Annotated in this window: 47 protein-coding genes; 31 read left to right on the forward strand and 16 right to left on the reverse strand. The window is 71.4% G+C overall.

All coding sequences use genetic code 11. The features are described 5' to 3' along the window. Window positions 1–7 precede the first annotated feature (7 nt). Complete coding sequence (locus tag LXN57_RS20510; protein WP_438872891.1) at window positions 8–1,081, reverse strand: SGNH/GDSL hydrolase family protein; 1,074 nt, start codon at window positions 1,079–1,081, stop codon at window positions 8–10. Window positions 1,082–1,210: 129 nt separating this feature from the next. On the opposite strand from LXN57_RS20510, the gene LXN57_RS20515 reads away from it, so the two are divergent. The 3 genes from LXN57_RS20515 to LXN57_RS20525 all read left to right on the forward strand — a co-directional run bounded on the left by LXN57_RS20515 (window position 1,211) and on the right by LXN57_RS20525 (window position 3,344). Beyond that, entirely contained in the window at window positions 1,211–1,555 is a 345-nt protein-coding gene (locus LXN57_RS20515; RefSeq protein ID WP_251799778.1) for a YkvA family protein, read from the forward strand. A 3-nt stretch (window positions 1,556–1,558) separates the two neighbouring features. After that, window positions 1,559–2,920, forward strand: coding sequence for a cystathionine beta-synthase (locus tag LXN57_RS20520; RefSeq protein ID WP_251799779.1), 1,362 nt, complete (start codon window positions 1,559–1,561; stop codon window positions 2,918–2,920). A 64-nt stretch (window positions 2,921–2,984) separates the two neighbouring features. Further along, complete coding sequence (locus tag LXN57_RS20525) at window positions 2,985–3,344, forward strand: hypothetical protein (protein WP_251799780.1); 360 nt, start codon at window positions 2,985–2,987, stop codon at window positions 3,342–3,344. Between the two features lie 13 nt (window positions 3,345–3,357). Here the strand turns inward: LXN57_RS20525 and LXN57_RS20530 are convergent, their stop codons facing one another. Both LXN57_RS20530 and LXN57_RS20535 read right to left on the reverse strand, forming a co-directional pair. Then, entirely contained in the window at window positions 3,358–5,373 is a 2,016-nt protein-coding gene (locus LXN57_RS20530) for a TPM domain-containing protein (RefSeq protein WP_251799781.1), read from the reverse strand. 166 nt (window positions 5,374–5,539) lie between these two features. Next, on the reverse strand, window positions 5,540–6,484 hold the full coding sequence (locus LXN57_RS20535; RefSeq protein WP_251799782.1) for a S1C family serine protease: 945 nt from the start codon (window positions 6,482–6,484) through the stop codon (window positions 5,540–5,542). 203 nt (window positions 6,485–6,687) lie between these two features. On the opposite strand from LXN57_RS20535, the gene LXN57_RS20540 reads away from it, so the two are divergent. Further along, complete coding sequence (locus tag LXN57_RS20540; RefSeq protein ID WP_251799783.1) at window positions 6,688–6,978, forward strand: hypothetical protein; 291 nt, start codon at window positions 6,688–6,690, stop codon at window positions 6,976–6,978. A 515-nt stretch (window positions 6,979–7,493) separates the two neighbouring features. Here LXN57_RS20540 and LXN57_RS20545 read toward each other — a convergent pair. The 4 genes from LXN57_RS20545 to LXN57_RS20560 form a co-directional block, all read right to left on the reverse strand. Continuing rightward, a complete protein-coding gene (locus LXN57_RS20545) occupies window positions 7,494–8,000 on the reverse strand; it encodes a GNAT family N-acetyltransferase (RefSeq protein WP_251799784.1) in 507 nt (168 codons plus the stop codon). Continuing rightward, on the reverse strand, window positions 8,000–8,965 hold the full coding sequence (locus LXN57_RS20550) for a ribonuclease Z (protein WP_438872892.1): 966 nt from the start codon (window positions 8,963–8,965) through the stop codon (window positions 8,000–8,002). Before LXN57_RS20550 ends, LXN57_RS20545 begins: the two co-directional genes overlap by 1 nt. Window positions 8,966–9,193: 228 nt before the next feature. Further along, window positions 9,194–10,198, reverse strand: coding sequence for a polyphosphate kinase 2 (ppk2, locus tag LXN57_RS20555; RefSeq protein WP_251799786.1), 1,005 nt, complete (start codon window positions 10,196–10,198; stop codon window positions 9,194–9,196). Between the two features lie 54 nt (window positions 10,199–10,252). Beyond that, window positions 10,253–11,671 carry a CYTH and CHAD domain-containing protein gene (locus LXN57_RS20560; RefSeq protein WP_251799787.1) on the reverse strand — a complete coding sequence of 473 codons (1,419 nt, stop codon included), beginning with the start codon at window positions 11,669–11,671 and terminating at the stop codon, window positions 10,253–10,255. A gap of 97 nt (window positions 11,672–11,768) precedes the next feature. Here LXN57_RS20560 and LXN57_RS20565 point away from each other — a divergent pair, with 97 nt between their 5' ends. Further along, window positions 11,769–11,939: a hypothetical protein gene (locus LXN57_RS20565; RefSeq protein WP_251799788.1), complete on the forward strand. Its 171-nt coding sequence runs from the start codon at window positions 11,769–11,771 to the stop codon at window positions 11,937–11,939. Here the strand turns inward: LXN57_RS20565 and LXN57_RS20570 are convergent. Beyond that, a complete protein-coding gene (locus LXN57_RS20570; protein ID WP_221376701.1) occupies window positions 11,936–12,265 on the reverse strand; it encodes a hypothetical protein in 330 nt (109 codons plus the stop codon). The genes LXN57_RS20565 and LXN57_RS20570 overlap by 4 nt on opposite strands. 287 nt (window positions 12,266–12,552) lie before the next feature. Between LXN57_RS20570 and LXN57_RS20575 the strand changes: the two genes are divergently transcribed. Beyond that, entirely contained in the window at window positions 12,553–13,632 is a 1,080-nt protein-coding gene (locus LXN57_RS20575) for an NAD/NADP-dependent octopine/nopaline dehydrogenase family protein (protein WP_251799789.1), read from the forward strand. Window positions 13,633–13,911: 279 nt separating this feature from the next. Here LXN57_RS20575 and msrA read toward each other — a convergent pair whose 3' ends face one another. Together msrA and LXN57_RS20585 are read right to left on the reverse strand one after the other, a co-directional pair. Beyond that, window positions 13,912–14,571 carry a peptide-methionine (S)-S-oxide reductase MsrA gene (gene msrA, locus LXN57_RS20580; RefSeq protein WP_251799820.1) on the reverse strand — a complete coding sequence of 220 codons (660 nt, stop codon included), beginning with the start codon at window positions 14,569–14,571 and terminating at the stop codon, window positions 13,912–13,914. A gap of 48 nt (window positions 14,572–14,619) precedes the next feature. Beyond that, window positions 14,620–15,033, reverse strand: a complete 414-nt coding sequence (locus tag LXN57_RS20585) for an HIT family protein (protein WP_251799790.1) — start codon at window positions 15,031–15,033, stop codon at window positions 14,620–14,622. 24 nt (window positions 15,034–15,057) lie between these two features. Here LXN57_RS20585 and LXN57_RS20590 point away from each other — a divergent pair, with 24 nt between their 5' ends. The 3 genes from LXN57_RS20590 (at window position 15,058) to ilvA (ending at window position 18,900) form a co-directional block, all read left to right on the forward strand. Beyond that, on the forward strand, window positions 15,058–16,209 hold the full coding sequence (locus LXN57_RS20590; RefSeq protein WP_251799791.1) for a cystathionine gamma-synthase: 1,152 nt from the start codon (window positions 15,058–15,060) through the stop codon (window positions 16,207–16,209). A 16-nt stretch (window positions 16,210–16,225) separates the two neighbouring features. Then, entirely contained in the window at window positions 16,226–17,584 is a 1,359-nt protein-coding gene (locus tag LXN57_RS20595) for an amidase (protein WP_251799792.1), read from the forward strand. 65 nt (window positions 17,585–17,649) lie between these two features. After that, entirely contained in the window at window positions 17,650–18,900 is a 1,251-nt protein-coding gene (gene ilvA / locus LXN57_RS20600) for a threonine ammonia-lyase (protein WP_251799793.1), read from the forward strand. Window positions 18,901–18,948: 48 nt separating this feature from the next. Here ilvA and greA read toward each other — a convergent pair whose 3' ends face one another. Beyond that, window positions 18,949–19,443 carry a transcription elongation factor GreA gene (greA, locus tag LXN57_RS20605; RefSeq protein WP_251799794.1) on the reverse strand — a complete coding sequence of 165 codons (495 nt, stop codon included), beginning with the start codon at window positions 19,441–19,443 and terminating at the stop codon, window positions 18,949–18,951. Between the two features lie 142 nt (window positions 19,444–19,585). Next, window positions 19,586–20,005 carry a DUF4307 domain-containing protein gene (locus LXN57_RS20610; protein WP_251799795.1) on the reverse strand — a complete coding sequence of 140 codons (420 nt, stop codon included), beginning with the start codon at window positions 20,003–20,005 and terminating at the stop codon, window positions 19,586–19,588. A 109-nt stretch (window positions 20,006–20,114) separates the two neighbouring features. Between LXN57_RS20610 and mca the strand changes: the two genes are divergently transcribed. From mca to LXN57_RS20660, 10 genes are all read left to right on the forward strand, one after another. Then, complete coding sequence (gene mca / locus LXN57_RS20615; RefSeq protein ID WP_251799796.1) at window positions 20,115–20,996, forward strand: mycothiol conjugate amidase Mca; 882 nt, start codon at window positions 20,115–20,117, stop codon at window positions 20,994–20,996. A gap of 58 nt (window positions 20,997–21,054) precedes the next feature. Continuing rightward, window positions 21,055–21,411, forward strand: coding sequence for a hypothetical protein (locus LXN57_RS20620; RefSeq protein ID WP_251799797.1), 357 nt, complete (start codon window positions 21,055–21,057; stop codon window positions 21,409–21,411). Between the two features lie 249 nt (window positions 21,412–21,660). Next, window positions 21,661–24,207 (forward strand): putative bifunctional diguanylate cyclase/phosphodiesterase, encoded by a 2,547-nt coding sequence (locus LXN57_RS20625; RefSeq protein WP_251799798.1) that lies wholly within the window; start codon window positions 21,661–21,663, stop codon window positions 24,205–24,207. Window positions 24,208–24,432: 225 nt separating this feature from the next. Then, window positions 24,433–26,424, forward strand: coding sequence for a thioredoxin domain-containing protein (locus tag LXN57_RS20630; RefSeq protein WP_251799799.1), 1,992 nt, complete (start codon window positions 24,433–24,435; stop codon window positions 26,422–26,424). A gap of 12 nt (window positions 26,425–26,436) precedes the next feature. Beyond that, the gene (locus LXN57_RS20635; RefSeq protein WP_251799800.1) at window positions 26,437–27,579 is read left to right on the forward strand and encodes a 5-(carboxyamino)imidazole ribonucleotide synthase; all 1,143 of its coding nucleotides are present in this window, start codon (window positions 26,437–26,439) and stop codon (window positions 27,577–27,579) included. After that, window positions 27,580–28,077, forward strand: coding sequence for a 5-(carboxyamino)imidazole ribonucleotide mutase (gene purE / locus LXN57_RS20640; protein ID WP_251799801.1), 498 nt, complete (start codon window positions 27,580–27,582; stop codon window positions 28,075–28,077). A gap of 9 nt (window positions 28,078–28,086) precedes the next feature. Continuing rightward, on the forward strand, window positions 28,087–28,500 hold the full coding sequence (locus LXN57_RS20645; protein ID WP_251799802.1) for a glutaredoxin domain-containing protein: 414 nt from the start codon (window positions 28,087–28,089) through the stop codon (window positions 28,498–28,500). A 48-nt stretch (window positions 28,501–28,548) separates the two neighbouring features. Further along, window positions 28,549–30,048: a PstS family phosphate ABC transporter substrate-binding protein gene (locus LXN57_RS20650; RefSeq protein WP_251799803.1), complete on the forward strand. Its 1,500-nt coding sequence runs from the start codon at window positions 28,549–28,551 to the stop codon at window positions 30,046–30,048. A gap of 291 nt (window positions 30,049–30,339) precedes the next feature. After that, window positions 30,340–30,744, forward strand: coding sequence for a CdiA C-terminal domain-containing protein (locus tag LXN57_RS20655; RefSeq protein WP_251799821.1), 405 nt, complete (start codon window positions 30,340–30,342; stop codon window positions 30,742–30,744). 6 nt (window positions 30,745–30,750) lie between these two features. Next, the gene (locus LXN57_RS20660) at window positions 30,751–31,200 is read left to right on the forward strand and encodes a SitI3 family protein (protein WP_251799804.1); all 450 of its coding nucleotides are present in this window, start codon (window positions 30,751–30,753) and stop codon (window positions 31,198–31,200) included. Between the two features lies 1 nt (window position 31,201). Here the strand turns inward: LXN57_RS20660 and LXN57_RS20665 are convergent, their stop codons facing one another. The 3 genes from LXN57_RS20665 to LXN57_RS20675 form a co-directional block, all read right to left on the reverse strand. Next, window positions 31,202–31,840, reverse strand: coding sequence for a hypothetical protein (locus LXN57_RS20665; protein ID WP_251799805.1), 639 nt, complete (start codon window positions 31,838–31,840; stop codon window positions 31,202–31,204). 71 nt (window positions 31,841–31,911) lie between these two features. Then, window positions 31,912–32,529 carry a histidine phosphatase family protein gene (locus tag LXN57_RS20670; RefSeq protein ID WP_251799806.1) on the reverse strand — a complete coding sequence of 206 codons (618 nt, stop codon included), beginning with the start codon at window positions 32,527–32,529 and terminating at the stop codon, window positions 31,912–31,914. A gap of 63 nt (window positions 32,530–32,592) precedes the next feature. Beyond that, on the reverse strand, window positions 32,593–37,707 hold the full coding sequence (locus LXN57_RS20675) for an SCO7613 C-terminal domain-containing membrane protein (protein ID WP_251799807.1): 5,115 nt from the start codon (window positions 37,705–37,707) through the stop codon (window positions 32,593–32,595). A gap of 186 nt (window positions 37,708–37,893) precedes the next feature. Here LXN57_RS20675 and LXN57_RS20680 point away from each other — a divergent pair, with 186 nt between their 5' ends. Together LXN57_RS20680 and LXN57_RS20685 are read left to right on the forward strand one after the other, a co-directional pair. Continuing rightward, window positions 37,894–39,048: an acyl-CoA dehydrogenase family protein gene (locus LXN57_RS20680; RefSeq protein WP_251799808.1), complete on the forward strand. Its 1,155-nt coding sequence runs from the start codon at window positions 37,894–37,896 to the stop codon at window positions 39,046–39,048. Window positions 39,049–39,064: 16 nt separating this feature from the next. Next, complete coding sequence (locus tag LXN57_RS20685) at window positions 39,065–39,235, forward strand: Uma2 family endonuclease (protein ID WP_285904652.1); 171 nt, start codon at window positions 39,065–39,067, stop codon at window positions 39,233–39,235. 48 nt (window positions 39,236–39,283) lie between these two features. Here the strand turns inward: LXN57_RS20685 and LXN57_RS20690 are convergent, their stop codons facing one another. Next, on the reverse strand, window positions 39,284–40,342 hold the full coding sequence (locus LXN57_RS20690; RefSeq protein ID WP_251799809.1) for an iron-siderophore ABC transporter substrate-binding protein: 1,059 nt from the start codon (window positions 40,340–40,342) through the stop codon (window positions 39,284–39,286). An 87-nt stretch (window positions 40,343–40,429) separates the two neighbouring features. Here LXN57_RS20690 and LXN57_RS20695 point away from each other — a divergent pair, with 87 nt between their 5' ends. The 10 genes from LXN57_RS20695 to LXN57_RS20740 all read left to right on the forward strand — a co-directional run bounded on the left by LXN57_RS20695 (window position 40,430) and on the right by LXN57_RS20740 (window position 50,185). Further along, complete coding sequence (locus LXN57_RS20695; RefSeq protein ID WP_438872893.1) at window positions 40,430–41,479, forward strand: FecCD family ABC transporter permease; 1,050 nt, start codon at window positions 40,430–40,432, stop codon at window positions 41,477–41,479. Next, the gene (locus tag LXN57_RS20700; protein ID WP_251799810.1) at window positions 41,476–42,501 is read left to right on the forward strand and encodes a FecCD family ABC transporter permease; all 1,026 of its coding nucleotides are present in this window, start codon (window positions 41,476–41,478) and stop codon (window positions 42,499–42,501) included. Before LXN57_RS20695 ends, LXN57_RS20700 begins: the two co-directional genes overlap by 4 nt. Continuing rightward, window positions 42,498–43,322: an ABC transporter ATP-binding protein gene (locus tag LXN57_RS20705; RefSeq protein ID WP_251799811.1), complete on the forward strand. Its 825-nt coding sequence runs from the start codon at window positions 42,498–42,500 to the stop codon at window positions 43,320–43,322. The genes LXN57_RS20700 and LXN57_RS20705 overlap by 4 nt, the downstream gene beginning before the upstream one ends. Continuing rightward, window positions 43,319–44,956 carry an ABC transporter ATP-binding protein gene (locus tag LXN57_RS20710; protein ID WP_251799812.1) on the forward strand — a complete coding sequence of 546 codons (1,638 nt, stop codon included), beginning with the start codon at window positions 43,319–43,321 and terminating at the stop codon, window positions 44,954–44,956. Before LXN57_RS20705 ends, LXN57_RS20710 begins: the two co-directional genes overlap by 4 nt. Beyond that, a complete protein-coding gene (locus tag LXN57_RS20715) occupies window positions 44,953–46,671 on the forward strand; it encodes an ABC transporter ATP-binding protein (RefSeq protein ID WP_251799813.1) in 1,719 nt (572 codons plus the stop codon). Before LXN57_RS20710 ends, LXN57_RS20715 begins: the two co-directional genes overlap by 4 nt. Before the next feature lie 84 nt (window positions 46,672–46,755). Continuing rightward, window positions 46,756–47,091, forward strand: coding sequence for a PadR family transcriptional regulator (locus LXN57_RS20720; RefSeq protein ID WP_251799814.1), 336 nt, complete (start codon window positions 46,756–46,758; stop codon window positions 47,089–47,091). Then, the gene (locus tag LXN57_RS20725) at window positions 47,084–47,896 is read left to right on the forward strand and encodes an ATP-binding cassette domain-containing protein (RefSeq protein WP_251799815.1); all 813 of its coding nucleotides are present in this window, start codon (window positions 47,084–47,086) and stop codon (window positions 47,894–47,896) included. Before LXN57_RS20720 ends, LXN57_RS20725 begins: the two co-directional genes overlap by 8 nt. Further along, window positions 47,893–48,567: a hypothetical protein gene (locus LXN57_RS20730; RefSeq protein ID WP_251799816.1), complete on the forward strand. Its 675-nt coding sequence runs from the start codon at window positions 47,893–47,895 to the stop codon at window positions 48,565–48,567. The genes LXN57_RS20725 and LXN57_RS20730 overlap by 4 nt, the downstream gene beginning before the upstream one ends. Window positions 48,568–48,584: 17 nt before the next feature. Then, window positions 48,585–49,487 carry an arginase family protein gene (locus LXN57_RS20735; RefSeq protein WP_251799817.1) on the forward strand — a complete coding sequence of 301 codons (903 nt, stop codon included), beginning with the start codon at window positions 48,585–48,587 and terminating at the stop codon, window positions 49,485–49,487. Between the two features lie 311 nt (window positions 49,488–49,798). After that, entirely contained in the window at window positions 49,799–50,185 is a 387-nt protein-coding gene (locus LXN57_RS20740) for a hypothetical protein (protein WP_251799818.1), read from the forward strand. Window positions 50,186–50,621: the final 436 nt, after the last annotated feature.

A 50,621-nucleotide genomic window follows, 5' to 3' on the forward strand; every position in this document is an offset into this window, starting at 1 on the left:
CCCTGCGTCACGAAGCATGCTGATGATCCTCTGGTGTCCACCCTACGGCGCTGGACGCCGAGCGGCCGCCGGGAACGGACTGCCCCTCCGCCCCGGGGGTCGCCGCCGCGCGGTGGCCGAACCACGTGCGCGGCTCGCCGAACCACGGGTGTCGGCGCAGCACCGCCCAGCGCCCGGCCGCACTGACCTCGGTGCCCGGCGCCTGGACCGCTTCCTGTGCGGCTTCTTCCAGACTTCGTACCCCTTCACCGCCGGTCAGAACCGTGCGGTCGTCCTCGCCGAGAGCGGCCATCAGGGTCGGCAGCACCACGGCGGCGGCCCGGGCATACCCCTCGGCCGAGGGGTGGAAACGGTCGGAGCTGAACATGCGTACGGGGTCGGCCTCGAACATCGGCCCGAGCAGGCCACCGATCGACACCGTACGGCCGCCCGCCTCGACCACCGCGATCGTCTGCGCGGCCGCCAGGTCGCGGCTCCACTTGCGGGCCAGCCAGCGCAGCGGCCGCTTGATCGGCTGGATCGCGCCGATGTCGGGACAGGTGCCGACGACCACCTTGCAGCCGGCCTCGCGCAGCCGGCGGACCGCGTCGCCCAGATGGTGCACGGCCGAGTCGCGGCCCGAGGCGTGGGTGACGTCGTTGCCGCCGATCAGGATGATCGCCACGTCGGGCGCGTGTTCCAGGGCCGCGTCCACCTGATAGGGCAGGCCGGACGACATCGATCCGACCACGGCCAGGCGGTGCAGGCGCACCGGCCGGTGCAGGCGGCGGGACACGCCGGTGGCCAGCAGCGCACCCGGCGTCTCGCGGGGCCGGTGCACGCCGTAGCCGGCGGCGGTCGAGTCGCCCAGGATGACCATGCTGATCGCCTTGCCGCCGAACTTCCCGCCGTACAGGCCGTCACCGCGCGGAGGCGGGGCCTCGGCCATCGGGATGATCCGGCGAGCGTCTGCGGCCTGGCGCAGCAGCACGCCGGCCGACACGGCGGTCACCGTGGCCAGCGTGCCCGTCACGCCGGCGAGGATCTGACCGGCCAGTTTGATCCGGCGCCAGTCCTGCGCGGAGATCTGAATGGTGCTCACGGGCTCCCTCGCTGTCGCTCGCGGTCCTCGAAGATCGGTTAACAGTGGGGAATTCGAGGCTATCGCGCGGCTGCGACAAGCAATCATGGCGGGCACAGGTCATGCTGGTGTAACCGGAAGGAGAACAGCATGGCGAAGACCCTGAAACGGACGGCGGCATTCACCACGCTCGCCAAGGCCCTGATGGCCGGGGCGCGCGGGGGCCCGTCCATCTCCACCCGCATCGCGGCCATCCCGCGCATGATGAAGGCGACCACCAAGGGCCAGTACGACGGCGGGATGCGGCTGGCCATGATGGCCGCGGCCACGGCGTACGTGCTGTCCCCGGTCGACGTCGTCCCCGAGATGTTCCTGTTCGTGTTCGGCCTGGCCGACGACGCCGTGATGGTCGCCTGGCTGGCCGGCGCGGTGCTGGCCGAGACCGAGCGCTTCCTGGAGTGGGAGAGGCAGCGGGACAACGTCGTCGTAGTCTGAGGTGTGCGCTATTACGACAACGTCGTCGACATCATCGGGGACACCCCCCTGGTCAAGCTGAACAAGGTCACCGAGGGCATCGCCGCCACTGTGCTGGCCAAGGTCGAGTACTTCAATCCCGGCGGTTCGGTCAAGGACCGGATCGCCCTGCGGATGGTGCTCGACGCCGAACGCGACGGGCTGCTGGGGCCGGGCGGCACGATCGTCGAGCCCACCAGTGGAAACACCGGTGTGGGCTTGGCCCTGGTCGCCCAGCAACGCGGTTACAAGTGCATCTTCGTCTGCCCCGACAAGGTCAGCGAGGACAAGCGGAACGTCCTGAAGGCGTACGGGGCCGACGTGGTGGTCTGTCCCACCGCGGTGGCCCCCGAAGATCCGCGTTCCTACTACAACGTCTCCGACCGGCTGGCCCGCGAGGTGCCCGGCGCGTGGAAGCCGGACCAGTACAGCAACGTCGCCAACCCGCGCTCCCACTACGAAGAGACCGGCCCCGAGCTGTGGAAACAGACCGACGGCCGGATCACCCACTTCGTGGCCGGCGTCGGCACCGGGGGCACGATCACCGGGGTCGGGCGCTATCTGAAAGAGCAGGGCCCGACCGTACGGGTGATCGGGGCCGACCCCGAGGGCTCGGTCTACTCGGGTGGCACCGGCCGGCCCTACCTGGTCGAGGGCGTGGGCGAGGATTTCTGGCCCACCACGTACGACCGTGAGATCGCCGACGAGATCATCGAGGTCTCCGACTCCGACTCGTTCGAGATGACCCGCCGCCTCGCCCGTGAGGAAGGCCTGCTGGTCGGCGGCTCGTGCGGCATGGCGGTGGTGGCGGCCCTCGAGGTGGCCCGCCGCGCCGATCCCGGCGACGTCATCGTGGTGCTGTTGCCGGACGGCGGCCGGGGCTACCTGTCGAAGATCTTCAACGACGACTGGATGGCCCGCTACGGCTTCCTGCGCACGGTGGAGGGCGCTCCCACGGTGGCCGACGCCCTCGAGGGCAAGGGCGGAACGATGCCGCCCCTGATCCACGTCCACCCGACGGAGACGGTGCGCGACGCGATCGACTACATGCGCGAGTACGGCGTCTCCCAGCTCCCGGTGCTGAAGGCCGAGCCGCCGGTGGTGACGGGCGAGGTGGCCGGATCGATCGCGGAGAAGGCCCTGCTGGACGCGTTGTTCACCGGCCAGGCCCACCTGCACGACACGATAGAGCGCCACATGGGCGACCCCCTCCCGATGATCGGCGGCGGTCAACCCGTGAGCGAGGCGGTCTCGATGCTCGAGAACGCCGACGCCGCGATGGTCCTCGTCGACGGCAAGCCGGCCGGGGTCCTCACCCGGCAGGACCTGCTCGCCCACCTGTCCTGACCGCTCGGGCCGGCGCGGTTCGCCGCGTCGGCCCACGCGGAAGGCCGGTGCGATGCTTCCCGACATGATCGAGCCCGGTAAGGCGATCGAGTCCGGCGAGGCGATCGACAAAGGCGAGGCGATCGACGAAGGCGAAGCGGGCAGCCTCCTGCTGGTCGCCATCGTGGACATGTCGCCGCCCCACGTCGCCGAGGGCAGAAGCTACGAGGACGCGGTGCTGGCGTTGCTCGCGCGGCATGACGGCACGCTGGAGTCCCGGCTGCACAGCACGGACGCGACAACGGAAGTCCACATGATCCGCTTTCGGTCCCGCGCCGGCTACGACGCCTTCATGGTCGACCCCGACCGCCTGGACCTGCGCGAACGACTCGGCGCGGCCGCGCCGACCACCCGGGTGATCGAGGTCGCCCAGAACCCGCGCTAGCGACGCGCGGCGGTCAGAAGCGGCCACCCCCGCCTCGGCGGCCGCCGCCTCCGCCGCTGCTGCTGGTGCGGCGGCCCCGGGAAGCGCTGCCGCCGAAGCCGCCGCCGTTCCAGCCGCCGTGGGAGCGGCCACCGCCGGAGAGGATGCCGCCCAGCACGGCGCCGGCGAAGGCCCCGGCATCGAAGCCGCTCTGGTGTCCGCCGCCGAAGCCGGAGCCGCCGCCCCAGCGCTGAACGTCCAGGTCGGCGGAGCGGCCGGCGTTCGCGGCAAGCCGCCGGGCCTGGCGGGCCTCGGCCAGAGCGGTCGCGGGATCGGTGGCGGCGACGCTTTCGGCGACCGAAAGGTGGCGGACCGCCTCGGAGAGCGTTGCCCGAGCCTCGGAGCGGACGGCTCCCCGGCGGGTGGTGATGAAATCGTTCGTGGCGGCCACCTCGGCCCGGGCCACGGGCAGTTCCTGGGCCAGCAGGCTGCGGTCGTGGGCCAGGCGTTCCGCGACGTCGCGTGCCTCGGCCAGGGCAGCGTCGAGCGCGGCGTCAGCCGTCTGCAGCCGGGCCACGGCCCCGACCGGGTCGGGGCGGTCGGCCGAGAGCGCCGCGCGTACCTCGGCCAGTGCCTGTTCGCCGCCGGTGATGGCCGCGGTCAGGCCGGCCGGCGCGACCGCGTTGCCGGTGAGGGCGGCCCGGCCGGCGGCGATCTCGCCGGTGATCTCGTTGATCAGGGAGTCGGCCGCGGCCCGGGCAGCGGGCAGATCGGCGGCGGCGCGATCGACGGCTCCCACAAGCTGGCCGGCCTGGTCGACGGCCTGTTCGGCGGCCCGCACGGCCAGCGCGGCCTCGGCCGGGCCGCCGCCTGGGACGCCCGACCCGGACGTCGTGGGGGTGCCCGGACCGGCCAGAGCCTGACGGGCTCGGATCAGCGCGGCATCGGCGAAGGCCAGGCGTTCGCGGGCCTGGTCGGCGTTGGCGGTGATCGCGGTGATCGTGCCGCCGGAATAGGCGGCGGCCAGCTGCTTCGCGGTGGCCTCGGTGGTCGGCAGGGCGGCCTCGATCGCGGCCCGGCGCTGGTCGATCTCGGTGGTGGCCTCGGCGGCCCGGCCCTCCAGATCCCGCAAGCGGTCGAAGGCCTCCGACTCGGCGTCCAGGCGGGCGTCCGCGCCCTCGCAGAGCGCGATGATCCGGGTCAGGGTGTCGCGTCGCTGGGTCACGTCGGGGCCGGGCACCTCGTCGAGCGTCATGCGCAGGCGGAAGGCCTCGGCCACGTCCTGCCGGGCGGACTCGAGCGCGGCCTGGAACGGAGCCGTCGCCTCCGCGCCGTACTGGGCGGCGGCCAGGGCCAGCTCGCGTTCGCCGGCCCGCAGGTCGTCGTCGAGCTCGATGAGCAGGGCGTTGGCCCGGGCCGTCAGCTCCTCGGTGGTCGGGCCCGCGGGCGCCGCCGGTGGCGTGCCGGCCGAGCCGGGCCGGGTGTGCGAAGCCGAGCGGCGCTTGCGCAGCCACATCAGGACGAGCACAACGACGACGATGATGCCCAGGACCAGGAAGATCCACCCGAAGCTGCTGGAACCGGCGGCGGCGTCGGTGTAGCCCCGCGCCCCGGCGATCACCGCGCCCGACCAGTCGCTGCGGCTCAGCGCCGGTTCGATGTCGTTCGCGGCGACCTCGGACAGCTCGCGGTCGCTGATCCGCGAGTCCTCGGGGAACGAGTAGGCGTACGCCCGGTCGGTGGTCGCCACCGCGAGCAGAGCGTCACGGTTGCCGAGGTCGCTGAGCCGCGCGGTCTCGTCGGTCCACTGCTGGGCCGGCGTGCCGTCGAACGAGTCGACCATGACCACGAACAGTTGGATGCCCGTGCGGCGTTGCAGCTCGGCCAGCGCCGCGTCGACGCCGCCGCGGTCGCTGAGGACGCCGGCCTGATCGGTCACCTGGGTGGCGAGCCGCTCGGGCGCCTGGGCCGCCGCGGGCCCGGCCACCAGCGCGACCACCCCGAGGGCGGCCAGCAGCAATACGACGCTTCGGCTCAGCTTCGATGTCACCAGCCCAACCTAGGCGTTGAAGCCCTGGAAGTCCGCAGCGATCCCGTCCGTGTGGATGACAAGCGACGGATCCAGCCCCCTGTGGACAACAAAGCGCGCGCCGGCGGGGAGAGCCGGCCCGGCGCCGCTCAGCCGAGGGGAGGATCGGCGGAACGGCGCAGGGAGGTCAGTTCATTTCGGCCGGGACGGTGACGACGTCGACCAAAGCGTTCTTGCGTAGCAGGGTCATCGGCAGGTCGGCGCCGATGGCGGGGCCGAGCATGAGGCGCTGCAAGGCCTGCACCGTCGTCGTCGGCCGGCCGCCGGCCGAGATGATGATGTCGCCCAGGTAGATGCCGGCGCTTCCGGCCGGGCTGCCGGGCACCACCTCGACCACGCGCAGGCCGAGCTTCTGACCCAGCCGGCCGGCCAGCGCGGGCGGCAGCGGAACCGGCACGCCGGCGACACCCAGCCAGGCCCGCCGGACCCGGCCGTTCGCCACCAGGTCGCCGACGATCGAACGGGTGGTGGCGTTGATCGGCACGGCCAGGCCGAGGCCGTATCCGGCCACCGCCGTGTTGATCCCCACGACCGTGCCGGTGGAGTCGGCCAGGGCGCCGCCGGAGTTGCCGGGGTTGAGGGCGGCGTCGGTCTGGATGACGTTGTCGATGATGCGTACGCGCCGCCCGTCGCGGGCCGGCAGCGAGCGGCCCAGGCCGGAGACGACGCCGGCCGTCACCGAGCCGGCCAAGCCCATCGGGTTGCCCACGGCCACGACGAGCTGGCCGATCTTCAGGTCGTCGGCGTTGCCGAGCGGGGCCGCGGGTGCGCCCGGGTTGTGCACCCGGACCACCGCGAGGTCGGAAAGGGGGTCCGCGCCGACCACGTCGAAGCGGGTTTCGGTGCCGTCGGCGAAGTCGGCTGTGCCGCCGGTCGCGCCGGCGACCACGTGCGCGTTGGTCAGCAGGAATCCGTCGTCGGTGAAGGTGACCGCCGAGCCGGCGCCCTGGCCGCGCGCCGTGCGCACGGAGAGGGCCGCGACCGACGGCAGCAGGCTGGTGGCGACGCCGGTCACCACACGGCTGTAGGCATCGAGCGCCTGTGATTCGACACCCGTGTGTTCGGTATCCATGGACCGTTCAACGCCGCCCCAGCGGCATCGATGCCCGTGCGTCGTCCGCCCACGGCGAACAGCGACCGGCCACGGCAGTCACGCTGGGTCGCGAGAGTCGCACAGAAAGTCCGACCGGAGGATGGCCGTGCGCTGTTGTATGGGTCGTGACGGACGATTGACGACCCGACCGCCACCCGCAAAGCCGACGAAAGGGTAGGGGAATGGTCATCGCCGACGAGACCGCACCGGCCGACATTGTGGACCGCCTGCTGTGGCGGGATGCCCAGCAGATGCTCGGCCGGCACGCGGAAGCGGGCATCGACGGCAACTGTGTCTGGTGTGGATGGCGGTGGCCGTGTGCGCCGCGGCGCCTCGCCCAGCGGGCCGAGATCGCGGCCCGGCGTCCCTGGCGGGAGGCGTGGACCGTCCGGCACGACCTGAACAGCGTCCGGGCCATGCGCGGCCCCGACGAGTACCGGCAGCCCTCGCCCAACCGCGGCTATTTTTCCTGAAAAAGGCCGAACAACTGCACAGAACCACCGACGTCGCCCGACAGCTTGACCTCCCCCGGCAGGCATGGCTACCCGGCCCGGGCCGGCGTCGTCCGGCGGTGAGTCCGCTGCGCCCCGCCAGCGTCGCGACTTCCCGCCCGCAGGGCCCGCCCTCGAACCGAATCAAGGACCGGCATGCCTCCGTCGGTCCAGCGTCTCCGGCCAGACGCGCCCCCGGTTCGGGCGGGATGGTTGGCGGGAGTGCGGGACCACAGGTTCCCCCGTTCCATCAGGTCTCGCGCTCCCGCCCAGCCAAGAAGCAGTCCGGCGCGCCATCAGGTCTCGCGCTCCCGCCCAGCCAAGAAGCAGTCCGGCGCGCAAGAAACGATCCGGCGCGCCCGACCCGGCAAGACCGGGCGCGCCGAACCATGGCGATGCGCCTGGGCCGTGACAGCGGCGGCGCACCACCCAACCGACTTCGCCCTGACGTGTGGCGGCCTGGGCGGCATCCGTAGTTAGGGTAGGCTAACCAAGGCTCAGGCGAAGGTCAACGAGTATCTGAGCTGGTCGACCGGTTCGCCGTTCACCGGCTCGTTGCGCGTCTGTCCGTCAGCCACCCAACCGCCCGCCTCGTAGAAGCGCCGCGCTCGTGAGTTGCCCGCCAGCACCCACAGCACGGCCCGCGAGCCGCCGATCTTCGCCAGCTTCCCGAGCGCGTCGACCATCAGCAGTCGCCCCACTCCCGATCCGACCAGCGAGGGCTCGACGTGGATCGCGTACAGCTCGGCGGCGTCCGGCGTCTCGGACGGTCCGACGTACGTGAAGCCGACGATCTCGGAATCCCGGTCGGCCACGGTCAGCACGTGGGTGTCGCGTTCCCAGCGGTACCGCTCGGTCCACCACTCGCCGAAGGCGTCAGCGGTCCGCAGCTCCAGAGTCTCGGGGGCGAGGATGCCGGCGTAGGCCGCGACCCTCGAACGCTGGTGCACCGAGCCGACCGCCATCAGGTCAGCTTCTTCCGCCGTACGCAGGGAAACGTGCATCAGCCGACGGTAGCCTCCCGCCGTGGGGGCAACCGGACGCGTCCCAGGTCCTCCGCGGCCACGATCTCGCCCGTGAACGACTGCCGCGCCTCGTCGAGGAACCGCGACGGATCCGGATAGCGCTGCGAGAAATGGGTCAGGACCAGCTTGCGTACGCCCGCGTCGCGCGCCACCGCACCGGCCTGGGCCGCCGTCAGGTGTCCCACCATGGCCGCCATCGCCGCGTCCTCGGTCAGGAACGTCGACTCGATGACCAGCAGGTCGACCCCGGCGGCGAGCTCGAACACGTTGTCGCACAGGCCCGTGTCCATGATGAAGGCGAAGCTCTGCCCGGGCCGCTCGACGCTGACCTGGTCGAGCGTCACGTCGCCGATCCAGCCGGTGCGGTTCAGCTCGCCGACCGCTGGCCCGGTGATGCCGTGCGCGGCCAGTAGCGACGGGACCATGCGGCGCCCGGCCGGTTCGTCCAGCCGATAGCCGTACGTGGGAAGGGAGTGCCGAAGAGGCAGCGCCGTCAGGCGCCCGGGCGGGATCGGCTGCGAGAAGCTCGCGCCCTCGATCGGCGAAGCCACGATCTCGGCGTTGTCCCAGTAGCTGGTGGCGTGCCGCAGCCGGTCGTAGAACTCCTGGCCGGCGGCCGGATAGTGGACCGTGACCGGGTGGGCCACCTTGTCGAGCGAGATGCGCTGCAGGATGCCGGGCAGGCCGAGGCTGTGGTCGCCGTGGAAGTGGGTGATGCAGATGCGCTTGATCGGGGTGACCGCGAGGCCGGCCATGAGCATCTGGCGCTGGGTGCCCTCGCCCGGGTCGAAGAGGATCACCTCGTCGTCCCAGCGCAGCAGGTAGCCGTTGTGGTTGCGGTGCCGCGTGGGCACCTGGCTCGCGGTGCCCAGGACGATCAGCTCGCGCACGTCAGGCCCCCGGTGGAGAAATGAAGCGACCCCTGGGGACTTCCGCACACGCATGCGCGGTCCGGTCGGACAAGGCCGGATCCCCAGGGGTCGGGTGGCTATCTGGTATTCGCCGCACCGCTGCCACACGGTCTCGACGTATTGCTACGAAGCTGTCGAGGACAGCGGCTAGCGGACAGCCACCTCACGAGTCCCGTTGCTATACAACTTCGGACCACCTCCCTTCACGTGTACGGTCACGTTAACCATCGGAGGCGGTGCTCGCCAACACTTTTTGAATCACTACAGACGCGGGAATACCCGGGGCGACATCTCGGTGCCCTCCACCGCCAGCGAGGCCGGCCCGACGATCAGCGGATCGGGCGTGCCGACGATCTCGGTGTCCTTGTTGTCGTAGTCGAAGCGGTTGAGGACGTGCCGCATCGCCTCGAGGCGGGCGCGCTTCTTGTCGTTGCTCTTCACCACGGTCCACGGCGCGTCGGCGGTGTCGGTGTAGAAGAACATCGCCTCCTTGGCCTCGGTGTAGTCCCCCCACTTGTCCAGGGAGGCGAGGTCGTTGGGGGAGAGCTTCCACTGCCGCACGGGGTCGACCTGCCGGATGGCGAAGCGGGTGCGCTGCTCGCCCTGGGTCACCGAGAACCAGAACTTCACCAGGTGGATGCCGGAGCGCACGAGCATCCGCTCCAGCTCGGGGGTCTGGCGCATGAACTCCAGATACTCCGCGCGGGTGCAGAAGCCCATGACCCGCTCGACGCCGGCCCGGTTGTACCAGGACCGGTCGAACAGCACGATCTCGCCGGCGGACGGCAGGTGCTTGATGTAGCGCTGGTAGTACCACTGGGTGCTCTCGCGCTCGTTCGGCTTCTCGAGGGCGATCACCGAGGCGCCGCGCGGGTTCAGATGCTCCATGAACCGCTTGATCGTGCCGCCCTTGCCGGCCGCGTCGCGCCCCTCGAAGAGGACCACCAGCCGCTCGCCGGTGCTCTTGCACCAGTTCTGCAGCTTCAGCAGCTCGATCTGGAGCAGGCGCTTGTGGTGGTCGTACTCGGCGCGGGGCATCCGCTCGTCGTACGGGTAGTCCTCGCGCCAGGTGTCGACCGGGCTGCCGTCGGCGTTGAGCAGCACGGGATCGTCGTCGTCATCGTCGGCGACCCGGTAGCCGCCCAACTCCGCGACCGGTCCGTCGTAAGGGCTCGTGGTGAGGTCCTCGTGGTGACCGTTGTGCCGTTCCGGCTGTTCCGGCTGTTCCTGGTGTTCCTGATGTTCCTGCTCCGCCTCGGACTGCATGGCTCATTTACTACCCAGAACGAGTGACCGTTCAACGAGCCGGAAGGTGAACAATCAGCCCAGCCACTGGCGGAAGCGAGTCTCGCGCGACGTTTCCACAACCACCGGCAATTCGGCGTACGTGTCCTTGCCCACCTGCTCCTGCCGGGCCCACAGCACACCGAACCAGAAGCTGTCCTGCCCCAGCTCGTGCAGCAGTTCCCGGGCGACGACCGAATCCTGGTGCGCGCCGAGCACGTCCTGCAGCTCGGTCAGCGCGTCGACCAGCTTCTTGGCGGGCTTGCCGGCTGTGGGCTGGAAGACCTCGACCGCGTACCGGGCCCGCTTGTAGGCCTTGCGGGCGTCGTGCAGCTCGTGGTCCTCGCCGTGGGCCAGCGCCTCGTCGAGCAGCCCGTCGGCCTTGGCCAGGCTCTTGGCGGCCCGCCGGATCGGGTCGGCCTCGGCCGTCTCCTGCGCGGCGAGCTGGTCGATGCGGTCGAGCAGGGTGAGGTAGCGCTCGCTCTCGAGCGCCTCGTCGAGCGCGGCCCGGCCCTCAGCCACCTGGGTGTCGAGATGCTCGCGGATGCGGGCGGCGACCGGGCGGAACTGCTCGCCGGCCTCGTCCAGCCCGGCCAGCAGCTTCCCCTCCTGCACCTGGCCGTCGCGCACCTGGCCCAGCAGGTCGGCCAGCCACTTCAGCTCGTCGTTGAGGTCGGCCGCGTCGGGAAAGGTGCGCTTGAACGTCTTCAGGGTGCTGCGCAGGCGCCGGGTGCCGACGCGCATCTTGTGCACAGCCTCGGGGTCGCCGCGACGGACACCCGGGTCGTAGCCGGTGATGGCGTCGCGCTGCTCCCGTACGTACTGAAGAACCGGGCTCTTGGTCTTCTTCGGCGCGGACGGCTTGGGCTGGCCGCCGACGGCGCGCGAGACCTTGGACGGGCCCTCGGCCGGGGTGGCGCCCGCCTTGAACAGCACCTTCTCGACGGCGGCGAGCAACTTGGGGCTGCCGTCGACCAGCTCGACCTCGACCTCCTGCCAGCGCTGCTCGCGCCCGTCGGTCTCGGCGGTCACCTGGTCCTGCGCGACGAGGGCGAGCGTGTTGCCGTCGGCGTCGCGCAGCGGAGTCTCGACCCGATGGGTGCGCAGGCGGGCGATCGGCCGCAGCCCCTGGCGGCGCACGATGGCGCGGACCTGGCCGACCAGCTCGTCCGGAACGGTTTCGGGCTTGCCGTTGAGGGGAAGGCGGTGCTCGGTGCGGTTCGCGCCGTCGCCGGGTGTCTTCAGATGCCAGCCGGCGTCGCTGCCGCCGGTGCGCCGGCGGAGCGTGCGGCGGTGCCGCATGAGGGCGAAGTCGTCGGTGTCGAAGTAGGTGGCGTCGAGGTCGTGCGTCTCGGCGCCGTCGGTGCTGCTGATGCCTGCCTTGCCGGTCAGATCGGGAAGCCGAAACTCGGCGGGCACGTCGTATTTACGCTCTGTTTCGGTCGCGATCTCCATGCGTTAATACTGCCCGAACGGGTGACCTTCATACAGACCAAGTTCTTGGCAGGTTGTGCACAGCCGGACCACAGATACCGCTGGCACCGTCGTCGCTATGGAGAAGTCAGAACGCCGGCCCGTCTCGCTGGCCGGCCTCGGCCTGATCAGCGCCGGCGCGGTGCTCGGCCTCGCGCTGGCCGGGCCCGCCGCGGCTGCCCCGTCGTCCTCGCCGCCGGCGCAGCCCGCCGGCCAGTCCCAGTCGGCCCCCGACGACGACAAGAATTAGGCCGCCATCGGGCGCCCGCCCAGGCTGCGCAGATAGAGCGCGCGCGAGTAATGGGCCGAGGCGGCCCCGTAATACATGGTGGCCAGCCCGACGTAGAAGCCGTTGTTGGTAATGGCGTTCTTCGCATTGGTCGAGGCTGACCAGCGGATCTCCGCGTCCGACTCGCTGATCCCCTTGCGGATGCAGCGCAGCCGGTTCATCTCCTTGCCGGTCTTCCAGGTCTCGAGCGCCGCTTCCGCCTCGCGCATCGACTCCTCCGCCTGCTCGGCAAGCGACTCGGCAAGACTCCAGGCGCGCCGCTCCTCGTCGTTGTAGAAAATCGGCATGGCTTCACCTCCCGCACCACCGCTGACCCTTCCCAGTGTGCGAACGATGTCGGGACATGTCGATCTTTTACACTCCGAGGCGTGAAAACAGCCCCCGGTAGTTGCCGGGGGCCCGGACGCTTGAATCAGACGGTGCGGGATGGTTGCCGCAGAAATCAAGCGATCGACCGCGTAAGATCTTCGATGGGAAGAACCTCCGACATTTTCGCCGAATCTGTCGAGGAAAACACTTCCATCGAATTAATCCGTCGGCGTCCGCCACGACGCCGGAGGATTGGGGAGCGACCATGAACGTCACCGTTATCGGTTCCGGCAACGGAGGCATGGCTGTCGCCTTCGACTGTGCTCAGCAAGGTCACCGGGTCTCGCTGTACTCCCGAGCCGAACACGCTCACGAGAACATCGAGGCAGTCGGGGCGAAGGGCGGCATCACGAGCCAGGGACGGCTGGAGGGCTTCGCGCCGGTTGCGTACGCCGGTACGGACATCGAAGCCGCCATGGAGGGTGCCGAGGTCGTCTTCGTGGTCGGGCCCGCGTTCGCCACCGAGCCCTTCGGTCGCGACCTCGCACCTCACCTGCGTACCGGGATGACCGTGGTGATCTGTCCCGGATCCTGCGGCGGCGCCCTCGCCTTCAAGCGGGCCGCAGGTTTGGCGGTGCACGACGACAACATCATCGTCGGGGAGACCAGCACCCTTCCGTACGCGTGCCGGGCCGACGGCCAGGGCAACGTCCATGTATTCCACAGGTTCGACACAGGCCTCTTCGCCGCGGCCGTTCCTCGGTCGGGCAACGGCAAGCTGCTGGAGACTCTCAGGCGAATCTATCCCTCGACCACCGAGGCGGCCACGGTCCTCCAGACGTCTCTGCAGAACGGCAACCCCGTCATCCACCCCGCGGTGACGCTCATGAACGCCGCCCTGCTGGAGCGGACCGGCGGCGACTTCCTCTTCTACGAGGAGGGTGTCACCCCAGCTGCGGGCCGTCTGATGGAAGCTGTCGACACCGAGCGTCTCGCCATCGCGACGGCGCTCGGCGTGACGATCCTGTCCGAGCCGGATATCGGTGTGGAGCAGGGCTACATGACCGAGAGCAACTACACGACCGGGTACTCCCGCGCGCCCGGCTTCCGCGGCATCAAGGCCCCGACTGCCATCGACTCGCGGTACCTCACCGAAGACGTCGGCTACAGCCTGGTCTTCTTCACCGATTTGGCACGCCGACTCGCAGTGCCCACCCCGACGATGGACGCGATCATCGAGATCACCTCCGTCGTCCTCGCGCGCGACCTGCGTGCGGAAGGAGCCCGAACGATGAGTTCTCTGGGACTCGACGACCTGAACGCCGAGCAGCTGACCAACCTTTGAGAACAGGCGCCGAGGCCTCATCGCTGCCCGGTCAGCCGAGCCGGCATGAGCGTGCGGATCGAGGCGGACCCGGCGATCCGGCCGGATCTCGCGACTCGTGCCGGACGGCGCGCTCCTGGTGGTACCGCCTGGGCGACCCGGCGAACGACAGCATGATTGAGGGCGGCGGAACCTGGATCCGGTCCGCGGAGTTCCGGGAAGCGTTCTCCCGCGCCCGGCGACCCGGCCATCGTCGCACGAGACGGGCACCCGATGCGGATGCCCGTCCGTTGCCGCAGGTCAGTTCGTGCGGGCCACGCCCACCGGGCAGGTCATGCCGTTCGGCCCATGATTGCAGTACCCGTTCGGGTTTTTATCACTTGAAAGGTACTGCTGGTGGTAGTCCTCGGCGTAGAAGTACGCGCCGAGGGGGCGGATCTCGGTGGTGATCTGGCCGTGGCGGGCCGCAGTGACCACCGGCTGGAAGGCCTCCAGGGACTCCCTCGCGATGCGGGCCTGGTCGTCCGTGGTCGTGTAGATCGCGGAACGGTACTGGGTGCCCACGTCGTTGCCCTGGCGCATGCCCTGGGTCGGGTTGTGGTTCTCCCAGAAGGCCTTGAGCAGGTCCTCGTACTGGATCTTGCTGGGGTCGTAGACGACCTGGACCACCTCGGTGTGGCCGGTGGAGCCGGAGCAGGTCTCCTCGTAGGTCGGGTTCTTCGTGAACCCGCCCGCGTAGCCGACCGAGGTCGAGTAGACCCCGGGCAGCTCCCAGAAGATGCGCTCGGCACCCCAGAAACATCCCATTCCGAAGACCGCGACCTGGAAGCCGGCCGGCCACGGTCCCTTGAGCGGGGTGCCCAGCACGGTGTGCTTGTCGGCGACCGGCATCTCGAGGGGGCGGCCCGGCAGGGCCTGGTCGGGGGTAATCAGTTCGAGCTTCTTGTGCCGCAGGAACACGGTCACTCCCTTCATCCGCCAGGTGTAACGCCGGGGGCGGCCGCTTCCTTACCCGAGTTCTTTCGCGATGCGCGAAGCAAATGACGCCGCCTCGTCGTCGCTCTCGTACTTGTGCCGGGGCCAGAAGAAGCCTCGCAAACCGTCGCCCTTGGTCCGCGGCACGACGTGGAAATGCAGATGGGCTACCGACTGCGAGACGACGTTGTTGTTCGCCACAAACGTCCCCTGTGCGCCCAGGGCTGCCGGAACCGCGGCGGCCACCCGCTGCACAAGCCCGAAGAATCCGGGCAGATCCGCGGCCGGAAGGTCGGGCAACGTCACCACGTGGGCGCGGGGGACGATCAGCACGTGGCCCTTGAACACCGGCCGGGTGTCGAGGAACCCGACCCCGTCCGGCGAGTCGATGACCTTGAAAGCGGGCACCGAGCCCGCCACGATGTCGCAGAAGACGCAGGATGCCACCAGGTGAGACTAGCCTTGCCGAACATGACGGCTAACGACTACGGGTTCGACACCCTCGCCATCCACGCCGGCCAGGATCCGGACCCCCGGACCGGGGCGGTCGTGCCTCCGATCTACCAGACGAGCACGTACGCCCAGGACGCCGTCGGCGCGCCCCGGCTCGGCTACGAATACAGCCGCTCCGGCAACCCCACCCGCGACGCCCTCCAGGAGTGCCTGGCCGCGATCGAGGGCGGCCGCCGCGGCCTGGCCTTCGCGAGCGGTCTCGCGGCCGAGGACACGCTGCTGCGCGCGGTGTGCCGGCCCGGTGACCACGTGGTGATCCCCGATGACGCGTACGGGGGAACGTATCGTCTCTTCGCGAAGGTGGCCGAGAACTGGGGTCTGGACTGGACGGCCGTCGCCCTCGACGACCTCGACCAGGTGCGCGCCGCTTTCCGGCCCGGCGTGACCAAGCTGATCTGGGCCGAGACGCCGACGAACCCGCTGCTGAACATCGCCGACATCGCGGCGCTGGCCGGGCTGGCCCACGAGTACGACGCCATGCTCGTGGTCGACAACACGTTCGCCTCCCCCTACCTGCAACAGCCGCTCTCCCTGGGCGCCGACGTGATCGTGCACTCGACCACGAAGTACCTGGGCGGACACTCCGATGTGGTCGGCGGGGCGCTGGTCACCGCGAACGACGAGCTCGGCGAGCAGCTGGCCTTCCACCAGAACGCGATGGGCGCGGTCAACGGCCCCTTCGACGCGTGGCTCACGCTGCGAGGCATCAAGACCCTGGGCGTACGGATGGAGAGGCACTGCGACAACGCCGAGCGCATCGTCGGATTCCTCCGTGAGCACCCGGCCGTCACCGAGGTGCTCTATCCGGGCCTCGAGACGCACCCCGGTCACGAGGTCGCGGCCAAGCAGATGCAGCGCTTCGGCGGCATGGTGTCGTTCCGCGCGGCCGGCGGTCAGGAAAAGGCCATCGACGTCTGCAACCGGACAAAGCTCTTCGTGCTCGCGGAGTCGCTGGGCGGGATCGAGTCGCTCATCGAGCACCCCGGCCAGATGACACACCTGTCCGCTGCGGGTTCGGCGCTTGAAGTCCCCGCCGATCTCGTGCGACTGTCTGTCGGCATCGAAACCGTTGACGATCTGCTCGCCGACCTGGAGCAGGCATTGGGCTGAGGTAAACGGAGAGGCAATGAGCGACGGTACGACCTGGGTAGGCGCGACAGCCAAGCAGATCTCCCGTGCGGTGCGGCGCGGTGACGCGACCGCCACCCAGGTCGTGGCCGACCACCTGGAGCAGATCGCGATCACCGACCCCACCCTGGACGCCTTCCGGGTGATCCGGGGCGGCGAGGCCATCACCGAGGCCGAGAAGGTCGACGACCAGGAGGACCTGGCCAACCTGCCGCTGGCCGGGGTGCCGGTAGCGGTCAAGGAGAACACCGCCGTCGCCGGCCTGCCGACCTGGAACGGCTCGGCCGCGGCCCGTACGCCCGAGGTGGCCGAGGACGACCACGAGGTGGTCCGGCGGCTGCGCGGCGCCGGGGCGATCGTGGTCGGCACCACGCGCATGCCCGAGATGGGCCTGTGGGCGGTCACCGACGAGGGCGAGGGCGTCACCCGCAACCCCTGGGACCGCGACCGTACGCCGGGCGGCTCCTCCGGCGGGGCGGCGGCTGCGGTGGCGGCCGGGCTGGTGCCGATCGCCCAGTGCAACGACGGGCTCGGCTCGATCCGGATCCCCGCGGCCTGCTGCGGGCTGGTCGGCCTGAAGCCCGGGCGCGGCGTCGTCCCGTCCGACCTGGGCATCACCAACTGGTACGGGCTGGTCGAGAACGGCGTGCTGACCACCACGGTCTCGGATGCCGTCCTGGGCTTCTCGGTGCTGGCCGGCCGCGATCCGATCAAGCTGGTCGAGCCGAGCCGGCTGCGGGTCGGGGTCTCGGTGAAGTCACCGCTGGCGGGCGTACGGCCCGACGAGCCCAACGCCTCGGCCGTCACCGCGGCCTCGAAGCTGCTCGTGCAGGCCGGGCACGACACGGTCGTGGCCAACCCGCCGTACCCGCAGACGCTGGGCATCGGCACCCTGGCCACCTGGTTCGCGTCGGCCTACCGCGAGTCCGCCGACTACCAGCTGGCCCAGCTCCAGCCGCGCACCCGGCAGCACATCCGCCTCGGCAAGTGGGCTCTGCGGGCCGGCCTGGTGCGCCAGTCGCAGCGGGACGCCTATCGCGAGGCGGCGATCCGGTTCTTCGCCGACAACTCGCTCGACCTGTTGCTCACCCCGGCCCTGGCCGGCGCGCCGCCGCTCGCCGAGGGCCACGCGGGCGGGTCGTGGTGGCGGAACATGTCGGCCAGCATGAGGTACGCCCCGTACGCCGGCGCCTGGAACGTCGCCGGGCTGCCGGCCATCGTCGTCCCGGTCGGCACCCGGCCCGACGGACTGCCCCTGGGCATCCAGCTGGTCGGCCCGCCCGACTCGGAAGCCCTGCTCCTGGCCGTGGCGGGCCAGTTCGAGGTCCTCAATCCCTGGCAGCGGGTCGCCTACTGAGCCTCACCGCGGCGGAAGACCGATGCCAAAATCGCAAGGACGAGGGGAGTGGCAGCATTCGGGGAATGAATGGTGCCCCCCACCCGCTCGATCTGCTCGCGCCGGCCGACATCGAGGCCGCGCGCGAGCTGCTGACCGGCGTGGCCAAGAAGACCCCGCTGATCCCGTCGCGCCCGCTCTCCGAGATCACCGGCACCCCGGTCTGGCTCAAGTGCGAGAACCAGCAGCGCGCCGGCTCCTACAAGGTCCGCGGCGCGTACACCCGCATCGCCCGGCTCTCCGACGCCGAGCGGGCCCGCGGGGTCGTGGCAGCCAGCGCCGGCAACCACGCGCAGGGTGTCGCGCTGGCCGCCGAGCTGCTCGGCACGCGGGCCACGGTGTTCATGCCCGAGGGGGCGCCGCTGCCCAAGGTCACCGCGACCCGGAACTACGGCGCCGCGATCGAGTACGCGGGCACGGCCGTCGACGACTCGCTGGAGGCGGCGCGTGACTTCGCCGACCGCACCGGCGCCGTGCTGATCCATCCCTTCGACCACCCGGACGTCATCGCCGGTCAGGGCACCGTCGGCCTCGAGATCCTCGAGCAGTGCCCCGAGGTGACCACGATCGTCACCGCGGTCGGCGGCGGCGGGCTGATCTCGGGCGTGGCCGTCGCGGCCAAGGCGTTGCGACCGCAGATCCGGGTCGTCGGGGTGCAGGCGAGCGGCGCCGCGGCGTTCCCGCCCTCGCTGGCCGCCGGCTCGCCGCAGAAGCTGGCGCGGGGCGTCACGATCGCCGACGGCATCAACGTGCTGCGGCCCGGGGAGCTCACGTTCGCGCACGTCAGCAAGCTCGTCGACGAGATCGTGACGGTCAGCGACGAGGATTTGTCGGCGGCCCTGCTGGTGCTGCTGGAGCGGCACAAGACGGTGGTGGAGCCGGCCGGGGCGGCGGGCGTCGCGGCGCTGCTGACCGGCGCCTACGCTCCGGCCGAGGACGGCCCGGCGGTGGCTGTGCTCTCCGGCGGCAACATCGACCCGATGCTGCTGATGCGCGTGATCGAGCACGGGCTGGCCTCGGCCGGGCGCTTCCTGCGGCTCGCGGTGCGCTGCACCGACCGGCCGGGCGAGCTGGCGCGGCTGCTGGGGCAGATCGCCGGGCAGCGGGCCAACGTGGTCGACGTGGCCCACTCGCGGCAGAGCCCGCGGCTCAGTTTCGGCGAGGCCGAGGTCGCGCTCTCGGTCGAGACCCGCGGCCCGGACCACTCGGCCGCGCTGATCAGCAGTCTGCGCGACTCGGGCTACCGGGTGGCGCTGCTGGCCGACCACACGCCCTGATGAACGAAGGCCCGCGGCAGATTGCGCCGCGGGCCTCTCGCTGCGGGCTCAGCCCTCGAACGGGCCGAACTTGACCACGGTCACCTTGATGTCGGAGCCGCTGGGCGCCGTGTAGGTGACGGTCTGGCCCTCGGACGCGCCCAGGATGGCCGTGCCGAGCGCCGACTCCGGGCTGTAGACCGTGAGGTCGGTGGTCGAGGAGATCTCGCGCGAGCCGAGCAGGAACGTCTCGGTGTCGCTCTGGTCGTCGTCGAAGTAGATCGTGACGACCGAGCCCGGACCGACCTTGTCAGCGGTGGGAACCTCGCCGACCTCGGAGTTGCGGAGGAACTCCTTCAAGTAGAGGATCCGGCCTTCCTGCCGGCTCTGCTCCTCGCGGGCAGCGTGGTAGCCGCCGTTCTCGCGGAGGTCCCCCTCCTCGCGACGCGCATTGATCTCCGCGGCGACGGCCGGACGCGCGGCGATCAGCTCGTCGAGCTCGGCCTGCAGCCGGTCGTGAGCGTCCTGAGAGAGCCAGGTCTTGGGCGCCTCTGAACTGGACACGGGCGGTCTCCTTGCTGGAACGGGGGCACGTCATTAAATGGAAAACGCCCAGCACCACTGGACGGGATGCTGAACGGAGCGAATCACCAACCTTACCAGCGGTATGCGCGCCGCCGGTTTCGTGCGATCTTGTGCGGATTCCTCAGGCCGGTGGCCGGCAGCTCAGGACATCCCCGACGCTGGCCCGGGCCGTGGTGGGCACCGTCTCCTTCGCGTCGATTGTCGTTTCGTTCCCGGTGGGTCGCACGACGACTGTCCGCCGCCCGACCTCGAAGCCGTCGTAGTCGCGGGCGCGCAGCACGCACTCGGCTGGTTGGCCGGCCGGGACGCGCACCTTGAACTCGATGCTCAGCACGGCGGCCGACGGCTCGTCCCAGCCGACGATCTGCGGCTCGTAGTCGGTCCGGCCGAACTGCTGGAAGAGCCGCACCGAGAGCAGCAGCGAGGCCGCCACCACGACGATGAGCACGACGAGCGGCAGCACCGATCGGCGGCGGCCGGACCGGCGCCGTCCGTAGCGGCCCGGCGGGAACACCGGGTCTGTGGTGCGCGTCTCGCTCACCTCGGCACCTCTCGTGCGTTTCTTGTCGGGGGGATCCGCAAGAATGGCAGGGTCCATCTTCGCAGCCGACACCGGCCCGCCTGCCGCGGGTCAGGTACAAGGAGTTTCTGTGGCTGAGCAGTTGCGTCTCATGGCGGTGCACGCGCACCCCGACGACGAGTCCAGCAAGGGCGCCGCCACCATGGCGCGTTACGTCGCCGAGGGCGTTCGGGTGATGGTCGCGACGTGTACCGGCGGCGAGCGCGGCAGCGTGCTCAACCCCAAGATGGACCGCCCCGACGTGCTCGAGAACATCACCACCATCCGCCGCGCCGAGATGGACGAGGCGCGCGCGATCCTGGGCGTCGAGCAGGCGTGGCTCGGCTTCATCGACTCGGGCCTGCCCGAGGGCGACCCGCTGCCCCCGCTGCCCGAGGGCTGCTTCGGCCTGCAGGATCCGGAAACGGCCGCCATCCCGCTGATCAAGCTGATCCGTGAGTTCCGCCCGCACGTCATGACCACCTATGACGAGAACGGCGGCTACCCCCACCCCGACCACATCATGTGCCACAACGTCTCGGTGGTGGCCTTCGACAAGGCCGGCGACCCCGAGGCGTATCCCGAGCTGGGTGAGCCGTGGCAGCCGATGAAGCTCTACTACAACTCGGGGTGGACGAGGGCGCGCATGCTCGCCCTGCACGAGGGCATGCTGGCGGCCGGGCTCGAATCGCCCTACGGCGAGTGGCTCGAGAAGTGGAACGACCGGGAGGACCGGGGCGACAAGATCACCACCCGGGTCGAGTGCGGCGAATACTTCGAAGTCCGCGACAACGCTCTGCGCGCCCACGCGACCCAGGTCGACCCCGACGGCTTCTGGTTCAAGATTCCGCTCGAGCTCCAGCAGAAGGTGTGGCCGACCGAAGACTTCGAGCTGGCCCGCTCCCTGGTCGACAGCCCCGTTCCCGAGTCCGACCTGTTCGCGGGCATCCGCGAGTCGGTCGAGGCCCGCTGAGACTCCTTCGACCACCCGCCCGCCGCCCATCAGCAGCCTGAAGGCCTAAACTCGGCCCATGGACATCACCGTCGCGGTCAACAACTTCGGCGACACCCGCTCGGGCGGCCTGGCCGGCCCGATGGGGTTGTTCGTCATCGTGCTCATGTCCATAGCGACTGTTCTGCTGATCCGCAACATGAACAAGCGCTTGCGTCGGCTTCCCGACAGTTTTCCTGACGTGAAGCAGACGCAGCGTGAGGCCGAGATCGCCCGGCTCAATGCGGATCTCGAACGTTCCGGCGCCGGTGAGGCGGCGTCAGACGTCGAAGCGGATCGATCCTCGGCGGCCGGCGCCGCCACGGATAACGAGGTCACGGGCTTTACTACGCAGGGTGACGGCGGCTCCGCCGACGGCGACAACCGTCGCGTTTGACCACGTCGGGGGCGGTTCTCGCTCGACGGTGGACGACACACACCGTATTGGTCTGACGTAAGGGCGATACGCGTCGTGCGTCAAGCCCTGTTCTGTTCATCGGTATTGATTTAGCCTTCCGCCGGGGGCTTAACCGCCCCTGATCCCTGCGCGGAAGGGGGCGCCGAAAATGACCATTCCCCGCCCCCCGTTTTCTCCACTGCAGATGCACGTGCATCCGCGAGTGCCGCTGCTCAAATGGGGTTTTCCGTGACCGCCCGGCCGGTTACCGAGGCTCCCGTCCGCCGCTCCTTCAGCGACGCGGCGGGCCTCGCCGGTCGCTCCCGCGGGGTGCGTGCGCTCACCGTCACGGTGATCGGTTCGGCCGTGCTGCTGGCCGTCCTCGGTGTCCTCCTGCCGATCGGCCGTCCGGCCGACCGTCCGATGACTCCGGTCGTCGGCGCCGCGCTGGCCGTGGCCGTGATCATCGCTGGGCAACTGGCCCGCCTGCGCTTCCGGCTCGGCCGCGGCATGGTCTCGGTCAGCTGGGGCGAGGCCGCCTTCATCATCGGTTTCGTGGTGGCGCCGCCCGGCTGGTTGCCCGCGGCCACTCTGGCCGGCGCGCTTCTGGCCTGGGCACTGCTGTCCTGGTGGGATTCGCACCGCAATGCCGCGGAACTGGCCCACCTGGCTGCCTCACTGAGCCTCGGGGCAGCCGGCGCCACCGCGGTGACGGTTCTGGTGGCGGGTGACGCGGCGGTGCTCAGCACGCGCATGACGATCGGTCTGCTGGCCGGCGCGCTGACCTACCTGCTCATCACGTTCGGCCTGGCCACGCTCACCCTCAGCCTGCACCGGGACGCCACGGCCCGGCAGATCCTGCTGCGGGCCTCGTACGCGAAGATCCCGATGTTCGTCGGCAACGTGGTGGTCGGCCTGGCCGCGTGCCACGCCATCGTCGACGGCCCGCTCTGGCTGCTCGCGTTCGCGCCCGGGCTCTGGCTGCTCCAGCGCACCTACCGATTCCACCTGCGCGCCGAGGAGGAACGCCGCATGTGGGAGTCGTTCTCGGCCGCCACAGCGACGCTGCCCGGCGGCACCGAGGCCGAGGTGGCCCGGGCCGGTCTGACCGCGGCCCTCGAAGTCTTCGGTGCCCGCCGGGTCGAGATCGAGGTGCGCGGCGGCGACGGCGAGCGCCGCTACGCCGAGGACGGACCCGGCCTCGACAACGCGATCGCCGGGCTGCCCGGCCCCGCGATCACCCGGACCATGGCGGTGGCCGGCGACCCGATCGGCGAACTCACCGTCTGGCTGTCCGGCCCCACCCTGCCCGCCCCGCGCGACGAGGCTGCCATCTCGGCCTTCGGCGACGCTCTGGCCGGGGCACTGCACGACGCGTCCACCCGCAGCCGGCTGGCCGGACTCGAGCAACAGATCACCCAGGACCTCACCAAGGACAGGCTGACCGGTTTGCTCAACCGCAGCACGCTCCTGACCGACGGCGACCGGCTGCTGCGCTCGTTCGACCGGCAGCGTCCGGTCGCGCTGCTGCTGCTCGACATCAACGACTTCCGCGAGGTCAACGGCACCCTGGGCCACCGGCACGGCGACGAGGTGTTGCGCGTGGTGGCGGAGCGGCTGACCGAGCTGTCCCGCGCCGGCGAACTGGTGGCCCGCACCGGCGACGACGAGTTCGCCCTGCTCATCCCGACCGTGACCGCCCTCAGCGACTCCGCCGCGCAGCCGCACGAGCAGCCCAGCCCGCTGCCGGCGGTCCTGCGCCGCGCCCGCGAGCTGGTCGAACACCTCATCCGGCCCATGGAGGTCTCCGGGGTGCGGCTCGCCGTCGAGGTGGCGATCGGGGTGGCGGTCAGCCCGGCCGGCGGGGTCGATCTCGGCGAGCTCGTCCGGCGGGCCTCGCTCGCCCTCAACCAGGCCAAACGGCAGCAGCTGGCGGTCAGCGCGTTCGACCCCGGCCAGGACGCGGTCACCACCGACGCGCTCGCCCTACTGGCCGAGCTCCAGGACGCCCTGGCCGCCGACGACCAGATCCTGCTGCACCTCCAGCCCGCGGTCGACCTGATCACCGCCGCTCCGACCGGCGCCGAGGCCCTCGTACGCTGGCGGCATCCCCGCCGCGGGCAGCTCTCACCCGGCGATTTCGTACCCGCCGTCGAGCACTCGGCCGAACTGCAGACGGCGTTCACGGCGCGGGTGCTCGACCTGGCGCTCGAAGCCGCGGGCAGCTGGCAGGCCGTCGGCATCGACGTGCCGGTCTCGGTCAACGTCTCGGCCCGCAGCCTGCTCGACCCCGGCTTCCCGGCCCAGGTCGCCGAGGCGCTGCGCCGCCACCGCGCGCCCGCCTCCTACCTGGTTCTCGAGATCACCGAGTCGGTGGCGGTCAGCCAGGAACGCATCGTCGACGAGGTGCTCGCCGAACTGCGCGACATGGGCGTCCAGCTCTCCCTGGACGACTTCGGCACGGGCTACTCCTCCCTGGCCATAGTCACCCGCGTCCCGGTCGACGAAATCAAGATCGACCGCTCCTTCGTCGACGACATGATCGAGTCCCCGGCCGCCGAGGCCGTGGTCCGCGGCGCCGTCGAGCTGGGCGCCCGGCTCGGCGTCCGCGTGGTGGCCGAGGGCGTCGAGACGATCGAGCAGCGGGCCGCCCTCATCGCCCTCAACTGCCCCACCGCTCAGGGCTACCACTTCTGCAAGCCCATGCCCGCCGACAAGATCGTCCAAGCGCTCACCGCCCTGGCCGAGGCCGCCCCGGCCAACATCCGTCCCCTACGCGCCGACGACGCCTCCTGAGGTTTACCTATATGGCCTCCTGCACTTCTCTGGTCGCGCTCACGAGTTAGTTCTGAACTTATTCAGAACTTCCCGCATGTGATGATGTGACAGGTGAGCTGGCCTCGAAGTTGTCAGCCCTGCCCTCAACGACGTGACTCGCTCGGTCGGGGGATGTCCGCGCGCGTAACCCCTAACACGGCCTGCCCGCGGGCCGGTGGCGGCCGCAAGTGAGAGGCTAGGGGCATGGCCAACCGTCTCGCCGGGGCTACCTCGCCCTACCTGCTTCAGCACGCCGACAACCCCGTCGACTGGTGGGAATGGTCGCCGGAGGCGTTTGCCGAGGCGAAACGGCGGGATGTGCCGGTGCTGATCTCGGTGGGGTACGCGGCCTGCCACTGGTGTCACGTGATGGCGCACGAGTCCTTCGAGGACGAGCAGGTCGCCCGGCTCATGAACGACGGCTTCGTGGCGATCAAGGTCGACCGCGAGGAACGGCCCGACGTCGACGCCGTCTACATGACCGCCACCCAGGCCATGACCGGGCAGGGCGGCTGGCCGATGACCGTCTTCGCCACGCCCGGCGGCGACCCGTTCTTCTGCGGCACCTATTTTCCCAAGGCCAACTTCGCCCGCCTGCTCGACTCGGTCAGCACCGCCTGGCGTGACCAGCGTGAGCAGGTCCTTCAGCAGGGTGCGAGCGTGGTCGAGGCGATCGGCGGAGCCCAGTTGGTCGGCGGGCCCAAGGCGCCGATCTCGGCCGAGCTGCTGGCCGCCGCGGCCAACGGACTGCTCAAGGAGCAGGACACCACCAACGGTGGCTTCGGCGGGGCGCCCAAGTTCCCGCCGCACATGAGCCTGCTCTTCCTGCTGCGCCACTATCAGCGCACGGGTTCGGAAGAGGCGCTGGAGGCGGTGCGGTTCGCTGCCGAGCGGATGGGCCGCGGCGGCATCTACGACCAGCTCGCCGGTGGTTTCGCGCGCTACGCGGTCGACGCGACCTGGACGGTGCCGCACTTCGAGAAGATGCTGTACGACAACGCGCTGCTCCTGCGGGTCTACACGCAGCTCGCACGCCTCACCGGGGACCCGTTCGCCCGGCGCGTCGCCGACGAGACGGCCGAGTTCTTGCTGCGCGACCTGGGCACACCGGCCGGCGGGCTGGCCTCGGCGCTGGACGCCGACGCGGCCGGGGTCGAGGGTCTCACGTACGCCTGGAAGCCCGAGCAGCTCACCGAGGTGCTCGGCGACGACGGGCCGTGGGCGGCCGACCTGTTCAACGTCACCGCCCAGGGCACGTTCGAGCACGGCAGCAGCGTGCTGGCGCTGGCCCGCGACATCGACGCCGCCGAGCCGGCCCTGGTCGAGCGCTGGCGTGACGTACGCGAAAGGTTGCTGGCAGCTCGGGCCGCCCGCCCGCAGCCCGCGCGTGACGACAAGGTGGTCGCCTCGTGGAACGGCCTGGCCGTGACCGCGCTGGCCGAACACGGCATCCTCACCGGCGCCGAGTCGTCCCGGGTGGCCGCGGTCGAGATCGCCACCGTGCTGGCCGAGCGTCACGTGGTCGACGGCCGCCTGCGCCGCGTCTCGCGCGACGGCGTGGTGGGCGAGCCAGCCGGCGTGCTCGACGACTACGGCTGTGTCGCCGAGGCGTTCCTGGCCGTGCACCAGCTCACCACCGACGGCGTGTGGCTCGATCGGGCCCGCGAGCTGCTCGACGTGGCCCTGGCCCACTTCGGCACGGGCGAGGGCGGGTTCTACGACACCGCCGACGACGCCGAACGCCTGGTCACCCGTCCGGCTGACCCCACCGACAACGCCACGCCGTCGGGCCTGTCGGCGGTCTGCGCGGCCCTGGTGGCGTACGCGGCCCTGAGCGGCGAGCCCAGCTACCGCGAGGCGGCCGACGCCGCCCTGGCCACGGCCGGGCCGGTGATCGGCGGGCACCCCCGCTTCGCCGGCTACTCGGCGACGGTGGCCGAGGCGGCGCTGACCGGCCCGTACGAGGTCACCATCGCCGCCCCGGCCGGTCAGGAGGGCCCGCTGCTGGCCGCGGCTCACCGTCACGCGCCGCCGGGCACCGTCATCGTCGCCGGCGAGCCTGACCGCCCGGGCGTACCGCTGCTGGCTGACCGGCCTCTGCAGTCGGGCGTCCCGACCGCGTACGTGTGCCGTGGTTTTGTCTGCGACCGCCCGGTGACCAGCCCGGACGATCTGGTGGCGCGCCTGAGTGGCTAGGCTGGGCGGGCGATGGATACACGAACCGGTCTGCCTGTGGTCGGCATGGTGGGCGGGGGCCAACTGGCCCGGATGACCCACCAGGCCGCGATTTCTCTCGGTCAGTCACTGCGCGTGCTGAGCGCGTCGCCCGATGACAGCGCCGCGCTGGTCGCGGCCGATGTGCGGATCGGCACACACGCCGATCTGGCGACGCTGCGCGAGTTCGCCAAGGGCTGTGAGGCGGTCACCTTCGACCACGAGCATGTGCCGACCGGGCACATCGAGACGCTCGAGGCCGAGGGCGTCAAGATCTTCCCCGGCTCTCGGGCTCTGGTCTTCGCGCAGGACAAGGGCCTGATGCGGGAACAGCTGGCCGAGCTGGGTGCCCCGGTGCCGCGGTGGGGCCGCGTCGAGTCGGCCGAAGACGTCGAGACCTTCGCGGGCGGCGTCTGGCCGGTGGTGGCCAAGGCAACCCGGGGCGGGTACGACGGCAAGGGCGTCTGGACGCTCGGCGGCCCTCAGGAGGCGGCCGAGCTGGTGGCCACCGGCACGCCGCTGATCGTCGAGGAACGGGTGCCGCTGCGCCGCGAGCTCGCCGCCCTGGTCGCCCGCTCGCCGTTCGGGCAGGTCGCGGCGTACCCGGTGGTCGAGACCGTGCAGCGGGACGGCATCTGCGTCGAGGTGCTCGCGCCCGCGCCGGGCCTGAACGAGGCGCTGGCGCTGAAGGCCCAGCAGCTCGCGATCGACCTGGCCCACGAGCTCGGCGTGGTCGGCCTGCTCGCCGTCGAGCTGTTCGAGACGGTCGACGGCATCGTGGTCAACGAGCTCGCCATGCGCCCGCACAACTCCGGCCACTGGACGATCGAGGGCGCCCGCACGTCGCAGTTCGAGCAGCACCTGCGGGCCGTGCTCGACTACCCGATGGGTGAGACCTCGCTGACCGCGCCCGCCGTCGTGATGGCCAACGTGCTCGGCGGCGAACCGGGCGGCATCTCGATCGACGAGCGGCTGCACCACCTGTTCGCCACCGACCCCGGCGCCCGCGTGCACCTGTACGGCAAGCTGGTCCGCCCGGGCCGCAAGATCGGGCACGTCACGGTGCTCGGCGACGACATGACCTCGGTCCGGGCCCGCGCGGCCCGGGCCGCGCAATGGCTTCAGGAAGGCCGGTAAATGGCACCGCTCGTCGGAATCATCATGGGTAGCGACTCGGACTGGCCCACGATGGAGGCGGCGGCGCTGGCCCTCGCCGAGTTCGAGGTGCCGTTCGAGGTGGGCGTCGTCTCGGCCCACCGCACGGTCCGCAAGATGGTCGACTACGCCGAGACCGCGGCCGACCGCGGCCTCCAGGCGATCGTCGCCGGGGCCGGCGGCGCCGCCCACCTGCCCGGCATGGTGGCCGCCCTGACCCCGCTGCCGGTGATCGGAGTGCCGGTGCCGCTCAAGCACCTCGACGGCATGGATTCGCTGCTCTCGATCGTGCAGATGCCGGCCGGCGTGCCGGTGGCGACGGTGTCGATCGGCGGCGCGCGCAACGCCGGCCTGCTCGCCGTGCGCATTCTCGGCGCCGCTGACCCGGTGTTGCGGACGAAGATGGCCAACTTCCAGGCCGGCCTCGAGAAGCTGGTCGCCGAGAAGGACGCCGCGCTCCGCGAGCAGCTGCTGGGGTAACCTCGCGACATGACCCGCCGCTGGCAATCGACGACCTTCCTGGTGGCGATCGGCGTCCTGGGTGGGTTCTGGATCGGCTCGCTGCCCGGTCTGGCGTTCTTCGCGGTTTTCGTCGTGTTCGGGGCCCTCGTGTCACCGCGCGCCTTTCCCCACTCGATCACCGATGCCGAGGCGCGGGCGGCCCAGGCCACCGACGGCCACCCGATCATCTACTGGCGGCCGGGGTGCCCGTTCTGCCTGCGGCTGCGCGGCTCGCTGGCCCGGCAGGCCGGCCGCTACCACTGGGTCGACATCTGGAGCGACCCCGATGGTGCGGCGACGGTCCGCTCGATCGCCGACGGCAACGAGACCGTGCCCACGGTCGTGACCGTGTCCGAGTCCTTTGTGAACCCTTCACCGCAGCTGGTGCGAAACCTTAACTGAACGTTCAGGGAGCGCTCCTAGGCTCGGCCCATCGACTTCTGGTGGAGTGTGGCGCTCGCGACCCTGGGTGTTGTCGTGCCCGGCGTCGCGGCGATCTACGAGTTCCTCGTCAAGGGCCGCAAGCGGCTCGGCTATCGCGTGCAGATGGACACGACGGCCAACGACGTCGGCGACATCGCCGCACCGGGTGCGCTCGGTGAACTGAGCAACAACGGCGTCCCGCTGGTCGATCCGAGCATCGTGCTGCTGCGGATCGAGAACACCGGCCGTACGAACATCGACGAGCACGACTACGCCGTCCGCGACGACGACAAGGCCGGCATCCGGGTGAGCTTCCCCGGGCGGCGCGTGGTCGGACTCGTCGTGACCGAACTCAGCGACGAGAACCTGAGGTCCAGCCTGGCCGGGCTCATCGTGCGCGACGACCTGGTCGAGCTGCCCAAGGTGCCGATGAACCGGAACGACCACTACAAGGTGCTGGCCGCCCTGGACAGCTCCGACGGCGCCACGAAGGCCGACGGGCCGTACCCCGACCCGATCGTCGTCGGCACGATCAAGGGCGGCGTGGGCGACGGCCGGATCATCGAGACCCGCAGCCGTACGGGAACCTCGAAGCGGGCGATGGCCTTGATCGCGTTCCTGGCCGTGCTGGTCGTCGCGCAGTCCGTCGTCTTCTTCCGCAGCGACAACGGCACGCCCCTCGACTGTGCCGCCGGCCGGCTGACCCTGACCGGCTCGACGGCGTTCGAGCCCGTGGCGCGCGAAGCCGCCCGTTCCTATCAGGACGTCTGCACCGAGGCGACGTTCAGCTTCGAGATGCGCGGCAGCGGCGAGGGTTTGCTGGCGCTCACCCGGGCCGGCGAGCACGCCGACATGCTGGCCTTCTCGGACGGTGACAAGCCCGACGGCATGCCCGGCCTGGTCGCCCGGCCCCTCGCGTTCGTGCTGTTCACGCTCGTGGTCAACGCCGAGACCGGGGTGCGCGACCTGACCACCGAACAGATCCGCCGGCTGTACGGCGGCACCATCACCAACTGGAAAGAGATCGGCGGACGCGACGTGCCGGTGCGTCTGATCAGCCGCAACCCCGGCTCCGGCACCAGGGCCGCCTTCCAGCGCCGCGTCCTCGGCGGCGTCCGCGAGCCCGGCAGCAACTCCGACAACTGCCGCGACCGCGATCCCGGCTCACCGACCGGCCTGGTGCGTTGCGCCCGCAACTCCACCGACGACGTGTTACGCGCCGTGGCGGACACCCCGGGCGCTCTCGGTTACAGCGAACTGGGCGCCGCCACCAACCGCGAAAACCTTGCCCTGGTACGCATCGACGGCCGCCCAGCCACCGTGCCGGACGCCGATCACGGCACCTACCCGTTCTGGGAGACCGAACTCGGCTACACCCACGGCGACCCGGACGCCCACTCGCTGACCGCCAGCTTCCTGCGCTACCTGACCACCCAGGTAGGAGCCGACATCATCCGCGCCCACGGCGACCGCCCCTGCGCCGAACTCGCCAACCCCCAACTCTGCCACCCGGCCCCCATCTCCTGACCATTTGCCACCCCCTATTTCAATGGATGACTCACCGGGGGGCGGGAGTGGTGGTCCAGCGCTATGGCGAAAAGACGACGCGGTGGAAACGCTGGGCGAGAACCGCGAAACGTGCGCGAGGGCCAGGACTTCACCACCGACGTGGCCGAAGCGGGCCGTTCCGGCGCCGGAGCCGCGCATGAGCCGCAGACGTCAGTCACTCTTAGCACCGGAGTGCCGGGCGGTGTCCCGCAAGGACGTCCGACGAGCATTCCGCGTCGCGAGGACCATGAGGTCCAACGTTCACTCGAGATGGAGAACTCGGGGGCCGTCGTCCTCGCGGACAAAGGCTGGCAGATCAAGCAGAATCCCTCCCCGGACGAGGTTGCCCAGGCTCGCCTGACAACCGGCGATCGGGGAGATCCGGACAAGAACCCGGACTACCTGCTGGAGGGCCGGGTCTTCGACGCCTATTCGCCGACGAACCCGGACAAGAGCGCGCGCGGAATCTGGCGCCAGGTTCAGGAAGGCAAGATAGAAGCCGAACAGACGCAGCGTGTGGTCATCAACCTCGAGGATTGGCGCGGTGACCTGTCCGCGTTACGGACGCAGTTCGCCGACTGGCCGATGCCGGGTTTGAAGGAAGCCAAGGTGATCACATCTGATGGGACCGTCGTTCAGCTCGACCTGCCGCCCTATACCGAACTGGGAGCGTGACGATCCGTGGCGACCGAGTACGAACTGACTTTGGCCGGGGGAACGCCTGGTGAGGTGGTGGCCGAGCGTGCATTCCCCGATCTCGCGGAGCGGCCGACGGGCACTGCGCCTTTGCTCGTGTCGGCCCTCGATGATCGTTACGGGTTCGTCGCGACCGTCAAGTCGGGCCGGAGCCGCTTCGTCGAGGTCCTGAGCGACGACGGCAACTGGGAATGGGAGCCGGAGCCCTATACCTCGGTCATGTTCCGCATGGCCAAGACGTCGGACCTGGACCACCAGGTCGTGAGCATGCTGACGGTCGTCCGCCGGGTGTTGAGCACCGGTTCGGAAGACGCGGCGTTCTTCGTCAACGGCGACATTCTGCTGCTGACGCGGCTGAACGGGGTCGTGGTCAAGCACCGCCGGGACAAATGGTGGGCCATTCACGAGGGCTCTGATCAAATCGTTCCAGGCTGAGCTACTTCAGGACGGCGGCCTCGGCTCGGCTGATCAGATCGGTGAGCCACGTGGCGTCCTCGGCCGGGACCATCTCGGCCTCGGCCCAGAACTGCTTGGCGGCCCCGGCCTCCTTCGACTTCAGGGCAGCGCTGTTGTTGGCGGTGAAGTAGGCCGTTGTCCGGCGGAGGGCGACGTCGTCGGGCTCGGGCCGGATCGGCTTGCTGTTGCGGACGCAGATCGCGTGGGACAAGTCCGAGACGTCAGCGCAGGTCGAGGTGGGGCCCGCGGCGAACTCGACCACGACGAAGATGCGGGCGTTGCCGGCCCGGAACCGGTAGCCGTCGAGCAGGGCGCCGTTTCCGGATCCGCGGTGGGCGGCGCCGCTCAGGTTGGGCGGGTTGCCGGGGGAGATCTCGATCAGGCCGGGTGGGCGGGACCTCGGCACGTAGGCGAAGCCGGCCGGATTGCCGAACCGGCGCCAATCGTCGACGTACAGGACACTGTTCAGCAGTTTCGCGTCCGGAACAGATGAGTCGACTGTCCGGGGCGGCGGGGCGATGACGCCGGCCCGGGCCTCGTCGGCCGGCCAGTGCCGGGCGGCCAGACCGGTGGCGACCAGCACCCCGGCCGCGGCGGCCAGCCAACCGCGTCTGCGCACGTGGGCTCCTGTTGATCTCGTTTGACCGCAGGCTAGCGTACGGCGGGATATCCAGAAGCGCGGATGAGGCGCTAACCCAGATGCGCAACGTCGTCCAGGGCGACGATCGCGTGGTTGTGGAATCGGTCGTCCTCGCGCAGGGTCGTGATGCCGCCGGGGGAGAAGCAGAACGCCAGCCGGCCCGCTGACTCGAGCGGCATCTCGATCCAGGCCGCGAGGACGAAGGTGGCGGCCATCCCGTGCGTCACGATCACCTGGTCGGGCGCGTCCGACTTCAGGATGCGCTCCACCGCGGCATAGACGCGGACGGCCAGGTCCCACTTCGTCTCAGCGCCGGGCAGGCCCTCGTCGTGGCGCATGCGCTCGCCGAACTCGGGCGGTGGCACGAAACGTTCGTCCAGCCAGGACTGTGGCCGGCCGCCCGCCTCGCCGAACGACTTCTCGCGCAGGTCGCTGTCGAGCACCACCACCGTGCCCAGCCGCGCGGCGATGACCTCGGCCGTGCGGCGCGTACGCAACAGGTCCGACGAGTAGATCTCGGCCTGCGGCGCCCGGGCCGCGACCGCCTCGGCGATCCGCGCGGCCTGGGCCGACCCGTGCGAGGTGAGGTCGGAGTCGTGCCAGCCGCCGACCAGCCCGTCGACGTGGTGGGTCGCCTCGGGATGCGTCACGACGTACAGCGTTCTCACGCCGCCAATGTACGGCCATGTTCAGTCCGCCGTGAGACAAGCGGGGCGAAGCGGCCGGCGTCCTCAGCGCATCTTGACCAGGGCGCCGCGCAGGCCCTCGCGGGTGCGGCGGCGGTTCTCGTTGGTGGCGCCGACCCAGAGCAGGATCACGCCCAGCGGCACCAGCACCAGCCACGGGCCGACCAGCGTGCTGGCGAAGTGGATGGCCGCGAAGATGGTCGCCACCGCGCCCACGACCACGGGCGCCTGCTGGCGGTTGCGGGAGCCGACGATCAGGGTGGCCACCGCGGCCAGCAGCAGCAGGACCTCACGCGTCTCGCCGCCGTTGCCGGCCAGGACGATGCCGATCGTCGGCACGAACGCGGCCAGCAGCGCCGGACCGTACGCGGCCCAGCTGCTCAGGTCGGGCCGGTCGCGCGACTCGATGACGCCGACCAGCAGGGCCAGCGCGGCGAACGGCAACGTGTACGCCTCGGGCAGCGCGACGTCGGCCAGCGCCACGAACAGCCACACGCCGACGATCTCGAAGCCGACGGCTGTCCAGAACAGCGCCCGCCGCTGGCTGGGCGGGCGGCCGACCCGAGCCGCGGCCAGGCCGAGGACGGCGCCCCAGGCGGCCAGCAGCGCCGCCAGGTGCGGCGGGGAGTCGAAGGCCATCACACCGGCGATCAGTGCGGACGCATAGCCGCTCCATTCGACGGTGGACGCCTCGGCGCGGTACTGCGGCAGACCCAGGCGCGGCACCGTGGCCTCGAGGATGAGCAGCGCGGCGCCGACGGCCAGCACACCGAAGGCCGCCCAGGGTCGCTCGACGCCGGCCGCGATGGCCGCGGTGAGCACGAAGAGCTGGCCCATCACCGCGGCGAACACCCAGCCCAGGACGCGGGCGAACCGGCTGCGCCCGCCGAGCGCGGCGACCAGCCCGACCAGGATCGCGCTGCCCAGCGTGAACAGCGTGAGCCGCTGCTGGGCGAGGCTGCCGGCCAGGCCCGCGTTGCCCGCGAGCAGCCCGATCACGAAGACGATCGTGCGGGTCGTGCCGAGCAGCGACGAGCGGCGGCCGGCCGGCGGCGGGGTGAGCGCCAGCCCGAGCATCGAGATCGTGAACACGACCAGGGCGGCCGTGGTGGCGGTGGGGTACTGCGCGTGCAGGGCGATCGGCGCGATCAGGATGGTGATCGCCACGCCCGGCAGGATGACGGGCACGGCCTCCGACGGCTTGCCGCCGAAGCCGACCGCGGCCAGCGCGGCCGCCCCGGTGAGCAGCACGATCGCGAGGACGCTGGTGCCGTCGACGTAGCCGGACGAGGGCTGCGCCAGCGCCGGGATCGGACCGTCCCAGATGTGCGAGAGCTGGCCCAGCGGGTCGATCAGCGCGGCCCGCAGGGCGGGGGCGATCGAGAACAGGGCGAGGATCGTCGGCAGCAGGGCGAGCACGACCGCGCTGGTGGCCGGGTCGACCAGCCAGCGGCCGCTGAGACCCAGCGGGCGGGCCGTGGTCCACCGGCGGGGCTGGTAGCGGCCGGCGCCGGTGAACACGCCCTCCCGGGCCAGCGTGATGCCGGGCGCCGGGATCGAGCCGCGCAACAGCTCGGCCATCACGCCGAGCAGGGCCGCCGCGGCCGCGTACAGGGCCGTCGGGTGCGGCGTGGGGATCGACGCGAACGCGGTGATGGTCGCGCCGAGGACCAGGCCGACCGTGGCCCAGGGCAGGAACTGCGGGATGTAGCGGCCGGTCAGCGCGAGCAGGGCCAGGCTGAGGCTGGACGCGGCGAGCGCGCCCGTCAGCACGACCTGGGCGCCGTGCTGCTGGTCGGCGGCGACCGAGGCCAGCACGCCGGGCAGGGCCAGCATGATCGCGCCGGTGGCGGCGCCGCCGATCTGGGCGCGGTGACGGGGCAGGCCGGTGTCGTCGCGGGCCAGGTCGGCCTCGGCGACGGTGGAGGACGACCAGAACCGGCCCGGCGGGGGCAGGGGGGTGCCCGGCGGCGGGCTCTCGATGGTGGGGACCGGGGTGCGAGCCATGACCGCGGTGAGGGCGCCGATCATCACCACGAGCAGCAGGGCGAGCGCGGTCGACCAGGGCCGGGCCAGCGACGAGATCACCGCGTGCAGCAGGACGGCGGCGGCCGCACCGGCCCGGCAGAGCGCGGCGGCGGGCTCGAGGGCGGCGACGGCGGCCATCGCGTACGCCACCGCGACCGCGCCCCCGATCAGCAGGGGTGACCACCAGGGCAGCCCCAGCGCGAACGGCGCGCCGATGGCGGCCGCGGCGCCGGCGATCGCCGAGAACAGGTGCGACCACGGGCGGGGCGCTGCGATGGCGGCCGCGATCGAGACCACGACGAGGGCGAACGGAGCCTGCCAGGCGCCCGGGCCGGGGGCCGGGAAGGCGGTCAGGTCGGCGTCCCACAGGTCGGCCGAGACGGCCAGCATGCGGATCGCCCCGGCCAGCGCCAGGTAGCCGGCGATCGCACCGACGACCACGCCCGCGACGGCCAGACCGCGGTTGGGGCCGCGACTCCACTCCTCGGGCAGCACAGCCACGCCGAGCGCGACGAGCAGCACCACCACGCCGGCCACGGCGAGCGGCGCCTCGGGGAAGGCGAGCGCGAACACGCGGGCCAGCGCGCCGCAGATCGCGACGGTGGCCGCGGCGGCCGCGATGTCCGGTCCGTCGAGCACCCGGTCGCTGCGCCGCCCGTTGTCGATCGACTTCGAGAAGAACAGCAGACCGGCCGCGACCAGCAGGAGCGCACCGACCCAGACGTCGGGCGCGGTGGCGCCGGGCGAGAGCAGGGCGGCCAGGGCCAGCGCGATCGCGCCCAGGCCGGTGCCGACGGTCAGCGGCAGGCTGATGTCGCGCCGGGCCACCTGGAACACCGCGGAATAACTGAGCGTGGCGGCCACGGCGAGGAAGCCGACGGCCAGCGCCGGCACGGTGACCGCTTCGGTCGCGGGTGGGCCGTTGCCCTGGTCGGCCACGGCGAGCGCGGCGGTGACCACGGCGCCGGGCAGGGCCAGCGCGGTCGCGCCGGACGCCCAGTCGCCGACCAGCCAGGCGTAGAGCCGGATCGGGATCTGCCGGGCGGCCACGGCGATCATCACGCCGGCGCCGGCGATCGCGGTCAGCACGGCGGCGGTCAGCCAGGCCGCGCCCAGGGCAGCGCCGGCCCCGAACAGGCCGACCACGCCGGCCGCGGCCACGTGCACGATCGCTATGCGGCGGGTGGTGGCGGCCAGGCCGGCGGCGCCGATGCCCACCGCGGCGATGACCAGCGGCCAGGGCGCCCCGGACCAGTCCAGGCCGAGCGAGGCGGGTACGGCCAGAGCGGTCAGGGCGATGCCGACGACCGCGCCCTCGTGCCGCACGCTGGGCGGCAGGGCGAGCGCGGCGGCGATCGTGACCAGCAGCGCGCTGAAGGCCAGCAGCCACCCCAGGTCACTGGCGGCCTCGGCCATCCGCTGGGTGTAGAGGGCCGGATCGGCGTGCCAGACCGGACGGGCGGCCTGGAGGAGCTCGAACGCGGCGCGCAGGCAGTCGAGCACCAGGACCAGGCCGATGATGGCGAGCGCGACCGCCGAGGCGATCTGCGGGCCGCGGCGCACCTCGGGCGGCACCAGAGCGACGACGGCGCCGGCGACCGCGACCGCGGCGGCGGCCACAGCGAGCGTCCAGTGCGGCGAAACGACGTCGGCGATGCGGGCCGTCGCCCCGATCACCGAGATGGTCAGCACGCCGCCGGCGATGTTGCGGGCGGTCAGGTTGTCGAGCAGCCAGGCGGCGGCGAACCCGGTGAGCGCGGCCAGCACCAGGATCAGCCCGGAGCGCAGCGCGTCGGGCAGCACACGAGCCTGCAGCAGAGCCACAGAGGAATAGAGCAGGGCGCCCGCGCTGGCCACGCACAGCAGCGCGAACGTCAGCTCGCGCAGCCAGTCGGCGGACGGCGGGGTCGCCGGCGGCGCGATCGGCACCGAGCCGGCCGCGGGCGCGCCGGCTGGACGCGGGCCGGGGAAAATGCGGGTCCGCAACCAGCCCTTGCGACGCCGGGTGGAGCTGCCGTGCAGGATGAGGTCGGGTTCCTCGGGCGCCGTCTCGGGGCGCTCGGGCGCGTCCTCGGCCGGCAGCACCGGGTCCTGGTGTTCGCGGTCGGCGGCCACCGGGCGGCCCCACGGCCACTGGGGAAGCAGCCGGCCCCGGCGGATGACGGTGGTGAGCAGCAGCAGGTCGAGCACGGCGACCACGGTCAGGGCCATGCCCCAGCCGGCCGGGCTCTGGACCATCGGCTCGGCCAGCAGCAGCGGAACCGGCTGCACGGCCACGACCGTGGCGTACCGCGGCGCGGCGAGGCGGGTGGCGCCGGCGTACGCGAAGCTGGCGACCGCGGTGATCGCGAAGGTGATGCCCAGATAGAGCGGGACCGGCACGCCGATGCCGCCGGTCAGTTCGCTGCCGTGCAGGGCGAACAGGGTGAGCGGCAGCAGGATGAGGCCGACCCAGCCGACCGTCTCGCCGGTCGAGCTGAGGCCGCGGCGCGCGATGCCGGGCGCGGCGACCAGCGCGGTCGTGGTGGCCAGGGCGAGGATCAGGGCCCGGGCGAACGGATTGGTGACGGCGACACCGGCGAAGACGACCGCCGCCACGCCGATGAGCAGAGCGCCCAGCGCCAGCAAAATGTTCTGCACCGACTGGGAGGACGCCTCGGGCGGGTGGTGCTCGGCGCCGCTGAAGCCCGCGGTGCGGCGCGGCGGCGGCGCGACCCGCTCGGTCGGCGGCGGGTCGTCGACGAGCATGGTCACGCCGTCGGTGGCGACCCCGGGCGGCCCGGCGTGGGGCGAGCCGGGCGGGGCCCAGTCGGGCCGCGGGCCGCTCCTCCGGGAGGAGGGCGGTGGCGGTGGCGGTGGCTCTTCCGCCGGGCCGCCCGTCGGCGGGGGCGGCGGCGCGAACTCGTCGGGCCCGCGACGTCGTACGCGCCGGGACTTGCCGGTCTTGGTGGCCTTCTTCTTGGTGTTGGCGTGGGCCAGGATGTCGCGCTGGAACTGCGCCGCCTGGATCTTGGCGGCGATCTGGGTGCGCTCCTTGGCCGCGGCCATGTCGCGGATCTTCAGATCCGCGATCGAGGCCTCGATCCGGGCCAGCTCATCGTCGTAGCTGTCGGGCTGTTCAGCCTGCGCCACGGAACCTCCTCGACCTGCCGGCCACACCTTGTCTAGAGCATGCCGGTCCGACACCTCATTAGAACAGGCTCACCGGGGCCGACATCTATAGAAAACGCCCTCGGCCCTCATACCCAACCTCTGGTCGGCGTACCCTACGCGCCAGTAACATAGTGGCGGGACTGCACAACCGAAGGGGCCAGGCCAATGAGCGAGTTCGACGTCTACCAGCTGCCGGAGGACCACGAGACCATCCGCGCCGCGGTGCGCGAGGTGTGCGACGCACGGGTGGCGCCGAACGCGGCCGAGGCCGACGAGACCGGGGAGTTCCCCAAGGCCTCGTACGACGCCTTGCGCTCGAGCGATTTCCACGCCCCGCACATCCCGGTCGAGTACGGCGGCGCCGGGGCGGACGCCCTGGCCACCGCCATCGTGATCGAGGAGGTGGCCCGCGCCTGCGGCTCCTCCTCGCTGATCCCGGCGGTCAACAAGCTGGGCACGATGCCATTGCTGATCGCCGCCTCCGAGGAGCTGAAGCAGAAGTACCTGCCGAAGGTCGCGTCGGGCGAGGCGATGTTCTCGTACTGCCTGTCGGAGCCCGAGGCCGGCTCGGACGCGGCGGCGATGACGACCCGGGCCGTGCGTGACGGTGATCACTGGGTGCTCAACGGCGTCAAGCGCTGGATCACCAACGCCGGCGTGTCGGAGTACTACACCGTCTTCGCGGTCACCGACCCGTCCAAGCGGTCCAAGGGCATCTCCGCCTTCGTGGTCGAGAAGTCGGACGCCGGCGTCAGCTTCGGCGCGCCCGAGAAGAAGCTCGGCATCAAGGGCTCGCCGACCCGCGAGGTCTACTTCGACAACGTACGCATCCCGGCCGACCGCATGATCGGCGACGAGGGCACCGGCTTCGCGACCGCGATGAAGACGCTCGACCACACCCGCGTGACGATCGCGGCCCAGGCGCTGGGCATCGCCCAGGGCGCGCTCGACTTCGCGAAGGGCTACGTGAAGGAGCGCAAGCAGTTCGGCAAGCCGGTCGCCGACTTCCAGGGCGTGCAGTTCATGCTGGCCGACATGGGCATGAAGCTCGAGGCGGCCCGCCAGCTCACCTACGTCGCCGCCGGCAAGAGCGAGCGCGGCGACGCCGACCTGACCTACTTCGGCGCCGCCGCCAAGTGCTTCGCCTCCGACGCCGCCATGGAGATCACCACCGACGCCGTCCAGCTGCTCGGCGGCTACGGCTACACCCGCGACTACCCGGTCGAGCGCATGATGCGCGACGCCAAGATCACCCAGATCTACGAGGGCACCAACCAGGTCCAGCGCGTCGTGATGGCCCGCCAGCTGCTCAAGGACTGACGACGGTTGTCCACAGCTGCGGGAGTACGCGGCGGCCGGCGTTCCGCGTTACTGGATCGTCGACCGGGATGCCGCGCAGACCGTCACCCAGCACGTCCTCGGGCCGGACGGCGCCTACGAGGTGGTGTCGAAGACGCCTCTGGCCTGGTTGCTGCAGACAGACCCGGCCGAGCACCTCGAAGGCTGAACGACGGGGCCAGGCTGGTCCGGCCCGGCCCCGTCTGCCGCTGGCGGATCAGCCGGCGCGGACTACCGCGGTGGCCGGGTCGCCGTCGACGGCCTGAGCGATCTGCGGGACCAGCTTGTCGAGCAGGTACGGCAGGCTCAGCACCGAGATGAACGACGTTGCCGCGCCCACCTGCTCGAGGTTCTCGACGTAGAGGTCGCGGGCCTCGGTCTTCACCCTGAGCTTCGAGTAGAGCGGATCGGCCTGCACCTTCGCCTTGTCGGTGTCGTATTTGTCGACGATCCAGACGAGCATGTCGACGTCGAGCAGGTCGGTGCGCTCCTTGCTCAGGTTGGCGCCGAACTCCTTGCCGGTGATCTCGTCGAGGCCGGCGGGCAGCTTGAATCCGAGGTCGGCGAGCAGCCGGCCGCGGGGGTCCTGCGTGCCGTACACCCAGTAGCCCTCGTACGTGGTGGCCATCAGGCCGGTCTTGCCGGCGAACTCGGGGTGGTCCTGCTTGACCTTGGTGAACAGGGCCTCGGTGTCGGTGACCAGCTTCTCGGCCTGCGCCTTGCGGCCGACCGACTCGCCGACCGTACGGGTCAGTTCCTGCCAGCCCACGCCGTAGTCGACCTGGCCCTTGGGCTGGGCGACGGTCGGCGCCATCTTCGACAGCTTGGCGTAGTCCTCGGTGGTCAGGCCGGAGTAGACGGCCAGGATGAGGTCGGGCTTGAGCGCCGCGACCTTCTCGAACTGGATGCCGTCGGTGGAGGTCAGCACCTCGGGCTTGGTCGCCGAGCCCAGCGCCGCCGTAGCCCACGGCCAGATCGCGCCCGGCTTCTCACCGAACCACTCGGTCGTCGCGATCGGGACGACGCCCAGCGCCAGCAGGGCGTCCTGCTCGACGAGGCCGACGGTGACGATCCGCTTGGGCTCGGCCTTGATCTCGGCCGTGCCGAACTTGTGGGCGATGGAGACCGGGAAGGCGGCGGCGTCGGCGCCCGCCGAGGCGCTGCCGGCGGTGGCCGCCGGCTCGTCGTTTTCGCTGTTCGGTCCGCACGCGGTCAGCGCGAGGAGGAGCCCGGCCGCCGCCACCGTGGCAGTCCGCCGGATATTGAAGAGCCGCACGGGCTGTTCCCTTCTGCAAAACGCGAGGCCCCGGGACGGGTGACCTCGAACGCGAGTGTAGGTTAGCCTCACCTAAACGCAGAACCCATGGAGCCCACGTTGACCGCCGTCATTGCGGCCCCACCCTCCAGCGCGCACCGAAGGCGGGCGAATCGGCGCTGGATCGGCTTCGCGGCGGCCCTGGCTGTCCTATTTGTCGTGATAATGCTGAGCATCGCGATCGGCAGCCGCACGATTTCGTTCGCCACGGTGTGGCAGGTGCTCTGGCACCCCGACAACTCGGCGGAATCGGCGATCGTCCACGATCTGCGTCTCCCGCGGACGCTGCTCGGCGTCGGGGTCGGCGCCGCCCTGGGTCTGGCCGGCACGGTCATGCAGGCCCTCACGCGCAACCCGCTCGCCGAGCCGGGGCTGCTCGGCGTGAACATGGGCGCCTCGACCAGCGTGGTGTTCGCGATCGCCTTCCTCGGCGTCACCACCGCGTCCGGCTACGTCTGGTTCGCCTTCGCCGGCGCCGCGCTCACCTCGGCCGCGGTCTTCGCGCTGGGTGGCGCCGGACGGCATCCCACGCCGGAGCGCCAGATCCTGGCCGGGATCTCGATCACGGCGGTGCTGGGCGCCGCTGTGTGGGTGGTGCTGGTGCTGCGCCGCGAGGCGTTCGATCGCTACCGGCACTGGGACGTCGGCTCGTTCTCCGACCGCGACTCCGGGACCGTCCTGCGGGTCCTTCCGTTCCTCGTGGCCGGCATCCTGCTCGCTCTGGTGCTGGGCCGCCAGCTCAACGCGCTCAGCCTCGGTGACGACTCCGCCACGTCGGTCGGGGCTCATCCCGTACGCATCCGCGCCTTCGGCCTGCTGGCGGTCACCCTGCTGTGCGGCGCCGCGACTGCCGCCGCCGGTCCGATCTGGTTCCTCGGGCTCGCCGTCCCGTACACGGCCCGCATGATCGTCGGCTCCGACTACCGCTGGATCCTGGCCTACGCCGTCCTTCTCGGCCCGGCCCTGCTGCTCGGGGCCGATGTGCTGGGCCGGGTCCTCGTCATCCCGGCCGAGCTGCCGGTCGGCGTGGTCACCGCCTTCCTGGGCGCGCCCCTGTTCATCGCGCTGTGCCGCCGGCCCCGGTTGAGCTCGCTGTGAGAACGGTCATCCGGGGCGCCGGCCTCTCCGTACGCGTGTATCCGCGCGCCCTTCTGGTGAGCGTCCTGCTGCTCCTCGCCGCGCTGGCGGTCGCGCTGGTCAACCTGACCACGGGCGACTTCCCGGTCCCGGTGGTGGACGTGCTGCGCAGCCTGGCCGGCCGGGGCGACGCCGGCACCGACTTCATCGTGTACGAGCTGCGCCTGCCCCGGGTGCTGGTCACCCTGCTGGTCGGCGCGGCCCTGGGCGCCAGCGGCGCGGTTTTCCAGAGCCTGACCCGCAACCCCCTGGGCAGCCCCGATTTCATCGGCCTGACCACGGGCGCGGCCGCCGGGGCGCTCATCGTCATGCTGATCGCCGGGGGCGGCGGCGTGCAGGTCGGCGCCGGGGCGATCGTCGGCTGCGTCGTCACCGCCGTGGCGGTCTACCTGCTCGCGTTCCGCCGTGGTGTGCAGCCGTTCCGGCTCGTACTCATGGGAATCGGGGTCTCGGCGCTGCTGGAGGCGCTGAACTCGTACCTGATCTACCGGGCTCGCCTCAACGAGGCGGTCGCGGCCCAGGTGTGGCTGATCGGCAGCGTGAACGGGCGCGGCTGGACCGAGGTGGTCATCGTCGCTGTCACCGTCGTCCTGCTGCTGCCCACCGTCATCTACTTCGGACGGAATCTGAAGCTGCTGGCGCTCGGCGACGAGATGGCGGTGCTCCAGGGCGTGCCGGTCGAACGCAGCCGGGCCATCCTGGCTCTCGCCGCCGTGGGACTGTCGGCCGGTGCTACGGCCGCGGCCGGCCCGATCGCGTTCGTGGCTCTGGCCGCCCCGCCGCTGGCCGCCCGCTTGAGCCGTTCGCCCGACGCGGGCATCCTGCCGGCGGCCATGATGGGGGCGGCGCTGCTGTCCGCGGGCGACTGGGCCGCGCAGAACGCCCTGCCCGGCAACGACATCCCGGTCGGCGTGATCACCGCGGCGCTGGGCGGCGTCTATCTGACCTGGTTGCTGTTCCGCGAACGAGGAGCGAGACGATGACCGATCCCCGCCTGCGGGCCGAGGACCTGACACTCGCCTACGACAAGCGGGTCGTCGCCGAGAAGCTCGACGTCGGGATCGCCGACGGCTCGTTCACGGTCATCGTCGGCCCCAACGCGTGCGGCAAGTCGACCCTGCTCAAGGCGCTCGCCCGCGTGCTCAAGCCGCAGGCCGGGGCGGTCTGGCTGGACGGGCAGGCCATCGCCTCCTACTCGTCCAAGCAGGTCGCGAAGCAGCTGGGCATGCTCCCGCAGTCGCCGATCGTGCCGGGCGGCATCGTGGTCGAGGAACTGGTCGCCCGCGGCCGGTTCGCCCACCAGCGGCTGCTGCGGCAGTGGTCACCCGAGGACGAGGACGCCGTGACCGAGGCGATGCGCCTCACCGAGGTGTCCGACCTGGCCGATCGCTTCGTCGACGAGCTCTCGGGCGGTCAGCGGCAGCGGGTCTGGCTGGCCATGGCGCTGGCCCAGCAGACGCCGATCCTGCTGCTCGACGAGCCGACCACGTTCCTCGACCTGTCACACCAGTTCGAGGTGCTCGACCTCTGCGCCGAGCTGCACGAGCAGGGCCGCACGATCGTCGCCGTGCTGCACGACCTCAACCACGCCTGCCGCTACGCCACCGAGCTCATCGTGATGAAGGCGGGCGAGGTCGTCGCCCAGGGCCCGCCGGCCGAGGTGATGACGGCCCAGCTCGTCGAGGACGTCTTCGCGATGCCGTGCCGGGTCATCGACGACCCCGAGACCGGAACCCCGATGGTGGTTCCGGCCGACCGTCATCGACGGCGCGGCGTCCGTACGCCGGAAGCGGCTCGCGCGTGAAGCCTGCGCTCACGAAGCAGCGCCGGCCGATCGCCACGGGCGCGCTGCTGGCCACCCTGCACCAGGCGGGCGAGGTCTCCGTGCCGTTCCTCATCGGCGTCATCATCGACCGGGCGGTCGACGGCGGCGTCGGCGATCTGTTCCTCTGGCTGGGCGTGCTCGGAGCTGTCTACATCGGACTCAGCTACAGCTTCCGCTACGGCGCCCGGGCCGGCGCGCGCGCCTCGGAGCAGGCCGCCCACGACCTTCGCCTCCAGGTGACCCGCCGGGTGCTGCACAACCGCGGCGGCGCCGAGGAGGGCCGGCTGCCCGGCGCCCTGGTCTCGATCGCCACCAGCGACACGGCCCGGGTCGGCGGGGTCGCGGTCGCGATCGTCTACGGCACGGCGGCCGTCGTCGCAGTGGTCTTCACCGCCGTGCTGCTGCTCTGGATCTCGATCCCGCTCGGCCTGCTCGTGCTGCTCGGCCTGCCGCCGCTGATGTGGCTGAGCCAGTTCATCGGCAAGCCGCTGGAGGAACGCAGCGAGACCGAGCAGGAACACGCGGCCGAGGCCTCCGGAGTCGCGGCCGACCTGGTCGAGGGGCTGCGCGTGGTGAAGGGCCTGCGCGCCGAGGAGGCCGCGGTCTCCCGCTACCGGAAGCGCAGTCAGGTCGCGTTGGCGGCCACCGTACGGTCGGCCCGCACCGAGGCGGCCTACCAGGGCGTGGTCCTCACGGTCAGCGGGCTCTTCCTCGCCGTGATCGCCACGGTCGGCGGCATCCTCGCGGTGCGTGGCGAGATCACCGTGGGCCAGCTCATCTCGTCCGTCGGCCTGGCCCAGTTCCTGGTCGGTCCGCTCTCGACCTTCGGCTGGGTCGGCGCCGACTTCGCGCAGGCCCGCGCGTCGTCCCGGCGCATCGAGGCGGTGCTGTCGGCGCCCGTCGCGGTCACCGGCGGCGACGCCACCCCGGTCACCCCGGTCAAGGGCCAGATCGATCTGCGCGTACGGGATGTGGCCCTGAAGATCGCCGCCGGCGAGACCGTCGGGATCGTCGCCACCGACGCGGCCGCCGCCGAACTGCTGCGCCTGCTGAGCCGGTCGTCCGACCCGGCCGACGGCGTGGTGGAACTCGACGGCGTGACGCTGGCCTCGCTGGAACCGGAAGACCTGCGCGCCGCCGTCCTGGCCGTCGAGCACCACACCGAGCTCTTCGACGGCACGATCCGGGCGGCCGTCTCGCTCGACCGCGCCGAACCGGCCACAGTGGACGCAGCGATGGCCGCTGCCGACGCCGACGAGGTTGCCCGGGGCCTGCCCGACGGCCTCGACGCCGTGCTCGGCGACGGCGCCCGCACCCTGTCGGGCGGTCAGCGCCAACGGATCGCGCTGGCCCGGGCGCTGGCCACCGAGGCGCCGGTGCTCGTGCTGCACGACCCGACCACAGCCGTCGACGCCGTGACCGAGGCCCGGATAGCGGCCCGGCTGCGGCAGATGCGCGAGGGCCGCACGACCATCCTGGTCACCACCAGTCCGGCCCTGCTCGCGGTGACCGACCGGGTGGTGTTCCTGCACGACGGCGCGGTCCGCGCCGAGGGCACCCACGGCGACCTGGCCGCCGGCGACGAGACGTACCGGGAGACGGTGCTGGCATGACGACCACTCTGCTCCCGATCGCGACCGGGGCCCGTACGCGCTCGGTCGTCCTCGGATTCCTCCGCCCCCAGCGGGCCCGGCTCGCTGGGGCGCTCACGCTGCTGGTCGCCGGCACCGTCGCGGGCCTGGTCGCGCCGCCGCTGCTCGGCCACATCGTCGACCTCGCCACCAAGGGCGGCAGCACGGGCGACTTCGTGCTCGCGGGCGCCGGCCTGGTCGGCGCCGCCCTGTTCGAAGCGGTCCTGGCCGGTCTCGGCATCGCGCTGCTGGCTCAGGTCGGCGAGGACACCCTGGCCCGACTGCGCGAACGGTTCGTGGAATCGGCGCTGCGACTCCCGCTGGAACAGGTCGAGAAGGCGGGCGCGGGCGACCTCACCTCGCGCGTCACCAACGACGTCGCGGTCGTTGCCGAGGCCGCCCGCACCGCGCTGCCCGAGTTCACCCGCGCGCTGCTGACCATCGTGCTGACGCTCGGCGGCATGGCGGTGCTCGACTGGCGTTTCCTGGTGGCCGCGCTGCTGGCGGTGCCCGTGCAGGCGTACACGGTCCGCTGGTATGCCCGCCGGGCTGTGCCCCTGTACGCGCGACAGCGGGTGGCGGTCGGCGCTCAGCAGCACCAGCTGCTGGCCACCATCGACGGCGCGACGACCATCCGGGCCTTCCGCATCGCCGGCGAACACAGCGGCCGGGTGGCTGCTCGCTCCCAGCGGGCGGTGGACCTGCTGCTTCAGGGCGTGGCGTTGCAGACCCGCTTCTACGCCCGGCTGCACGTCGCCGAGTTCGCCGGCTTGGCCGCAGTGCTCGCGACCGGTTTCTTCCTCGTACGCGGTGATGCCGTCAGCATCGGCACGGCCACCGCCGCCGCGCTGTACTTCCACGGCCTGTTCAACCCGGTCAACGTGGCCCTCGCCCTGGTCGACGACGCCCAGGCCGCCGCCTCCGGCCTGAACCGCCTGGTCGGTGTGGCGTCCCTGACCGCCGCGGCCCGGGCCGAGGCCGAGCCGTCCGACGCGCCGTCGGCCATCGAGGTCCGCGGCCTCACCTTCGGCTACCACCCGGATCGCCCGGTGCTGCACGAGGTCGACCTCACCGTGGCCCGAGGCGAACGGGTAGCGGTGGTCGGCTCCACCGGAGCCGGAAAGACCAGCCTGGCCAAGGTGATAGCCGGCGTCCACGACCCACTCTCGGGAAGCGTCGCGGTGCCCGCCGGTGAGGTCGCCCTGATCACCCAGGAGGTCCACGTCTTCGCGGGCCCCCTGGCCGAGGATCTGCGCCTGGCCCGCCCCGCCGCCACCGACGAGGAACTGCGGACGGCCCTGGCCGCCGTGGACGCCCTGGACTGGGTGTCCAAGCTCCCCGAGGGACTCGAGACGGAGGTCGGCTCGGGCGGTCACACCCTGACGGCCGCCCAGTCCCAGCAGCTGGCCTTCGCCCGCCTGATCCTGGCCGACCCGCCGGTGGCCATCCTGGACGAGGCGACGGCCGAAGCCGGCAGCGCCGGAGCCCGCCTGCTGGAACGAGTGGCCACCGCGGCCCTGCAGGGCCGCACCGCGGTGATCGTCGCCCACCGACTGACCCAGGCCGTGACCGCCGACCGGGTGGTGGTCCTGGAAAACGGCCGGGTGGTACAGAACGGGCCGCACGAAGCCCTGGTGGCCGAGCCCGGCCCGTACGCCGTTCTCTGGCAGGCCTGGTCCGGCCAGCGCACCCACTGAGCGGCGGTCGGCCGCCATGTCGCCGTCGGTTTGCCGGGATCCCGGCTAGTCAGGCTCTCTGCTAACCAGGTAGCCTGCCTAGCCATGACTCCACGGCCCTGGCTGCACGGGTTTCTCGATCTCTGTCTGCTGGCGATGCTGCGGGAACGGGCCGACTACGGCTACGGGCTCTCGCAGCGGCTGGCCGCGGCCGGTGTGGCCGATGTGCCCGGCGGCACGCTCTATCCGGCTCTGCTGCGGCTCGAGGAGCAGGGGCTCGCCACGCCCAGCTGGGCGCCTTCCGAGGCTGGGCCGCGTCGCAAGTACTACGCGATGACCGGTGCCGGACGCGATCTGCTCGATGGTCAGGCCGCCGACTGGCGCCGGTTCCGCGACGGTGTCGACGCGCTGCTGAGCGCCAGCGAGGTGCGTCATGACTGACTGGCCCTCGGCATTCGAGGCCGAGCTGCTGCGCCTCGGGGTACAGCCCGGCCGGGCCCGGCGGCTCGCCGATGAAACGTCGCAGCAGGCGGCCGAGACTGCGGACGCGCCGGGGGAGGTCTTCGGGCCCGCGCACCTCTACGCCCGCCATCTGGTGGCTGAGCTCAGCGCGCCGGGTGCGGCTTCCCCGCGTACGAAATTCGAACCCGGCCCGATCCTGCTGAGCCTCACCGGAGTCAGCAAGCGCTATCGCCGCCAGACGGTCTTCACCGGCGTCGACCTGACCGTGCGCGGGGGCGAGGTCGCTGCCATCGTCGGAGCCAACGGCTGCGGCAAGTCCACGCTGCTGCGCATCTGCGCCGGGCTGACCAGGCCCAGCGGCGGCACCGTCAAGCGCACCCGGCGGGTCGGCTTCGTTCCGCAGGACGGCGGGACGGCCGGCTGGCTGACCGCCGAGGAACACTTCACCCTGTTCGGCGCGGCGGCGGGCATGGTGCCCGGGCGTGCCCGGTCCACCGGCGTCCACCTGGCCACCCGCCTCGCCTGGCGGCCGGGCCGGCAGCAGCGCGCCCAGCAGATGTCCGGCGGTACCCGGCAGAAGCTCAACCTGGTGCTGGGCGAGCTGCACGCGCCCGATCTGCTGCTGCTCGACGAGCCCTACCAGGGCTTCGACCAGGGCACCTATGTGGACTTCTGGCAGCAGGTCTTCGCCTGGCGCGACGCCGGCCGGGCCATCGTGGTGGTCACCCACCTGCTGCACGATCTGCAGAACGTCGACCACGTGCTCGATCTGGGGGAGCGATGACAACACTCGTGGTGGCCACCCTCTCGACCCGCGAGGTCGGGCGTCGGTGGGCCGCGCTGGCCCTGGTGATCGCCCTGCCGTTCTGGTTCTACCTCGTCCGCCGCGACGCCACCGGCCAGTCCATGCGCATGCTGGCGCTGGGCATCGGCTGGGCGATCTCGACGCTGACCCTGTTCGTGGTCAACGCGTCCCGCGGCGTCGATCCGCGGCTGCGCCTGACCGGCGCGCCGGTCATCGGCATCATCGGCGGCCGGCTGCTCGCCATGACCGGGGTGGGTGTGGCGCTGGCCGGCGGTTACTGGATTCTGACCTGGCTGGATCAGGACGTGCTGCACCTGGGGGCGGCCGCGCTGATGATGCTCGTCTCGGCCGTCGTCGCGGCCCCGCTCGGCAGCCTGATCGGCGCCCTGCTGCCGCGCGAGCTCGAGGGCGCTCTCGCCCTGCTGAGCGTCGTGGCCGTGCAGATGCTGGCCGACCCCGCCGGTCTCACCGCCAAGCTGATGCCGTTCTGGTCGGTGCGCGAGATCGGCACGTACGCCGTGGACGGCGGCAGCTTCGACATGGTGTGGCACGGTCTGGCGCACGCCGGGGTCACCTGGCTCATCTGCGCCGGCGGCACCCTGGCCCTGTTCCAATGGCGCCTGCGGCTGGCCCGCTATCCCGAACCGTGACCTGCCAGGATGGGATCATGAGCCGTCTGTGGTCCGTGCTGGGAGTTCCGTCGAGTGCCGGAGCGCACACGCCCGGGCTGGAGCAGGGGCCGGCCGCTGTCCGGGCCGCCGGCCTGCTGAGCGATCTGCGCGCCGCCGGCCTTCAGGTCGACGACCGCGGTGATGTGCCCGGCTTCCGCTGGCGTCCCGACCCCGAGCGGCAGAACGGCCAGAACGCCACAGCGGTGGCCGCGGTCGCCGACGATGTGGCGGCGGCCGTGGCGGTCGTTCTCGGCGAGGGGCGTACGCCGTTGGTAGTGGGCGGCGACTGCAGCATCACCGTCGGCGTGATGGCCGGGTTCGCCCAGGCGGCAAGGGATCCGGCACTGCTCTACATGGACGGTGGGCCCGACCTGTTCACGCCCGGGACGAGGGCGAACGGCAACCTGGACGCGATGGGTGTGGCCCACCTGCTACGACTGCCCGGCCACCTGCCCGAGGTCGCCGCCGTCGGCCCGCCGCTCACTCCCGACCGCGTGGTGTCCTATGGGGACGCGCTGCCCGCCGAGGGCCCGGACGTTGAACGCGACCTGCTGGAAGAGCTGGCCATCACCCGCATCTCGGCGCTCGACGTGCACCGCGACGCCCACGCGGCCGCCGCCGAGGCACTGGCCGCGGCCGAGTCCGCTGGCGAATCCTTCGTGCTGCACTTCGACGTGGATGTGCTGCGCTTCGCCGCCATGCCGATCGCCGACGTCCCCGACTCCGGCGGCGAGCCGATCGGCCTGTCCCTGCACGAGGCGATGACCAGCGTGTCGGTCTTCGCCCACAGTCCACGCCTGGCCGCCGTGGTCCTCACCGAGATCAACCCCGACCACGCCCCCGACCCCGAAGTTCTGAGCGACTTCACCACTGCCCTGGCCGCCGCGCTGGCCGTGTGAGCCGTTGCGCCGCTGAGCCGTCGGGCCGCTCCGCGCTTCCGTGGCGGGTAGCCACTTTCCGGGCCGTGCAGCCGCTTTCGTGCTGCGTGGGCGCATGGCCCGCTCTTTTTTCTCGCGCCGCTCTAGTTCCCCGCGCTGCGTCGGCGTCTCCGCAACGCGAGCGGTGACGCTCAGGTGTCTCGCGGACAGTGTGACCGGCAGCACAAACGGTCAGGCAAGATCAGCCGAAAGTACGTATAAGCCTCCCACCGTCCCTTGCGTCCGATATGCCACGATCTGTGGCGTAAGGCAGGAACCACTTGGAGGTTGAGATGAGCAAGACTGCTCGGATGTTCACCATGCTGGGCCTGGGCCTGATGGCGGGCGCGACGATCGGCGCCGGCCCGGCGCTCGCCGCTGGCAGCGCGGACGCGTCGGCCGCCAAGCCCGCGACCACGACGAAGGTCCAGAAGCACGGTGACCGCGACCGGGTCGCCGGCTACTTCCGCACGCGGAGCGCCTGCGAGCGGGTCGGCCGCATCGGCGAGTGGCGCGACCGCTGGGACGACTACGACTGCGACCGGGTCCGCTTCGGCTTCAAGCGTGGCCTGTGGGCCCTCGAGGTCGAGCAGAACTGGCGTGGCGGCGGCCGCGGCCATGGCCCGTTCGGCGGTCACGGCCACGGCCACGGCCACGGCGGTCACGGTCACCGTCGCTGATCCCAGTGTCAGCCGGCTGGAAAGCTCAGCGGCCGTGATGCCCCGAACCGTCCCGGCATGAGCCTTCCGGCATGACAGGTAGCGGGTTCGAGAGTTCCGTCCATGCTCTCGGTCCCGCGCCTGAACCACCCCGGTACTCGGGCCGCATCGTTACGATGCGGCCCGAGCGCCTTTCCGCTCGGCGCGAGCGCCGGCGCGGCAGCCCTCCACTGTGCCCAGTCACAACCGAACGCAGAACGGTCGCCAGCTTCCTTGCTCGAAAGCGGGCGCGTTTCCGCTTGGCGCGAGTATCGGCGTTGCCCCGCGCGCAGTATTTAACTCTGCCCCGGTCGGACTCGGCGCAGAACGGTGACCGCCTCGCCCCGGTCGGACTCGGCGCAGAACGGTGACCGCCTCGCCCCGGTCGGACTCGGCGCAGAACGGTGACCGCCTCGCC

The sequence above is a fragment of the Paractinoplanes hotanensis genome (assembly GCF_023717965.1).
Classification (GTDB): Bacteria; Actinomycetota; Actinomycetes; order Mycobacteriales; family Micromonosporaceae; genus Actinoplanes; species Actinoplanes polyasparticus.

Coding starts and splice junctions, on each gene's coding strand:
- LXN57_RS20515 (WP_251799778.1), top strand. CDS start 1,211: ATGGCGAAGACCCTGAAACGGACGGCGGCATTCACCACGCTCGCCAAG.
- LXN57_RS20525 (WP_251799780.1), top strand. CDS start 2,985: ATGATCGAGCCCGGTAAGGCGATCGAGTCCGGCGAGGCGATCGACAAA.
- LXN57_RS20535 (WP_251799782.1), bottom strand. CDS start 6,484: ATGGATACCGAACACACGGGTGTCGAATCACAGGCGCTCGATGCCTAC.
- LXN57_RS20540 (WP_251799783.1), top strand. CDS start 6,688: ATGGTCATCGCCGACGAGACCGCACCGGCCGACATTGTGGACCGCCTG.
- LXN57_RS20545 (WP_251799784.1), bottom strand. CDS start 8,000: ATGCACGTTTCCCTGCGTACGGCGGAAGAAGCTGACCTGATGGCGGTC.
- LXN57_RS20550 (WP_438872892.1), bottom strand. CDS start 8,965: ATGCGTGTGCGGAAGTCCCCAGGGGTCGCTTCATTTCTCCACCGGGGG.
- ppk2 (WP_251799786.1), bottom strand. CDS start 10,198: ATGCAGTCCGAGGCGGAGCAGGAACATCAGGAACACCAGGAACAGCCG.
- LXN57_RS20560 (WP_251799787.1), bottom strand. CDS start 11,671: ATGGAGATCGCGACCGAAACAGAGCGTAAATACGACGTGCCCGCCGAG.
- LXN57_RS20565 (WP_251799788.1), top strand. CDS start 11,769: ATGGAGAAGTCAGAACGCCGGCCCGTCTCGCTGGCCGGCCTCGGCCTG.
- LXN57_RS20570 (WP_221376701.1), bottom strand. CDS start 12,265: ATGCCGATTTTCTACAACGACGAGGAGCGGCGCGCCTGGAGTCTTGCC.
- LXN57_RS20575 (WP_251799789.1), top strand. CDS start 12,553: ATGAACGTCACCGTTATCGGTTCCGGCAACGGAGGCATGGCTGTCGCC.
- LXN57_RS20590 (WP_251799791.1), top strand. CDS start 15,058: ATGACGGCTAACGACTACGGGTTCGACACCCTCGCCATCCACGCCGGC.
- LXN57_RS20595 (WP_251799792.1), top strand. CDS start 16,226: ATGAGCGACGGTACGACCTGGGTAGGCGCGACAGCCAAGCAGATCTCC.
- ilvA (WP_251799793.1), top strand. CDS start 17,650: ATGAATGGTGCCCCCCACCCGCTCGATCTGCTCGCGCCGGCCGACATC.
- LXN57_RS20620 (WP_251799797.1), top strand. CDS start 21,055: ATGGACATCACCGTCGCGGTCAACAACTTCGGCGACACCCGCTCGGGC.
- LXN57_RS20630 (WP_251799799.1), top strand. CDS start 24,433: ATGGCCAACCGTCTCGCCGGGGCTACCTCGCCCTACCTGCTTCAGCAC.
- LXN57_RS20635 (WP_251799800.1), top strand. CDS start 26,437: ATGGATACACGAACCGGTCTGCCTGTGGTCGGCATGGTGGGCGGGGGC.
- purE (WP_251799801.1), top strand. CDS start 27,580: ATGGCACCGCTCGTCGGAATCATCATGGGTAGCGACTCGGACTGGCCC.
- LXN57_RS20645 (WP_251799802.1), top strand. CDS start 28,087: ATGACCCGCCGCTGGCAATCGACGACCTTCCTGGTGGCGATCGGCGTC.
- LXN57_RS20655 (WP_251799821.1), top strand. CDS start 30,340: ATGGAGAACTCGGGGGCCGTCGTCCTCGCGGACAAAGGCTGGCAGATC.
- LXN57_RS20680 (WP_251799808.1), top strand. CDS start 37,894: ATGAGCGAGTTCGACGTCTACCAGCTGCCGGAGGACCACGAGACCATC.
- LXN57_RS20695 (WP_438872893.1), top strand. CDS start 40,430: ATGGAGCCCACGTTGACCGCCGTCATTGCGGCCCCACCCTCCAGCGCG.
- LXN57_RS20705 (WP_251799811.1), top strand. CDS start 42,498: ATGACCGATCCCCGCCTGCGGGCCGAGGACCTGACACTCGCCTACGAC.
- LXN57_RS20715 (WP_251799813.1), top strand. CDS start 44,953: ATGACGACCACTCTGCTCCCGATCGCGACCGGGGCCCGTACGCGCTCG.
- LXN57_RS20720 (WP_251799814.1), top strand. CDS start 46,756: ATGACTCCACGGCCCTGGCTGCACGGGTTTCTCGATCTCTGTCTGCTG.
- LXN57_RS20725 (WP_251799815.1), top strand. CDS start 47,084: ATGACTGACTGGCCCTCGGCATTCGAGGCCGAGCTGCTGCGCCTCGGG.
- LXN57_RS20730 (WP_251799816.1), top strand. CDS start 47,893: ATGACAACACTCGTGGTGGCCACCCTCTCGACCCGCGAGGTCGGGCGT.
- LXN57_RS20735 (WP_251799817.1), top strand. CDS start 48,585: ATGAGCCGTCTGTGGTCCGTGCTGGGAGTTCCGTCGAGTGCCGGAGCG.
- LXN57_RS20740 (WP_251799818.1), top strand. CDS start 49,799: ATGAGCAAGACTGCTCGGATGTTCACCATGCTGGGCCTGGGCCTGATG.